General features: G+C 70.5%; 54 protein-coding genes, 4 pseudogenes and 1 riboswitch (1 of these 59 running past the window's edge). Of the genes and pseudogenes, 36 read left to right on the top strand and 22 right to left on the bottom strand.

The genetic code is table 11. From position 1 onward, the window contains the following. Positions 1-180: 180 nt before the first annotated feature. The 6 genes from ACGFNV_RS10040 to ACGFNV_RS10015 all read left to right on the top strand — a co-directional run bounded on the left by ACGFNV_RS10040 (position 181) and on the right by ACGFNV_RS10015 (position 6,661). On the top strand, positions 181-1,035 hold the full coding sequence (locus tag ACGFNV_RS10040) for a bifunctional methylenetetrahydrofolate dehydrogenase/methenyltetrahydrofolate cyclohydrolase (protein ID WP_393620992.1): 855 nt from the start codon (positions 181-183) through the stop codon (positions 1,033-1,035). Between the two features lie 454 nt (positions 1,036-1,489). Beyond that, entirely contained in the window at positions 1,490-1,930 is a 441-nt protein-coding gene (locus ACGFNV_RS10035) for a DUF3017 domain-containing protein (protein WP_393621488.1), read from the top strand. Between the two features lie 261 nt (positions 1,931-2,191). Beyond that, positions 2,192-2,707: a helix-turn-helix domain-containing protein gene (locus tag ACGFNV_RS10030; protein ID WP_393620990.1), complete on the top strand. Its 516-nt coding sequence runs from the start codon at positions 2,192-2,194 to the stop codon at positions 2,705-2,707. A gap of 245 nt (positions 2,708-2,952) precedes the next feature. Then, positions 2,953-4,296 carry a helix-turn-helix domain-containing protein gene (locus ACGFNV_RS10025; protein ID WP_393620988.1) on the top strand — a complete coding sequence of 448 codons (1,344 nt, stop codon included), beginning with the start codon at positions 2,953-2,955 and terminating at the stop codon, positions 4,294-4,296. A gap of 404 nt (positions 4,297-4,700) precedes the next feature. Beyond that, positions 4,701-5,690, top strand: coding sequence for a malate dehydrogenase (locus ACGFNV_RS10020; protein WP_393620986.1), 990 nt, complete (start codon positions 4,701-4,703; stop codon positions 5,688-5,690). A 146-nt stretch (positions 5,691-5,836) separates the two neighbouring features. Then, positions 5,837-6,661 (top strand): hypothetical protein, encoded by an 825-nt coding sequence (locus ACGFNV_RS10015; protein ID WP_393620984.1) that lies wholly within the window; start codon positions 5,837-5,839, stop codon positions 6,659-6,661. On the opposite strand, the gene ACGFNV_RS10010 is transcribed toward ACGFNV_RS10015, so the two are convergent. Beyond that, positions 6,658-7,650, bottom strand: a complete 993-nt coding sequence (locus tag ACGFNV_RS10010; RefSeq protein ID WP_393620982.1) for a helix-turn-helix transcriptional regulator — start codon at positions 7,648-7,650, stop codon at positions 6,658-6,660. The two genes, ACGFNV_RS10015 and ACGFNV_RS10010, sit on opposite strands and share 4 nt — an antisense overlap. Positions 7,651-7,736: 86 nt before the next feature. Between ACGFNV_RS10010 and ACGFNV_RS10005 the strand changes: the two genes are divergently transcribed. The 7 genes from ACGFNV_RS10005 (at position 7,737) to ACGFNV_RS09975 (ending at position 16,465) form a co-directional block, all read left to right on the top strand. Next, a complete protein-coding gene (locus tag ACGFNV_RS10005; protein ID WP_393620980.1) occupies positions 7,737-8,465 on the top strand; it encodes a DUF664 domain-containing protein in 729 nt (242 codons plus the stop codon). Next, the gene (locus ACGFNV_RS10000; RefSeq protein ID WP_393620978.1) at positions 8,462-9,076 is read left to right on the top strand and encodes a GNAT family N-acetyltransferase; all 615 of its coding nucleotides are present in this window, start codon (positions 8,462-8,464) and stop codon (positions 9,074-9,076) included. Before ACGFNV_RS10005 ends, ACGFNV_RS10000 begins: the two co-directional genes overlap by 4 nt. Before the next feature lie 187 nt (positions 9,077-9,263). Then, positions 9,264-10,790, top strand: coding sequence for an aldehyde dehydrogenase family protein (locus tag ACGFNV_RS09995; protein WP_393620976.1), 1,527 nt, complete (start codon positions 9,264-9,266; stop codon positions 10,788-10,790). 159 nt (positions 10,791-10,949) lie between these two features. Beyond that, a complete protein-coding gene (locus tag ACGFNV_RS09990) occupies positions 10,950-12,479 on the top strand; it encodes a GMC family oxidoreductase (protein WP_393620974.1) in 1,530 nt (509 codons plus the stop codon). Beyond that, entirely contained in the window at positions 12,479-13,561 is a 1,083-nt protein-coding gene (locus tag ACGFNV_RS09985) for a glycine betaine/L-proline ABC transporter ATP-binding protein (protein ID WP_393620972.1), read from the top strand. The genes ACGFNV_RS09990 and ACGFNV_RS09985 overlap by 1 nt, the downstream gene beginning before the upstream one ends. After that, positions 13,561-15,507 (top strand): ABC transporter permease, encoded by a 1,947-nt coding sequence (locus ACGFNV_RS09980; RefSeq protein ID WP_393620970.1) that lies wholly within the window; start codon positions 13,561-13,563, stop codon positions 15,505-15,507. The genes ACGFNV_RS09985 and ACGFNV_RS09980 overlap by 1 nt, the downstream gene beginning before the upstream one ends. Before the next feature lies 1 nt (position 15,508). Continuing rightward, complete coding sequence (locus ACGFNV_RS09975; RefSeq protein WP_393620968.1) at positions 15,509-16,465, top strand: ABC transporter substrate-binding protein; 957 nt, start codon at positions 15,509-15,511, stop codon at positions 16,463-16,465. A gap of 6 nt (positions 16,466-16,471) precedes the next feature. On the opposite strand, the pseudogene ACGFNV_RS09970 reads toward ACGFNV_RS09975, so the two are convergent. Together ACGFNV_RS09970 and ACGFNV_RS09965 are read right to left on the bottom strand one after the other, a co-directional pair. Further along, positions 16,472-16,933: pseudogene (locus tag ACGFNV_RS09970) on the bottom strand (isocitrate lyase/phosphoenolpyruvate mutase family protein); the annotation flags it as partial. 33 nt (positions 16,934-16,966) lie between these two features. Further along, positions 16,967-17,815, bottom strand: coding sequence for a hypothetical protein (locus tag ACGFNV_RS09965; RefSeq protein ID WP_393621486.1), 849 nt, complete (start codon positions 17,813-17,815; stop codon positions 16,967-16,969). Positions 17,816-17,941: 126 nt separating this feature from the next. Between ACGFNV_RS09965 and ACGFNV_RS09960 the strand changes: the two genes are divergently transcribed. Both ACGFNV_RS09960 and ACGFNV_RS09955 read left to right on the top strand, forming a co-directional pair. After that, positions 17,942-18,295, top strand: a complete 354-nt coding sequence (locus ACGFNV_RS09960; protein ID WP_393620966.1) for a hypothetical protein — start codon at positions 17,942-17,944, stop codon at positions 18,293-18,295. 18 nt (positions 18,296-18,313) lie between these two features. Further along, positions 18,314-19,501 (top strand): glutathionylspermidine synthase family protein, encoded by a 1,188-nt coding sequence (locus ACGFNV_RS09955; protein ID WP_393620964.1) that lies wholly within the window; start codon positions 18,314-18,316, stop codon positions 19,499-19,501. 34 nt (positions 19,502-19,535) lie between these two features. On the opposite strand, the gene rocD is transcribed toward ACGFNV_RS09955, so the two are convergent. Beyond that, the gene (rocD, locus tag ACGFNV_RS09950; protein ID WP_393620962.1) at positions 19,536-20,741 is read right to left on the bottom strand and encodes an ornithine--oxo-acid transaminase; all 1,206 of its coding nucleotides are present in this window, start codon (positions 20,739-20,741) and stop codon (positions 19,536-19,538) included. A gap of 114 nt (positions 20,742-20,855) precedes the next feature. After that, a riboswitch (ZMP/ZTP riboswitch) is annotated at positions 20,856-20,945 on the top strand. Positions 20,946-20,989: 44 nt separating this feature from the next. On the opposite strand from rocD, the gene ACGFNV_RS09945 reads away from it, so the two are divergent. The 3 genes from ACGFNV_RS09945 to ACGFNV_RS09935 all read left to right on the top strand — a co-directional run bounded on the left by ACGFNV_RS09945 (position 20,990) and on the right by ACGFNV_RS09935 (position 24,579). Continuing rightward, positions 20,990-22,441 (top strand): glycine hydroxymethyltransferase, encoded by a 1,452-nt coding sequence (locus tag ACGFNV_RS09945; protein ID WP_393620960.1) that lies wholly within the window; start codon positions 20,990-20,992, stop codon positions 22,439-22,441. Between the two features lie 386 nt (positions 22,442-22,827). Further along, positions 22,828-23,841 carry a tryptophan--tRNA ligase gene (gene trpS / locus ACGFNV_RS09940; protein WP_393620958.1) on the top strand — a complete coding sequence of 338 codons (1,014 nt, stop codon included), beginning with the start codon at positions 22,828-22,830 and terminating at the stop codon, positions 23,839-23,841. A 162-nt stretch (positions 23,842-24,003) separates the two neighbouring features. Next, positions 24,004-24,579 (top strand): 2'-5' RNA ligase family protein, encoded by a 576-nt coding sequence (locus ACGFNV_RS09935; protein WP_393620957.1) that lies wholly within the window; start codon positions 24,004-24,006, stop codon positions 24,577-24,579. A 33-nt stretch (positions 24,580-24,612) separates the two neighbouring features. On the opposite strand, the gene ACGFNV_RS09930 is transcribed toward ACGFNV_RS09935, so the two are convergent. Both ACGFNV_RS09930 and ACGFNV_RS09925 read right to left on the bottom strand, forming a co-directional pair. Beyond that, positions 24,613-25,368: a decaprenylphospho-beta-D-erythro-pentofuranosid-2-ulose 2-reductase gene (locus ACGFNV_RS09930; RefSeq protein WP_393620955.1), complete on the bottom strand. Its 756-nt coding sequence runs from the start codon at positions 25,366-25,368 to the stop codon at positions 24,613-24,615. Continuing rightward, positions 25,365-26,726, bottom strand: a complete 1,362-nt coding sequence (locus tag ACGFNV_RS09925) for an FAD-binding protein (protein WP_393620953.1) — start codon at positions 26,724-26,726, stop codon at positions 25,365-25,367. The genes ACGFNV_RS09930 and ACGFNV_RS09925 overlap by 4 nt, the downstream gene beginning before the upstream one ends. A 133-nt stretch (positions 26,727-26,859) precedes the next feature. Between ACGFNV_RS09925 and ACGFNV_RS09920 the strand changes: the two genes are divergently transcribed. The 4 genes from ACGFNV_RS09920 to ACGFNV_RS09905 are packed head-to-tail and all read left to right on the top strand — an operon-like array spanning position 26,860 to position 29,717. Then, positions 26,860-27,390 carry a phosphatase PAP2 family protein gene (locus ACGFNV_RS09920; protein ID WP_393620951.1) on the top strand — a complete coding sequence of 177 codons (531 nt, stop codon included), beginning with the start codon at positions 26,860-26,862 and terminating at the stop codon, positions 27,388-27,390. Then, entirely contained in the window at positions 27,383-28,360 is a 978-nt protein-coding gene (locus ACGFNV_RS09915; protein ID WP_393620949.1) for a decaprenyl-phosphate phosphoribosyltransferase, read from the top strand. Before ACGFNV_RS09920 ends, ACGFNV_RS09915 begins: the two co-directional genes overlap by 8 nt. Continuing rightward, the gene (locus ACGFNV_RS09910) at positions 28,354-28,788 is read left to right on the top strand and encodes a GtrA family protein (RefSeq protein WP_393620947.1); all 435 of its coding nucleotides are present in this window, start codon (positions 28,354-28,356) and stop codon (positions 28,786-28,788) included. Before ACGFNV_RS09915 ends, ACGFNV_RS09910 begins: the two co-directional genes overlap by 7 nt. Continuing rightward, a complete protein-coding gene (locus ACGFNV_RS09905) occupies positions 28,776-29,717 on the top strand; it encodes a YihY/virulence factor BrkB family protein (RefSeq protein WP_393620945.1) in 942 nt (313 codons plus the stop codon). The genes ACGFNV_RS09910 and ACGFNV_RS09905 overlap by 13 nt, the downstream gene beginning before the upstream one ends. Here ACGFNV_RS09905 and ACGFNV_RS09900 read toward each other — a convergent pair. Next, the gene (locus ACGFNV_RS09900; RefSeq protein WP_393620943.1) at positions 29,671-30,960 is read right to left on the bottom strand and encodes a D-alanyl-D-alanine carboxypeptidase family protein; all 1,290 of its coding nucleotides are present in this window, start codon (positions 30,958-30,960) and stop codon (positions 29,671-29,673) included. The genes ACGFNV_RS09905 and ACGFNV_RS09900 overlap by 47 nt on opposite strands. A gap of 115 nt (positions 30,961-31,075) precedes the next feature. Between ACGFNV_RS09900 and ACGFNV_RS09895 the strand changes: the two genes are divergently transcribed. From ACGFNV_RS09895 to ACGFNV_RS09885, 3 genes are all read left to right on the top strand, one after another. Then, complete coding sequence (locus ACGFNV_RS09895) at positions 31,076-31,315, top strand: SCO4848 family membrane protein (protein ID WP_030043237.1); 240 nt, start codon at positions 31,076-31,078, stop codon at positions 31,313-31,315. Positions 31,316-31,331: 16 nt separating this feature from the next. Next, a complete protein-coding gene (locus ACGFNV_RS09890; RefSeq protein WP_393620941.1) occupies positions 31,332-32,588 on the top strand; it encodes a metallophosphoesterase in 1,257 nt (418 codons plus the stop codon). Positions 32,589-32,753: 165 nt separating this feature from the next. After that, positions 32,754-34,307, top strand: a complete 1,554-nt coding sequence (locus tag ACGFNV_RS09885; protein WP_393620939.1) for an ABC transporter substrate-binding protein — start codon at positions 32,754-32,756, stop codon at positions 34,305-34,307. Between the two features lie 19 nt (positions 34,308-34,326). On the opposite strand, the gene ACGFNV_RS09880 is transcribed toward ACGFNV_RS09885, so the two are convergent. From ACGFNV_RS09880 to ACGFNV_RS09860, 5 genes and pseudogenes are all read right to left on the bottom strand, one after another. Beyond that, entirely contained in the window at positions 34,327-35,067 is a 741-nt protein-coding gene (locus ACGFNV_RS09880) for a TetR/AcrR family transcriptional regulator (protein ID WP_393620937.1), read from the bottom strand. 9 nt (positions 35,068-35,076) lie between these two features. Further along, on the bottom strand, positions 35,077-35,586 hold the full coding sequence (locus ACGFNV_RS09875) for a thiol-disulfide oxidoreductase DCC family protein (RefSeq protein ID WP_393620935.1): 510 nt from the start codon (positions 35,584-35,586) through the stop codon (positions 35,077-35,079). Next, positions 35,583-35,987, bottom strand: a complete 405-nt coding sequence (locus tag ACGFNV_RS09870; protein WP_393620933.1) for a hypothetical protein — start codon at positions 35,985-35,987, stop codon at positions 35,583-35,585. The genes ACGFNV_RS09875 and ACGFNV_RS09870 overlap by 4 nt, the downstream gene beginning before the upstream one ends. 96 nt (positions 35,988-36,083) lie before the next feature. Next, a complete protein-coding gene (locus tag ACGFNV_RS09865; RefSeq protein ID WP_393620931.1) occupies positions 36,084-36,494 on the bottom strand; it encodes a VOC family protein in 411 nt (136 codons plus the stop codon). A gap of 100 nt (positions 36,495-36,594) precedes the next feature. Next, positions 36,595-37,272 (bottom strand): annotated as a pseudogene (locus ACGFNV_RS09860) (hypothetical protein); the annotation flags it as partial. Here ACGFNV_RS09860 and ACGFNV_RS09855 point away from each other — a divergent pair. The 3 genes and pseudogenes from ACGFNV_RS09855 to ACGFNV_RS09845 all read left to right on the top strand — a co-directional run. Next, positions 37,267-38,641 (top strand): annotated as a pseudogene (locus ACGFNV_RS09855) (RHS repeat-associated core domain-containing protein); the annotation flags it as partial. The pseudogenes ACGFNV_RS09860 and ACGFNV_RS09855 overlap by 6 nt on opposite strands. Positions 38,642-39,390: 749 nt before the next feature. Further along, positions 39,391-40,332: a hypothetical protein gene (locus ACGFNV_RS09850; RefSeq protein WP_393620929.1), complete on the top strand. Its 942-nt coding sequence runs from the start codon at positions 39,391-39,393 to the stop codon at positions 40,330-40,332. Positions 40,333-40,374: 42 nt separating this feature from the next. After that, positions 40,375-40,719: a DUF2750 domain-containing protein gene (locus tag ACGFNV_RS09845; RefSeq protein WP_393620927.1), complete on the top strand. Its 345-nt coding sequence runs from the start codon at positions 40,375-40,377 to the stop codon at positions 40,717-40,719. A 296-nt stretch (positions 40,720-41,015) separates the two neighbouring features. Here the strand turns inward: ACGFNV_RS09845 and ACGFNV_RS09840 are convergent, their stop codons facing one another. Then, the gene (locus ACGFNV_RS09840) at positions 41,016-41,204 is read right to left on the bottom strand and encodes a DUF397 domain-containing protein (protein ID WP_393620925.1); all 189 of its coding nucleotides are present in this window, start codon (positions 41,202-41,204) and stop codon (positions 41,016-41,018) included. 11 nt (positions 41,205-41,215) lie between these two features. Further along, positions 41,216-42,070, bottom strand: coding sequence for a helix-turn-helix domain-containing protein (locus ACGFNV_RS09835; RefSeq protein WP_393620923.1), 855 nt, complete (start codon positions 42,068-42,070; stop codon positions 41,216-41,218). A gap of 239 nt (positions 42,071-42,309) precedes the next feature. On the opposite strand from ACGFNV_RS09835, the gene ACGFNV_RS09830 reads away from it, so the two are divergent. The 3 genes and pseudogenes from ACGFNV_RS09830 (at position 42,310) to ACGFNV_RS09820 (ending at position 44,123) form a co-directional block, all read left to right on the top strand. Continuing rightward, on the top strand, positions 42,310-42,849 hold the full coding sequence (locus ACGFNV_RS09830) for an ATP-binding protein (protein WP_393620921.1): 540 nt from the start codon (positions 42,310-42,312) through the stop codon (positions 42,847-42,849). Positions 42,850-42,862: 13 nt separating this feature from the next. Continuing rightward, entirely contained in the window at positions 42,863-43,486 is a 624-nt protein-coding gene (locus ACGFNV_RS09825; protein ID WP_393620919.1) for a Uma2 family endonuclease, read from the top strand. 18 nt (positions 43,487-43,504) lie between these two features. After that, a pseudogene (locus ACGFNV_RS09820) lies at positions 43,505-44,123 on the top strand (Uma2 family endonuclease). Between the two features lie 15 nt (positions 44,124-44,138). Here ACGFNV_RS09820 and ACGFNV_RS09815 read toward each other — a convergent pair. From ACGFNV_RS09815 to ACGFNV_RS09785, 7 genes are all read right to left on the bottom strand, one after another. Further along, the gene (locus tag ACGFNV_RS09815) at positions 44,139-45,182 is read right to left on the bottom strand and encodes a serine hydrolase domain-containing protein (RefSeq protein WP_393620917.1); all 1,044 of its coding nucleotides are present in this window, start codon (positions 45,180-45,182) and stop codon (positions 44,139-44,141) included. Positions 45,183-45,473: 291 nt separating this feature from the next. Next, positions 45,474-46,094, bottom strand: a complete 621-nt coding sequence (locus tag ACGFNV_RS09810) for a Uma2 family endonuclease (RefSeq protein ID WP_393620915.1) — start codon at positions 46,092-46,094, stop codon at positions 45,474-45,476. Positions 46,095-46,261: 167 nt separating this feature from the next. Beyond that, positions 46,262-47,041 carry a succinate dehydrogenase iron-sulfur subunit gene (locus ACGFNV_RS09805; RefSeq protein ID WP_393620913.1) on the bottom strand — a complete coding sequence of 260 codons (780 nt, stop codon included), beginning with the start codon at positions 47,039-47,041 and terminating at the stop codon, positions 46,262-46,264. Beyond that, the gene (sdhA, locus tag ACGFNV_RS09800) at positions 47,041-48,795 is read right to left on the bottom strand and encodes a succinate dehydrogenase flavoprotein subunit (protein WP_393620911.1); all 1,755 of its coding nucleotides are present in this window, start codon (positions 48,793-48,795) and stop codon (positions 47,041-47,043) included. Before sdhA ends, ACGFNV_RS09805 begins: the two co-directional genes overlap by 1 nt. A gap of 19 nt (positions 48,796-48,814) precedes the next feature. Continuing rightward, entirely contained in the window at positions 48,815-49,297 is a 483-nt protein-coding gene (locus ACGFNV_RS09795; protein WP_393620909.1) for a succinate dehydrogenase hydrophobic membrane anchor subunit, read from the bottom strand. Positions 49,298-49,302: 5 nt separating this feature from the next. Then, a complete protein-coding gene (gene sdhC, locus ACGFNV_RS09790) occupies positions 49,303-49,683 on the bottom strand; it encodes a succinate dehydrogenase, cytochrome b556 subunit (protein WP_310765524.1) in 381 nt (126 codons plus the stop codon). 251 nt (positions 49,684-49,934) lie between these two features. Next, the gene (locus ACGFNV_RS09785) at positions 49,935-50,489 is read right to left on the bottom strand and encodes a 2-oxo-4-hydroxy-4-carboxy-5-ureidoimidazoline decarboxylase (protein ID WP_393620907.1); all 555 of its coding nucleotides are present in this window, start codon (positions 50,487-50,489) and stop codon (positions 49,935-49,937) included. 208 nt (positions 50,490-50,697) lie between these two features. On the opposite strand from ACGFNV_RS09785, the gene ACGFNV_RS09780 reads away from it, so the two are divergent. Further along, positions 50,698-52,302 (top strand): glycoside hydrolase family 20 protein, encoded by a 1,605-nt coding sequence (locus tag ACGFNV_RS09780; RefSeq protein ID WP_393621484.1) that lies wholly within the window; start codon positions 50,698-50,700, stop codon positions 52,300-52,302. Positions 52,303-52,414: 112 nt separating this feature from the next. After that, complete coding sequence (locus tag ACGFNV_RS09775) at positions 52,415-52,969, top strand: hypothetical protein (protein ID WP_393620905.1); 555 nt, start codon at positions 52,415-52,417, stop codon at positions 52,967-52,969. A gap of 215 nt (positions 52,970-53,184) precedes the next feature. Here the strand turns inward: ACGFNV_RS09775 and ACGFNV_RS09770 are convergent, their stop codons facing one another. Beyond that, positions 53,185-53,673: a DUF1877 family protein gene (locus ACGFNV_RS09770; RefSeq protein WP_393620903.1), complete on the bottom strand. Its 489-nt coding sequence runs from the start codon at positions 53,671-53,673 to the stop codon at positions 53,185-53,187. Between the two features lie 186 nt (positions 53,674-53,859). Between ACGFNV_RS09770 and ACGFNV_RS09765 the strand changes: the two genes are divergently transcribed. The 3 genes from ACGFNV_RS09765 to ACGFNV_RS09755 form a co-directional block, all read left to right on the top strand. Next, positions 53,860-54,279, top strand: a complete 420-nt coding sequence (locus tag ACGFNV_RS09765; RefSeq protein ID WP_393620901.1) for a hypothetical protein — start codon at positions 53,860-53,862, stop codon at positions 54,277-54,279. Between the two features lie 138 nt (positions 54,280-54,417). Beyond that, the gene (locus ACGFNV_RS09760; RefSeq protein WP_393620899.1) at positions 54,418-54,864 is read left to right on the top strand and encodes a hypothetical protein; all 447 of its coding nucleotides are present in this window, start codon (positions 54,418-54,420) and stop codon (positions 54,862-54,864) included. 190 nt (positions 54,865-55,054) lie between these two features. Next, on the top strand, positions 55,055-55,484 hold the 5' portion of the coding sequence (locus ACGFNV_RS09755; RefSeq protein ID WP_393620897.1) for an RNA polymerase sigma factor. Its footprint extends 188 nt past the window's final position; the window shows 430 of its 618 coding nt (coding positions 1-430); it begins with the start codon at positions 55,055-55,057; its stop codon lies beyond the right edge, outside the window.

Genomic DNA, 55,484 nt, shown 5'->3' with positions numbered 1-55,484 from the left:
ACTGTCCGTTCATCGTTCTTCAGGCGCCGTCGCCTTGTCCAGCCACAATTCGTATGTGTTGTGCAAGTGCAACATCACCGATCATGGCGGGATTCGACACGAGTGGCGCCGTGTACGCACCGGGGCCGCAGGGGCTACCCGGATTGGAACCGGGGGCCGGTCATCCGGGAGGATGGAGTCATGACCGCCCAGATTCTCGATGGCAAGGCCACCGCAGCAGCGATCAAGTCCGATCTGACCGTCCGCGTGGCGGCGCTGAGGGAGAAGGGGATCACACCGGGCCTCGGCACGATCCTCGTCGGGGACGATCCCGGCAGCCGGAAGTACGTCGCCGGCAAGCACCGCGACTGCGCCGAGGTCGGCATCGCCTCCATCCAGCGCGAACTGCCGGGCACGGCGACGCAGGAGGAGATCGAGGCGGTCGTACGGGAACTGAACGAGGACCCGGGGTGCACCGGGTACATCGTCCAACTGCCGCTCCCCAAGGGCATCGACGAGAACCGCATCCTCGAACTGATGGACCCGGACAAGGACGCGGACGGTCTGCACCCGATGAACCTCGGGCGCCTGGTCCTCAACGAGCCGGCCCCGCTGCCCTGCACCCCGAACGGCGTGCTCACCCTGCTCCGCGCCCACGGTGTGGAGATCAAGGGCGCCGAGGTGGTGGTCGTCGGACGCGGGGTGACCATCGGCCGGCCGATGCCGCTGCTGCTGACCCGGCGCAGCGAGAACGCCACGGTCACCCAGTGCCACACCGGCACCCGGGACCTCTCCGCCCACCTCAAGCGCGCCGACGTCATCGTCGCCGCGGCAGGTTCCGCGCACCTGATCCGCGCCGAGGACGTCAAGCCGGGCGCGGCCGTCCTGGACGTCGGCGTCTCGCGCAGCGCCGAGGGCAAGATCGTCGGCGACGTCCACCCCGACGTCGCCGAGGTGGCCGGCTGGATCTCCCCGAACCCGGGCGGCGTCGGCCCCATGACCCGCGCCCAGCTGCTCGTCAACGTGGTGGAGGCGGCGGAGCGCAGTGTCGACTGACCCGGAGGGGACCCACCACGAGACGCTAGGGACCGGCGAGGCGCGGGGGACCGGCGAGACGCGGGGGACCGGCGAGACCCAGGGGACCGGCGAGACCCAGGGGACCGGCGAGACCCGGGGGACCGGCGAGGCGCGGGGGACCGGCGAGGCGCGGGGGACCGGCGAGACCCGGGGGACCGGCGAGACCGGCGAAACCCTTCAGACCAGCGAGACCCGTCAGCCGCGCCAGCCCCGCGGGTCCGGCGAGACCCGTGTGAACCACGAGACCCGCGAGGCCCCCGTGACCCCCGAGGCCCCCGTCGCTTCCGAGGCCTTCGTGACCCCCGAGGCGCTCGGGGCCCACGAGACATCCGGGACCCCAGAGACCTCTGTGACCCCGGAGACCCCGGAGACCCCGGAGACCCCGGAGGCCCCGGAGGCCCCGGAGGCCCCGGAGGCCCCGGAGACCTCCGAGCTGACCGTCCGCGACGCGATCAGCGCGCCCGATGCCGAGGGGCACCCGCGCCGCACCACCCGCCGCTTCCCCCTGTTCACCAAGGACACCGCGCGCCCCGAGGGCGGTGGCAGGGCCGCGCCGCGGGACGCCCCGGCGCCGGCCCGGCAGTGGCCGATGCTCGCCGTGTTCTCCCTGGTCGCGCTCGGTCTGCTGCTGACCGCCCTCGACCTGTTCCGGGTCGGCACGCTGCTGATCGGCGTCGCCCTGCTCGGCGGGGCCGTCCTGCGCTGGGTCCTGCCCGGCGTCGGCATGCTCGCGGTGCGCTCCCGCTTCACGGACATCGTCACGTACGGCGGTCTCGGTCTGGCGATCGTGCTGCTGGCGTTGATGGTCCAGCCGGACCCCTGGCTGCAGATCCCGTTCCTGAAGGACACGCTGCACTTCACCGTGAGCGGCTGACCACCCGTCCTTCCCCGCGAGCAGCGAGACGGCGGCCCGTCCCCTCCCCCGAGGCAAGGACGGGCCGCCGCCCGGGAACCACGCTCCCGCACCGTGAACTGCCTGTTCAACGGCTGTCCGCGCGCTGTGTCTCGGAGGTGACCGTTCCGCTACGGTGTCCGCGCTCTGCCACAGACCGAGGCCGCCACGGGAACCGCTCGGCCGCCTCACGTCGTCAATTGATCGGATCGGGAACGGGCGACGACGCCGTGGAGGTGGGTGATGGGCGCCTGGCAGCCGCTGCCGGACGAGCTGCCGCCGGAGGTGCGGAACTTCGTGGAACAGCTGCGGCAGTTGAAGGACGGCACGGGCCTCAGCCTGGCCGCGCTCGGTGCCCGCACCGCCTACAGCAAGTCCTCCTGGCAGCGGTACCTCAACGCCGTCCAGCCGCCGCCCCGGCAGGCCGTCGCCGCCCTGTGCCGGGTCGCCGGCCTCACCGAACCGGACGCCGAACGTTGCGCCGTACGCTGGGAACTCGCCGTCGAGGCCTGGCCGCGCCCGGAGTCCCCGCACCCGCCCGAAGCCGGGGCCCCCACGGCCTGTCGTCTGGATCATCCCGGCGTCGCGGGGACAGGTCCTAGCAGCGAGGGGTACGAGGACGATCCCACGGTCCCGTGGTGGGAGCGCCTGGAGGAGGAACCGCCGCCCCGCCCCGCCGGACGCCTCCTGCTGTACGCCGTCCTGCTCCTCCTCGCGCTGCTCCTCACCGCCGTCGCCGGCGCCCTCGCCTTCGGGTGACCCAAGAGAGTGCTCAACGCCCCAGTGGCGTACGAGGTCACGCATGTGTGTTGGTTGTGTCGAAGCATTGACAAGTTCGCGGATAGACCCCAATTCACCCGTACGGCGGGGCTAACGTATCCAACCTGGACGAGCCGGGAACCATATTCCTTAGTGGGCGCATCCCTTGGGTAGTCACACGGGGACTCGGCGGCGGCAGTACGCACAGGGGGGAAGAGGGGGGTTTCATGCCTCGTTGGAGGGCCTTGCCGGATGAACTCGACCCGCAGGTCAAGGAGTTCGCCAGTCAACTGCGGCGGCTCGTGGACCGCAGTGGACTGAGCATCGCGGCGGTGGCCGACCGCACGGGCTACAGCAAGACGTCCTGGGAGCGTTATCTCAACGGTCGGCTTCTCGCGCCGAAGGGGGCGATCGTCGCCCTGGCCGAGGTGACCGGCACACATCCCGTCCATCTGACGACCATGTGGGAGCTGGCCGAACGCGCCTGGAGCCGCTCGGAGATGCGCCACGACCGGACCATGGAGGCGATCCGCATCTCCCAGGCGCGTGCCGCGCTGGGGGAGTCGACCGCGCCCGCGGGGAACGTCAAACCGGTCAAGGCGGTACGCAGGGGTGGCAGCGCGACGGTGACGCCGGGGATCGCGGGCCCGGCGGGCGTGGTCCCGACGATCCCGCCGATCACCTCGGCCTCTTCGTCTTCAGCGGGCTCTCCCGTCTCCTCGGCCTCGGTGTCGACCGGCTCATCGGTCTCGTCGGTGCCCGCGCAGCCGACGGCGACCGAGGCGGACGAGCGCGAGCGTGAGCGCGCCTCGCGGGGCGGGCCGTCGAGCAGGCCCGTCTCCAGGGGCGGCTCCGGGAGTGCTGGTTCCGCCAGGGGGGCAGGGGCGAGCGACTCGGGCGGCAACTCGTGGCGCATGGCCGGGTACAAGGGGCCGGGGCAGCCGGGCGGACGCCTCTCCGCCTCCGGAGATACGGAGCCTCCGGCGACTCCCGCCTCCCTGGTTTCCCCGTCCTCTTCCGCTTCCTCTTCCTCGGCTTCCTCCGAGCCGCCGCGGGCTTCCGAAACCGGTGGTTCCTCCGGGGGAGGGGGTGGCAGGCGGCGGCCGGCGTTGCTCCTCGCGGGTGTCGTCGGTGCGCTGGCCGTGATCGCCGCCGTCTTCTTCATCCCGGGCTTCCTGGGTGACGGTGGGAAGCAGGACGAGGGCGGCTCCGAGTCGCCCCCGCGGTCCGCCGCCGCCGACCCCGACCTGCCGGCCGGGGTGAAGTGCAGCGGTGCGTCCTGCACCGGCAAGGACGCGGAGAGCATGGGGTGCAGCGGCGATCTCGTGACCACCGCCAAGACCGCGACCGTCGGCACCGCCGTCGTCGAGGTGCGCTACAGCGAGACCTGCGGTGCCGCCTGGGGACGGGTCACCCAGGCCGCGCGGGGCGACGAGGTCCGCGTGACGGTGGGTACGGCCTCGCAGTCCGGGAGCATCACCACCGTCGGCGACACGATCGCCTACACGCCGATGATGGCCGTGAAGGACGCGGGTCAGGCGAAGGCATGCGTGGCGCTGGCGTCCGGACAGAAGGGCTGCACGACGTAGCGGACCGGGACGCACGACGTAGCGGAAACGGGCTGCGCCACGGAGCGGACCGGGCTGCGCGACGTAGGAAAATGGCCAGGGCCCGGAGCCCTGGCCGAAAAGTGGTGTGGGACAGGAATGGCCGCCGGAATCGTGGGCAGGCGAACGTCACCCCCACGGGAGTCCGGCACCCCGGTACCCCCACTCGGCGGCCGCCCGTCCCTCCTCTCCCGGACAGGCGGCCGCCTCTCCCTGTGTGGCGCGTGTTCGCCTCCGCTCTGTGGGGCGGACCACACACCACCCCGGACGTCCGGGATCCCGTATGCGCGATAGCCTGACCGCTGGATGGATCTCTTGATGCCAAGAGATCGATCAAACGTCCGGGGCAGGGACGCCCCACCGCCAGCTGTCATACGGAGAACGCCATGACCCGCACTCCCGTGAACGTCACCGTCACCGGCGCGGCCGGCCAGATCGGTTACGCCCTGCTCTTCCGCATCGCCTCCGGCCAGCTGCTCGGCGCGGACGTGCCGGTCAAGCTCCGCCTCCTGGAGATCACCCCCGCGCTGAAGGCCGCCGAGGGCACGGCCATGGAGCTGGACGACTGCGCGTTCCCGCTCCTGCAGGGCATCGACATCACCGACGACCCGAACGTCGCCTTCGACGGCACCAACGTCGCCCTCCTCGTCGGCGCCCGCCCCCGTACCAAGGGCATGGAGCGCGGTGACCTCCTGGAGGCCAACGGCGGCATCTTCAAGCCGCAGGGCAAGGCCATCAACGACCACGCCGCGGACGACATCAAGGTCCTGGTCGTCGGCAACCCGGCCAACACCAACGCCCTGATCGCCCAGGCCGCCGCCCCGGACGTACCGGCCGAGCGCTTCACCGCGATGACCCGCCTCGACCACAACCGCGCGCTGACCCAGCTCGCGAAGAAGACGGGTTCGACGGTCGCCGACATCAAGCGTCTGACCATCTGGGGCAACCACTCCGCCACCCAGTACCCCGACATCTTCCACGCCACGGTCGCCGGCAAGAACGCCGCCGAGGTCGTCAACGACGAGAAGTGGCTGGCCGAGGACTTCATCCCGACCGTCGCCAAGCGCGGTGCCGCGATCATCGAGGCGCGTGGCGCGTCCTCCGCCGCGTCGGCCGCCAACGCCGCCATCGACCACGTGTACACGTGGGTCAACGGCACGGCGGACGGCGACTGGGCCTCCATGGGCATCCCGTCGGACGGCTCCTACGGCGTCCCGGAGGGCCTGATCTCCTCCTTCCCCGTCACCACCAAGGACGGCAAGTACGAGATTGTCCAGGGCCTGGACATCAACGAGTTCTCCCGCACCCGCATCGACGCGTCCGTGAAGGAGCTCGAGGAGGAGCGCGAGGCGGTCCGCGGTCTCGGCCTCATCTGAGCCGACGGCGACCGAGCCGAGTCGCCCGCTCTGTCACAAACCCGCACGGGCCTCGTTCCGGTTCCTTCCGGAACGGGGCCCGTGGCCGTTTTCGTCGCTACCGTCGGAAAAGGTGCCCAGCAGGGTGATTTCGGGGGTGCGACGCGATGAGCGGGTGGTACGGCTACAGCTCCGGTTCCGGAGCGGAACACGAACCCAGCGAGGACAGCGGCCAGGCGGCCTGGGCCGTGCGGCAGCCCGGCTCCCCGCCGCACTGGGCGTCCGCGGACACACAGGCCGACGGTGGCCTGCTGCCCACGGGCCCACCACCGCCGTACCCCACGCCCCCGGCGCCACAGCCGTACGCCCCCGCCGCCCCCCGGCGCTCCTCCGGCCGGCTGTCGGCCGCGCTCGCCCTCGCGGTGCTGCTGGGCGTCGGTGCGGGAACCGGTGTCTGGTACGTGACCCGCGACGACCCGACCGGGACCGGCGCCACGCCCTCCACGAGCATCGGCGCCACCACCGGCACGCCCGCGCACACGGGCTACCGGCGCGCCCAGGACCCCGTCGGCTACTCACTCTCCGTCCCCGAGGGCTGGACCCGTAGACAGAAGCAGGGGCAACTGGCCCCGGTGGTCTCCTACGACGCCCCGGGCGACGGCCGCCGCCTGCAGATCTTCGCGCTCGCCGAGGACACCCCGGCCCAGTCCCTGGACCTCGCCGAGAACGACCCCGGCTACGGCTTCGCCCTCCAGCCCGGCTACCAGGTCCTCGACCGCGCCTCGGGCGACACCTGGGCCGAGCTGACCTACCGCTACGACGACACCGACCTCGGCCCCCGCCGGGTCGTCGACCACCGCTTCCGGGCAACCGACGGCACCCTCTACGCGATCCGCTCCAGCGGCCCCGAGACCGCGGCCCCCGCCCGGATACGCGACCCGCTCACCACAGCCGTGACGTCGTTCTGCCCCAAGGGGCGGGAGTGCGGCTAGTCCCGCAGGTCGTTCGACTGCTCGTCGATCCCGTGGCCCTCACTCGCCGTCAGCAACCGCCGCCCCAACTCCCGCACCGCCTCCCGCAGTTCCGGTGGGCCGATGACCCGGAACGGGACCCGGAGCAAGGTGAGTTGCTCGGCGTACCACTCCGGGTCATCGGTGCCGGCGCGTAGCCGGGTCGTGTGGGGGTCGATCGGTTCGGGGCGGCCCAGGCTGGGGGTGAGCCGGTGGGCGACCTGGTCGGCTGGGGCGTGGAGGACGACCTCCACGTCGTAGGTCCAGCCCTGCGCCAGGTGTTCCTCCAGGGTGCGCAGCGGGTCGAGGCCGGTCGGTGGGGTGAACGTGCCGTCGAGGGCGGTGACTTCGGTGATCCGGTCGACGCGCAGGACGCGCCGGGCGTCGCGGGTGTGGGACCAGCACAGCAGGTACCAGCGGCCGTGGTGGACGACGACGCCCCACGGGTCGACCTCCATGGCGCGTACGCCCTTCGCGCCCAGGCGGTAGCCGAGCCGCAGTCGGCGGCGCGCGGCGCAGGCCTGTACGAGGGTGGCCGTGGTGTCGGGGTCGGGGCTCGCGGCGGCGGGGTCCGCGGCGCGGGTGCTGACCCTGCGGACCGCCTCGGCGGGCCGGGCGACCGGTTCCGGCAGGACGCGCAGGAGCTTGCCGAGCGCGCTGCCCGCCGGGTCGGCCGGGTCCGTGGCGTCGCGGTTGCCGTCCAGGACCGCCATGACCAGCGCGAGGGCCTCGGCCGCGGTGAACATCAGGGGCGGTGGGCGCAGGCCCCGGCCGACGCGGTAGCCGCCGTACGGTCCCCGCGTCGACTCGACCGGCACGCCGGCCTCGCGCAGGATGCCGACGTAGCGGCGGGCGGCGCGTTCGGAGACGCCGAGCCGGGCGGCCAGCCGGTCGGCGGTGATGCCGGGGCTGCTCTGGAGGAGCTCGAGGAGCAGGAGGGCGCGGGCGGTGGGGCTCCGGTCGTGCTTCATCGGCCCGGCGGCCCCCCTTACGAGTGTTGCGGCAGCAGCGATATTCCGGCAGTGGATCGTCCGGAACGGACCGTAGTCTGCCCGTCATGAGCGAGAACACCGAAACCGTTCTGTGGGAGCCGCCCGTCGCGGGCGACGAGGCGGACACCCTGGTCGGTTCCCTGGAGCGGCTGCGTAGGACGCTCGCGTGGAAGTGCGGGGACCTGGACGCGGCCGGGCTGAACACGCGGCTCGCCCCCTCCACGGTCACCCTGGGCGGGCTGCTGAAGCATCTGGCGCTGGTCGAGGACGAGTACCCGACCCGCCGGCTGCTCGGGCGGGAGCTCGGTCCGCCCTGGGACACGGTGGACTGGGACGCCGAGCCCGACTGGGAGTGGACCTCGGCCGCCTCCGACACCCCGGAGGAGCTGTACGCGCTCTGGGAGGGCGCGGTCGCCCGCTCCCGGACCCATGGCCGTGTCCGCAAAGTCCCGCCTGGCTCGCGACGCCTGGCACGGCCCCTCGCCGCGTTGTCGGGATCGCCCGCGTACGCCCAGTACGCGGGCGACCCTCCGCCTTGCGAGGTGCCGCACCAGACGCCGCGAGCCCTGCCCTGCGGGCAGACGGCGCTACTTTGCGGACACGGCCATGTGCGGCAGGCGCTGGCCGAGGGCGGCCCCGGCCGGCTCGCCGCGTACACCGACTCCCGGGGCGAGCACCCGAGCCTGCGGGGTCTGCTGGTCGACCTCATCGAGGAGTACGCCCGTCACGTGGGCCACGCCGACATGGTGCGCGAGTCCGTCGACGGCCGGGTGGGAGAGGACCCGCCCCGGTGAACGAACCCGTGCCCCCGGAGAAGCTGGACGTCCGCCCCGCCAACGAGGCCTCCTGGGACGACGTGAGCGCCGTCTTCGGCACGACCGACTACCCGGGCCGCTGCCAGTGCCAGCGCTACAAGACCGTGGGCCACCACTGGAGCGCCGCGCCCCCGGAGGAACGCGCCGCGCGCCTGCGCGAGCAGACCGCCTGCGGGGACCCCGGCGCGGAGGCGACCAGCGGCCTGGTCGCCTACCTGGAGGGCGAGCCCGTCGGCTGGGCCGCCGTCGAGCCGCGTACCGCCTACGCCGGGCTGCTGCGCACCCGCGTCCCGTGGACGGGCCGGCGCGAGGACAAGGCGGACGACGGTGTCTGGGCGGTGACCTGTCTGCTCACGCGCCGCGGCTTCCGCCGACGAGGCATCACCTACGGCCTCGCCCGGGCCACCGTCCCCTACGCCCGCGAGCGCGGTGCCCGCGCCCTGGAGGCGTACCCGATGCTCACCGCACCCGGCGTGGAGGTCACCTGGGGCGAACTCCACGCCGGCAGCCGCCAGGTGTTCGCCGAGTTGGGCTTCACGGAAGTGAACCGGCCGACGCTACGGAGGGTGGTGATGCGGATCGACTTCTGACGCCGTCCGGTTCCTCCCACAAAGCCACCCGATTTGACCCGGTTCATCCCCATCTCCAGTGACGCAGCGCACTTTCGGCCAGGGATTGCGCATGCATTCGAGGGGCACGGGCAGATGCGCAGGTGCCACGTGAGTGACACGCGTGTGACGCAGGGGGGCTGAACAGGAACGGAAGGCAGTACGGAGCATGGCGGACAGTACGCAGCAGCAGGCGCGGAAGACCATCCACGCGGGTGGGGAGTGGTGTGAAGCCGTCTCCGGCGCCACACGTGAGATCCTCGACCCCGCGGACGGGCTGACGTTCGCCGTGGTCGCCGAGGGCGACGAGAAGGACACCGACCTGGCCGTCGCGGCCGCCCGCAGCGCCTTCGCCGCAGGTGAGGGTGCGTGGCCGCGCACGCCGGCGCGCGAACGTGCCGCCGTGCTGCGCCGCACGGCCGACCTCCTGACCCGGGACCGCGAACAGCTCGGCCTGCTGGAGAGCCGGGACGCGGGCAAGACCGTCGAGGAGGGCCGCGTCGACATCGACTGTGTCGCCGACGCCTTCCGCTACTTCGCCGAACTCGTCGCCGGTGAGTCCCCCGGCCGGGTCGTCGACGCGGGCACGACCGACGTCCACAGCGTCGTCGTACACGAACCCGTCGGCGTGTGCGCGATGATCACGCCCTGGAACTACCCGCTGCTCCAGGCCAGTTGGAAGATCGCCCCCGCGCTGGCGGCGGGCAACACCTTCGTGATCAAGCCGAGCGAGATCACCCCGCTGACGACGGTCGCCCTGATCGACCTGCTGCTGGAGGCGGGGCTGCCCGCAGGGGTCGCCAACATCGTGACCGGGCCCGGCCATTCGGTCGGCGCCCGCCTCGCCGAGCACCCCGACGTCGACCTGGTCTCCTTCACCGGTGGCCTGCTCAGCGGCACCAAGGTCGCGCAGGCCGCCGCCCCCACCGTCAAGAAGGTCGCCCTCGAACTCGGCGGCAAGAACCCCAACGTCGTCTTCGCCGACGCCTGCGCCACCGACGAGGGCTTCGACACCGCCGTCGACCAGGCCCTCAACGCGGCCTTCATCCACAGCGGCCAGGTCTGCTCCGCCGGCGCCCGCCTCATCGTCGAGGAGAGCGTCCGCGAACGCTTCGTCGCCGAACTCGCCCGCAGGGCCGAGAAGATCCGCCTCGGCCGCGGCACCGAGGACGGCGTCGAGTGCGGCCCCCTCGTCTCCGAGCAGCAGCGCGACAAGGTCGAGGCGTACGTCGAGTCCGCCCTGTCCGAGGGCGCGGTCCTGCGCTCCGGCGGCCGCCGCCCCGAGCCCAGCGACGTACGGCCCGCCACCGGCTACTTCTACGAGCCCACCGTCCTCGACCACTGCCACCGCGAGATGCGGGTCGTCCGTGAGGAGGTCTTCGGCCCGGTCGTCACCGTCGAGACCTTCCGTACGGAGGAGGAGGCGATCGCGCTGGCCAACGACACCGAATACGGGCTCGCGGGCGGCGTATGGACCGCCGACGCCGGACGCGCCCGGCGCGTGGCCGGCCGACTGCGCCACGGCACCATCTGGATCAACGACTTCCACCCCTACCTCCCGCAGGCGGAGTGGGGCGGCTTCGGAAAGAGCGGCGTGGGACGCGAACTGGGCCCCGCCGGACTCGCCGAGTACCGAGAGACCAAGCACGTCTACCAGAACCTCGCGCCCAAGCCGGTGCGGTGGTTCGCGGGCTGAGCCCGACCCCACGGCGCCCACCCCCGGCCACCTCTCACCCCCGGCCACCTCTCACCGCCGCTTCGACTCGACCCCCGTCCCCCTGACCGTCCCTCTCACTCTCACTCCGGTTCACCACCCCTCTCACCCCCCTCACCGCATCCCTGGAGTACCACCCCCATGCCCGACAAAACCCACGAGTACGACTACGTCGTCATCGGCGGCGGCACAGCGGGCTCCGTCATCGCCTCCCGCCTCACCGAGAACCCCGACGTCACCGTCGCCGTCATCGAGGGCGGCCCCAGCGACGTCGACCGCGAGGACGTCCTGACCCTGCGCCGCTGGATGGGACTGCTCGGCGGCGAACTGGACTACGACTACCCGACCACCGAGCAGCCGCGCGGCAACTCCCACATCCGGCACAGCCGCGCCCGCGTCCTCGGCGGCTGCTCCTCCCACAACACCCTCATCGCCTTCAAGCCGCTGCCCTCCGACTGGGACGAGTGGGAGCAGGCCGGCGCCAAGGGCTGGGGCGCCGTGCCGATGGAGGCGTACTACGCGCGCCTGAAGAACAACATCGTCCCGGTCGACGAGAAGGACCGCAACGCCATCGCCCGCGACTTCGTCGACGCCGCGCAGAAGGCGACCGGCGTCCCGCGGATCGATGGCTTCAACCAGAAGCCGTTCACCGAGGGCGTCGGCTTCTTCGACCTCGCCTACCACCCCGAGAACAACAAGCGCTCCAGCGCGTCGGTCGCCTACCTGCACCCCGTGATGGACGAGCGGCCCAACCTCCACCTCTTCCTGGAGACCTGGGCCCACAAGCTCGACCTGGACGGCACCCACGCGCGAGGCGTCCACGTACGCACCAAGGACGGCGAGGAACTCCTCGTGACCGCCCGCCGCGAGGTCGTGCTGTGCGCCGGCGCCGTCGACTCGCCCCGGCTGCTGCTGCACTCCGGCATCGGCCCGAAGGCGGACCTGGAGGCACTCGGCATACCCGTCGTGCACGACCTGCCGGGTGTGGGCGAGAACCTGCTCGACCACCCCGAGTCGGTGATCGTCTGGGAGACCAACGGCCCCCTCCCGGAGAACTCCGCGATGGACTCCGACGCGGGCCTCTTCGTGCGCCGCGACCCCGAACAGCCGGGCCCCGACCTGATGTTCCACTTCTACCAGATCCCCTTCACGGACAACCCCGAGCGCCTCGGCTACGAACGCCCGGAGTTCGGCGTCTCGATGACCCCGAACATCCCCAAGCCGAAGAGCCGCGGCCGCCTGTACCTCACCAGCGCCGACCCGTCCGTGAAGCCCGCCCTCGACTTCCGCTACTTCACCGACGAGGACGACTACGACGGCCGCACCCTCGTCGACGGCATCAGGATCGCCCGCGAGATAGCCAAGGCCGAGCCGCTCGCCGGCTGGCTCAAGCGCGAGGTCGCCCCCGGCCCGGACGTGACGGGCGACGAGGAGCTCAGCGAGTACGCGCGCAAGGTCGCGCACACCGTGTACCACCCGGCGGGCACCTGTCGTATGGGCGCGCCCGACGACGAACAGGCCGTCGTCGACCCCCAGTTGAGGATCCGGGGCCTTCAGGGCATCCGGATCGCCGACGCGTCCGTGTTCCCGACCATGACCGCCGTCAACCCCATGATCGGCGTCCTCATGGTCGGGGAGCGAGCCGTCGACCTGATCGGAGGTGAGGCGTGATGACCACGTCCATGGAACGCAAGACGACCCACGACACGTCCGAGGACACCGTCTTCTCGGTGGACGGCCTGTGGAAGGTCTTCGGCCCCAAGGCCGACGACATACCCGCCGACCCCGAACTCGCCTCGCTCCCACCCGCCGAGCTGCGCGAGCGCACCGGCTGCACGGCCGCCGTCCGCGACGTCTCCTTCGACGTCCGCAAGGGTGAGGTCTTCGTCGTCATGGGCCTGTCCGGCTCCGGCAAGTCCACCCTCGTGCGCTGTCTGACCCGGCTGATCGAACCGACCGCCGGCACCATCGCCATCGACGGCGAGGACGTACGCGCCATGGACAAGTCCCGGCTGCGCGAACTGCGCCGCCACCGCGCCGCGATGGTCTTCCAGCACTTCGGCCTGCTCCCGCACCGCACGGTCCTCGACAACGTGGCCTACGGCCTGGAGATCCAGGGCATGGGCAAGGGCGAGCGCCGCGAGAAGGCCGCCGAGGTCGTGGAGAAGGTCGGCCTGGAAGGCATGGAGCAGCGCAGGCCCGGCCAGCTGTCCGGCGGCCAGCAGCAGCGCGTCGGCCTGGCCCGCGCCCTCGCGGTCGACCCCGAGGTGCTGCTGTTCGACGAGCCGTTCAGCGCGCTCGACCCGCTGATCCGGCGGGACATGCAGGAGGAGGTCATCCGCCTGCACCACGAGGAGGGCCGCACCATGGTCTTCATCACCCACGACCTCAACGAGGCCCTGAAGCTGGGCGACCGCATCGCGCTGATGCGCGACGGCGAGGTCGTGCAGCTCGGCACCCCGGAGGAGATCGTCGGCTCCCCGGCCGACGACTACGTCCGCGAGTTCGTCCGGGACGTGCCGCGCGACCAGGTCATCACCGTCCGCTCGGCGATGCGCGCCGGTGACTGCGGCGGCCCCGACCACCCCGGCGCCCTCGCCCCGAACACCGTCGTCGCCGACGCGATCCGTGTCGTCTCCGAGAGCGGCCGGGCCGCCTGCGTGGTCGACAACGGCCGCTGCATCGGCGTCGTCGACCACGAGCGCCTGCTCGGCGTGGTGGCCGGGACGGGAACGTACAAGGAGGCCGCCTGATGGCCACGATCACCACCTCCGCCCCGCGCGTCGCCCTCCCGGGCGTCCTCAAGCACCGGGCCGTCCGCAAGCTCCTGCTGCTCGCGCTCGCCGCTGCGATCCTCGTCCCCCTCGCCAACTCCCGCTGGGCGAGCGGCACCTGGCCGCAGGAGCTGACCGTCGACCTGACCAAACCGCTGACCAGCACCAGCGACTGGATCATCGACAACCGCGACAGCCACCCCCTGTTCCTCTACTTCTTCGGCCACATCAGCAACGTGGTCGTGATCGCCGTACGCGCCGTCTACCTCACCCTCCTGGCCGTCGGCTGGGCCGGCGTGACGGCGATCGGCGCCCTCGTCGCATGGCGCGTGGCCGGCCTCCGGCTCGCCGCCGGCACGGCGGCCGCCTTCCTCGCCTGCGGTCTGCTCGGCATGTGGCTGCCGACCATGCAGACACTGGCCCTGATGGTGGTCGCGGTCCTGGCGTCCGTCGTCGTGGGCGCCCTGCTGGGCCTCGCCGCCGGACTCTCCGACCGCATGGACCGCGCCCTGCGCCCCGTCCTGGACACCATGCAGGTGCTGCCGGCGTTCGCCTACCTGCTGCCCGTCGTCCTGGTCTTCGGCATCGGCGTCCCCGCCGCCGTCCTCGCCACCGTCGTCTACGCCGCCCCGCCCATGGCCCGGCTCACCGCGCTCGGCCTGCGCTGCGCCGACCCACAGGTCATGGAGGCCGTCGAGTCGCTCGGCGCCACCGCGCGCCAGCGCCTGCTGACCGCCCGTATCCCGCTGGCCCGCAAGGAACTCCTCCTCGGCCTCAACCAGACGATCATGATGGCGCTGTCCATGGCGGTCATCGCCTCCGTGATCGGCGCGGGCGGCCTCGGTGACCGCGTCTACCAGGCGCTGGCCTCCGTCGACGTCGGCGCGGCCCTCGCGGCCGGCATCCCGATCGTGCTCCTCGCGGTCGTCCTGGACCGCGTGACCGCCGCCGCCGGACGGTCCGGCGACTCGGACTCCGGCACCCCCCGCACCTACTGGCTGTACGCGCTGCTCGGCACCGTCGCCATCGCCCTCGCCGGGCGGCTGCTGGGCCGACTGGAATGGCCCGACTCCTGGACGGTCGCCATCGCCGAACCGGTCAACCGTGTCGTCGACTGGATGACCGACCACCTCTACTCCGGCGTCCCCTACATCGGCGGCACCGCCGACTGGGCCGGCCACTTCACCACCTGGGTCCTCGACCCGGTCAGGAGCGGCCTGCAGTGGCTGCCCTGGTGGTCGGTGCTGCTCCTGGTCGCCGCGCTGGCCTGGCTGATCGGCACCTGGCGCACCGCGCTCACCGCCGTCCTCGCCATGGCCGCGATCGGCGTGCTCGGGGTGTGGCAGCCGTCCCTGGACACCCTGTCCCAGGTCCTCGCCGCCGTCGCCGTCACCCTGGTCCTGGGCTTCGCGACCGGTATCGCGGCCGCCCGCAGCGACCGCTTCGAACGCGCCCTGCGCCCCGTCCTGGACGTCTTCCAGACGATGCCGCAGTTCGTCTACCTGATCCCGGTCGTCGCCCTGTTCGGCGTCGGCCGCGCCCCCGCGGTCGCCGCGGCCGTGGTCTACGCGCTGCCCGCCGTGGTCCGCATCACCACCCAGGGCCTGCGCCAGGTCGACCCGGCCGCCCTGGAGTCGGCCCGCTCGCTCGGCGCGACCAGCGGCCAGCAACTGCGCCAGGTGCAGCTTCCGCTCGCCCGCGAGTCGCTGCTGCTCGCCGTGAACCAGGGCGTGGTCCTGGTCCTCGCCGTCGTCATCATCGGCGGCCTGGTCGGCGGAGGCGCGCTCGGCTACGACGTCGTCTTCGGCCTCGCCCAGGGCGACCTCGCGACCGGTCTGGTGGCCGGCGCCGCGATCGTCTGCCTCGGCCTGATGCTCGACCGGGTGACCCAGCCGACGGAACGCCGCGCGAAGAAGGGAGCGTGACATGCGAGTCCGTACGACTGCCGTGACCGCCGCGGCGGGCGCGCTGTTGCTGCTGACCGGCTGCGGCGCCGCCGACATGACCAAGCAGGCCTCGCCCTTCGCCAACGCGCAGGGCAGCAAGTCCGTGACGCTCTCCGTGCAGTCCTGGGTCGGGGCGCAGGCCAACGTGGCCGTCGTCCAGTACCTCCTGGAGCACGAGCTCGGCTACCACGTCGACACCGTCCAGGTCGACGAGGTCCCCGCCTGGGACGCGCTCAGCCAGGGCCGCGTCGACGCGATCATGGAGGACTGGGGCCACCCCGACCAGGAACAGCTCTACGTCAAGGACAAGAAGACCATCGCCCCCGGCGGCGACCTCGGCGTCACCGGGCACATCGGCTGGTTCGTCCCCACGTACCTGGCCAAGCAGCACCCGGACATCACCAACTGGAAGAACCTCAACAAGTACTCCTCGCTGTTCCGCACCCCGGAGAGCGGCAGCAAGGGCCAGCTCCTCGACGGCTCCCCGTCGTACGTCACCAACGACAAGGCGCTGGTGAAGAACCTGAAGCTCGACTACCAGGTCGTCTTCGCCGGTTCCGAGGCCGCCCAGATCACGCAGATGCGCCAGTTCGCCAAGGAGAAGAAGCCCTTCCTGACGTACTGGTACGCCCCGCAGTGGCTCTTCAAGAAGGTCCCGATGACCGAGGTGAAGCTGCCCCCCTACAAGGAGGGCTGCGACGCGGACCCGGAGAAGGTCGCCTGCGCCTACCCGCACACCCCGCTCCAGAAGTACCTCAACGCGGACTTCGCCAAGACGGGCGGCAAGGCCGCCGCCCTCCTGAAGAAGTTCAAGTGGACCACCGAGGACCAGAACGAGGTGGCCCTGATGATCGCCGACCAGAAGCTGACGCCTGAGGACGCGGCGAAGAAGTGGGTGAAGACCCACGAGTCGACGTGGAAGGCGTGGCTGTCCTGAGCGTCCCTACGCCCTCAGGCCGGCGGCGATCTCTCGCAGCGCGGCGGTCGCACTGCGCTGCAGCCACGGCACGAACGTGACGCGCGTGGCCCCGAGTTCACCGAGTTCGGTGGGCGAGGGGCTCTCGCCGTCCAGCTTGGCACAGGCGTTGATCGGCCCCTGGATCCCGGCCCGCAGCAGCGGCAGCACGTCGGCCGGGGCGCCGATCGGATACACGCAGTCGGCGCCCGCGGCGACGTACGACGCGGCCCGCTCGATGGCCTGCCCGGGGTCGGTGACCCCGCGGGAGAAGGTGTCGACGCGGGCGTTGACGAAGAGCCGGTCTCCTGCGACGTACCGCACCTCGGCCAGCCAGTCGGCGTGCCGCCGCGGGTCCTTCAGGACGCCTGCCTCCGAGTCCTCGACGTTGCAGCCCACGGCACCCGCCTCCAGCAGCCGCTCCACCAGCTCCTCGGGCGTGAGCCCGTACCGCGGGGTCTGGGGGGCAGCCCCCAGGTACGGTCACCCCGACGCCACCGCAGGCTCCTCCGCCTCCTCACCGGAGCCCACCTCCCCGAAGCGTGCCAACCCCAACGCCCCCGCCACCGCGACCACGAACCCCGCCACAGCCAGCCAGGCCAGCCCCTCCCTCGTACGGTCCCCCAGCCACACCACCCCCACCACTGCGGGCCCGATCGTCTCCCCGAGCACCATCCCCGCCGTCGCCGCGGTCACCGACCCCCGCTGCAACGCCGAGGTCAGCGACAGAAACGCCGCCCCACCGCCCAACAGCAGCGCGTAGGTCGCCGGATTGCTGAACAACGCGGCCGGATCGAGATCGTCGATGAGCCGGACCGCCACCTCCACCACCCCGAAGCCGCACCCGGCCCCCAGCCCCAGCACCGGCGCCCGCCCCCGCTTCGGCAGCCGCCCGGCCACAAGGCCCAACAGCAGCACAACGACCGCCACACCGAGCATCGCGTACGACAACCAGTCGGGCCCCGCCTCCTCGCCCTCCGTTCCCGACGCGAGCCCCAGCATCGCCAGCCCCGCACACACCACCGCCACCGCGCCCCACTCGACCCGGCTCAGCCGCGCCCGCAGCAACCGCGCCGCGACCACCGCGGTCACCGCGAGACTGGAGGCGAGCGCCGCCCCCACCGCGTAGATCGGGACGGACCTGAGCGCGGCGATCTGGAACAGGAACCCGAGCCCGTCCAACGCGAGCCCCGCCAGATACCGCCACTGCCGCAGCGCCCGCAGCAGCAGCGCCGCCTCCCCGCCACCCCCACCGGCCGCCGCGCGCGCGGCGACCGCCTGCAACACCGTCGCCGTACCGAAGCAGACCGCCGCACCAAGCGCGCACACCATTCCAAACAACACAAAGGGACTCTAGGGGCTGGCGCAAAAAAGGGGTCCGATGCACACGTTCTCTCACCGGTCTCTAGGCTGACCGCCGGAAAACATCGAACGGGGAAACGACGGGGAGACGGGGACATGGCGGAACCACGGAGGCGACTGCGCTCCAGCACGGTGGTACTGGGCGGCATGGGAGTCGTCGCGGCGACCCTGACGGCCTGCGGATCGGATCCCGACCGCCGCTGCGTGGACCGGGACAACTACGACTCCGTCTACGGCTACAAGGTCGTCGCCGACAAGAACTGCAAGTCCGGCTCGTCGTCCTCGTCCTCGGGCAAGAAGGGCAAGGGCGGTAGCAGGAAGACCGGCGGCGCCTGGTACTACGACGCCGACGTCAGCAAGGGCCGTGCCGACGACGGCACCTTCAGCCGCAGCGAGGCCGTCGACCGCGGCGGCTTCGGCTGCTCCGGCTCGGGCAGCGGCGGCGGCTGAGCCGTAGGAGCACCACGCGTGGAACGCCGCACCACGGAGCCCCGCCCCGACTGGCAGCAGACCGTCGAGGAACAGGGCCTCGTCTACCCGCTCACCCGCCATCCCGACGGCGTGCTGCGTCCCTACTGGGACGAGAGCGCGTACTACGTCTTCACCCTCGACGAGGTCGAGGCGCTGGAGGAGGTCGTCGAGGAACTGCACCGGATGTGCCTGGCGGCCGCCGACCACATCGTCACCGCCGACCGCTTCGCCGACCTCGGCATCACCGACCCGCGTCTCGCCGCGGCGGTCGCCGAGGCCTGGCGCCGCCGCGCCGAACTCCCCTCCGTCTACGGCCGCTTCGACCTCCGCTACGACGGCACGGGCCCGGCCAAACTCCTGGAGTACAACGCCGACACCCCCACCTCACTGGTCGAGGCCGCCTCACCCCAGTGGTTCTGGATGGAGGACCGCTTCCCCGGCGCCGACCAGTGGAACTCCCTGCACGAACGCCTGGTCGACGCGTGGCGACGGCAGGCCGCCCTCCTCCCGCCGGGCAGCCCGCTCTACTTCGCGCACTCCACCGCCGACGAACTCGGCGAGGACCTGATGACGGTCGCCTACCTGAAGGAGACCGCCGAACAGGCCGGCCTGGACACCGCCTGGATACCGATGGAGGACATCGGCTGGGAACGCCTCTCCCGCCGCTTCGTCGACAACCGACTGCGCTTCATCCGCAGCTGCTTCAAGCTCTACCCCTGGGAGTGGCTCACCACCGACCGCTTCGCCGACCACGTCCTCGACACCCTCGACAACGGCGGCGGCACGGGCAGCACCCTGTGGATCGAACCCGCCTGGAAGATGCTCCTCAGCAACAAGGCCCTCCTGGCCATCCTCTGGGAGCTCTACCCCGACCACCCCAACCTCCTCCCCGCCTACCTGGACGGCCCCCGCGAGCTGGCCACCGCACGGGGTTACGTGGCCAAGCCCTTGCTGGGCCGTGAGGGCGCGGGCGTGACGATCCACGAGCCGGGCGCGGACCCCGTACTACGCACCGACGAGCCCTGCTGCTACCAGGAGTTGGCCCCCCTGCCCGACTTCGACGGCAACCACGTGGTACTCGGCGCCTGGGTGGTGGAGGACGAGTCGGCGGGCCTGGGCATCCGAGAGTCGTCGGGCCTGGTGACGGACGAGTACGCCCGCTTCCTGCCCCACGTGATCCTCTAGGGCGTGTTGCGCGCCCGGCCCCGCGCAACACGGCCTAGACCGTCAGCACCTCCCCGATCTGGCTCAGCCCCCACTCCAGATCCCCTTCGCCGATGACGAGGGGCGGCGCGATCCTGATCGTCGGCCCGCGCGTGTCCTTCACCAGCACCCCCCGGTCCATCAGCCTCTCCGACACCTCACGCCCGCTGCCGTACTCCGGCGCGACATCGACCCCCGCCCACAGGCCCCGCCCCCGCACCGCCGTCAGCCTCCCGGTGTCGGCCAGCGCCTTCAATTCCCCCCGCATACGCTCCCCGAGCTCCGCCGCCCGCGCCTGATACTCCCCGGACCGCAGCATCGCGATCACCTCCAGCGCCACCGCACAGGCCAACGGATTCCCCCCGAACGTCGACCCGTGCTCCCCGGGCCGGAAGACACCCAGCACCTCCGCGCTCGACACCACCGCCGACACCGGCACGATCCCGCCGCCCAACGCCTTCCCCAGCACGTACATGTCCGGCACGACCCCCTCGTGCTCGCACGCGAAGGTCCGCCCCGTCCGCCCCAGCCCCGACTGGATCTCGTCCGCGACGAACAGCACGTTCCGCTCCCGCGTCAGCGCCCGCACCGCCGGCAGATAACCGGCCGGCGGCACCAGCACACCGGCCTCGCCCTGGATCGGCTCGAGGAGCACCGCCACCGTGTTCTCGGTGACCGCCGCCCGCATCGCCGTCAGATCGCCGTACGGCACGATCTCGAAGCCCGGCGTGTAGGGCCCGTAGTCCGCCCGCGCCTCCGGATCAGTCGAGAAGCTGATGACGGTCGTCGTACGCCCGTGGAAGTTGTTGCCCGCGACGACGATCTTCGCCATCTCCGCGGGCACCCCCTTGACCCGGTACCCCCACTTCCGGACCGTCTTCACGGCCGTCTCCACCGCCTCCGTGCCGGTGTTCATCGGCAGCACCATCTCCATGCCGCACAGCTCGGCGAGCTCCGTGCAGAACGCGGCGAACCGGTCGTGGTGGAAGGCCCGGGACGTCAGCGTCACCCGCTCCAGCTGGGCCTTCGCCGCCTCGATCAGCCGCCGGTTGCCGTGCCCGAAGTTCAGCGCCGAGTAGCCGGCCAGCAGATCCAGATACCGTCGCCCCTCCACATCCGTCATCCAGGCACCGTCGGCGGTGGCGACGACCACCGGCAGCGGATGGTAGGTGTGCGCGCTGTGCGCGTCGGCAGCGGCGATGAACGCGTCCGTCGTGGTCACGGGACCTCCCGGGGTGAGACAGCCCTGAGGCAGCCCTCCTTGCAGCCCTCCCTTCTTATCCTCGCTCGGATGGTGGACGCGGGACCTCCGCCTTCGGCGCGCCCGGTAGGCTGATCGACGGGCCGTGACTGGCGCGCAAGGATGGGACGGACCATCGGGGAGCGGCCCGCGAGTGACCGAGTGCCGTGCGCCTGGGCCAGACCGAGAACCGTGACCGCTTCACGCCACGCCGCCCGGAGGCCGACGACATGTCAGAGCAGCAGCCCCTCTCCACCGAGTCCACGGCCTTCCGTGCCGCCCTCGACGTGATCCGCGCCGTCGAGCCGCGCGTCGCCGACGCGATCGGCCAGGAGGTCACCGACCAGCGCGAGATGCTCAAGCTGATCGCCTCCGAGAACTACGCCTCGCCGGCCACGCTCCTCGCGATGGGCAACTGGTTCAGCGACAAGTACGCCGAGGGCACCGTCGGCCGCCGCTTCTACGCCGGCTGCCGCAACGTCGACACGGTGGAGTCGCTGGCCGCCGAGCACGCCCGCGAACTGTTCGGCGCCCGCCACGCCTACGTCCAGCCGCACTCCGGCATCGACGCCAACCTCGTCGCCTTCTGGGCCGTCCTCGCCGACCGCGTCGAGGCGCCCTTCCTGGAGAAGACCGGCGCCCGCCAGGTCAACGACCTCACCGAGGCCGACTGGGCCGAGCTGCGCCAGGCCTTCGGCAACCAGCGCATGCTCGGCATGTCCCTCGACGCCGGCGGCCACCTCACCCACGGCTTCCGCCCGAACATCTCCGGCAAGATGTTCGACCAGCGCTCCTACGGCACCGACCCGGCCACCGGCCTGATCGACTACGAGGCCCTGCGCGCCAGCGCCCGCGAGTTCAAGCCGTTGATCATCGTCGCGGGCTACTCGGCGTACCCCCGGCTGGTGAACTTCCGGATCATGCGCGAGATCGCCGACGAGGTCGGCGCGACCCTCATGGTCGACATGGCCCACTTCGCGGGCCTGGTCGCCGGCAAGGTCCTCACCGGCGACTTCGACCCGGTCCCGCACGCCCAGATCGTCACCACCACCACCCACAAGTCCCTGCGCGGCCCCCGCGGCGGCATGGTCCTGTGCGACGACTCCCTCAAGGACCAGGTCGACCGCGGCTGCCCGATGGTCCTCGGCGGCCCCCTCCCGCACGTCATGGCCGCCAAGGCCGTCGCCCTGGCCGAGGCCCGGCAGCCGTCCTTCCAGGACTACGCCCAGCGCATCGTCGACAACTCCCGCGCGCTGGCCGAGGGCCTGATGCGCCGGGGCGCGACCCTGGTCACCGGCGGCACGGACAACCACCTCAACCTGATCGACGTGGCGTCCTCCTACGGCCTCACCGGCCGCCAGGCCGAGGCAGCCCTCCTCGACTCGGGCATCGTCACCAACCGCAACGCCATCCCCGCCGACCCCAACGGCGCCTGGTACACCTCCGGCATCCGTATCGGCACCCCCGCCCTGACCACCCGCGGTCTGGGCACCGCCGAGATGGACGAGGTCGCGGGCCTCATCGACCGCGTCCTGACGACCACCGAGCCGGGCACGACGAAGTCCGGTGCCCCGAGCAAGGCCTCCCACGTCCTGGACGCGAAGGTCGCGGAGGAGATCTCCCAGCGGGCCACGGACCTGGTCGCCGGCTTCCCCCTGTACCCGGAGATCGACCTGGGCTGACCGCCCCCGGCGGCTCAGAGATCGATCAGCTCCTGCCGCGGCTCCTCCCGCGGCGGCCCGGCCTCCCGCCGGGCCGCCGCGCGGCATGTCAGGAAGCCGCCCGCGAATCCGGCGGCGAGCCCTCCGGCCGCCCACCACAGAGGGTCACCGGACCGGCGACCGCCGCCGTCGGACGCGTCATGGGGAACAGCTGGTCCTGCCGCTCGACGGCCACGTCCCCGCCCGGCGCCCGCCGCGTCTGCGGCCATCCGCCCACTCCCGTCAGACCCCACACCACGGTGAGCCGCGCGGCCGGATACCGCGTTACACCCCCCGCAGCCGGGTCGAATCCCCTCTGTTCCGGACCAGTTCCGGATCCGGCCACGGGACCTGAGAGAATGGTGAGCATGGCCTCTGACCGACCCCGTGTGCTCTCCGGAATCCAGCCCACCGCAGGCTCGTTCCACCTCGGCAACTACCTCGGCGCCGTCCGCCAGTGGGTAGCCCTGCAGGAGAGCCACGACGCCTTCTACATGGTCGTCGACCTGCACGCGATCACGCTGCCCCAGGACCCGGCCGACCTGCGCGCCAACACCCGCCTGGCCGCCGCGCAGCTCCTCGCCGCCGGTCTCGACCCGGAGCGCTGCACGCTCTTCGTCCAGAGCCATGTGCCCGAGCACGCCCAGCTCGCCTGGATCATGAACTGCCTCACCGGCTTCGGCGAGGCCTCCCGTATGACCCAGTTCAAGGACAAGTCCGCCAAGCAGGGCGCCGACCGCGCCTCCGTCGGCCTGTTCACCTACCCGATCCTCCAGGTCGCGGACATCCTGCTCTACCAGGCCCACGAGGTCCCGGTCGGCGAGGACCAGCGCCAGCACGTCGAGCTGACCCGCGACCTCGCCGAGCGCTTCAACGGCCGCTTCGGCCAGACCTTCACCGTCCCGAAGCCGTACATCCTCAGGGAGACGGCGAAGATCTACGACCTCCAGGACCCGTCGATCAAGATGAGCAAGTCGGCGTCCACGCCGAAGGGCCTCATCAACCTGCTCGACGACCCGAAGGCGACGGCGAAGAAGGTCAAGAGCGCGGTCACCGACACGGACACGGTGATCCGCTTCGACCGGGAGACCAAGCCCGGCGTCAGCAACCTGCTCTCCATCTACTCGACGCTCACCGGTGCCGGTATCGCCGAACTGGAGGAGAAGTACGTCGGCAAGGGCTACGGTGCGCTCAAGACGGACCTCGCCGAGGTCATGGTCGAGTTCGTGTCGCCGTTCCGGGAGCGGACCGAGCAGTACCTGGACGACCCCGAGACGCTGGACTCGATCCTGGCCAAGGGCGCCGAGAAGGCGCGTGCCGTCGCCGCGGAGACCCTCTCCCAGGCGTACGACAAGGTGGGCTTCCTGCCCGCCAAGCACTGACACGCGCGTACGCCCGTCGCATCGGCGGACGTACCACCGGACAGAGCGCTGCACATCACTACGGCTGCGCCTGCCCGCAACCCTGCCGTGGCCGTACAGTCGATAGCCGGAAGGCTTCAGACCGAGCCCGAGACCCCAGCCGACACGACGACAGGAGACGACGTGGGGACACTGACGATCGGTGTGTCGATCGCGGTCCCGGAGCCTCACGGCAGCCTGCTCCAGGAGCGGCGCGCGGGCTTCGGCGACGTCGCCGCTCACGGCATCCCCACGCATGTCACCCTGCTGCCGCCGACCGAGGTCGAGGCCGACGACCTGCCTGCGATTGACGCGCACCTGACCGAGGTGGCGGGGGCGGGCCGCCCGTTCCCCATGAGGTTGTCCGGAACCGGCACGTTCCGGCCGCTGTCGCCGGTCGTGTACGTGCGGATCGCCGACGGCGCCGAGGCGTGCACCTGGCTGCAGAAGCGGATCCGGGACGCCTCCGGGCCGGTGGCACGCGAACTGGCGTTCCCGTACCACCCGCACGTCACGGTGGCCCACGGCATCGACGAAGCGGCCATGGACCGCGCCTACGAGGAGCTCGCCGACTACGAGGCCGAGTGGTCCTGCACCGGCTTCGCCCTCTACGAACAGGGCGTCGACGGCGTCTGGCGCAAGCTCCGCGAATACCCCTTCGGCGGCTCGGTGGTGCCCCCGCAGGCCTGCGCCCCGCAACAGCAGCGGCAGACGCTGTAGGTCCAAGGACCGCCGGAGCCCAGTGCCGCGGTACTAGACCGGCAACCGCCGGAACACCGCCCGCGGCATGTGCCGTAGCGCCGCCATCACCACGCGCAGCGCGCCCGGCACCCACACCGTCTCCGAGCGTCGTCGCAGCCCCAGTTCCACGGCCGTGGCCACCGCCTCGGGGGTGGTCGCGAGCGGTGTCTCCGGGAGGGCCGCCGTCATCCTCGTGCGGACGAAGCCGGGGCGTACGACCATGACGTGGACGCCCGTGCCGTGCAGGGCGTCGCCGAGGCCCTGGGTGAAGGTGTCGAGGCCGGCCTTGCTGGAGCCGTAGATGAAGTTCGAGCGGCGGGCCCGCTCGCCGGCGACCGAGGAGAGGACGACGAGCGAGCCGTGGCCCTGGGACTGGAGGGCGCGGGCGCTGATCAGGCCCGCCGAGACGGCGCCGGTGTAGTTGGTCTGGGCGACGCGCACGGCGCTGACGGGTTCGCGTTCGTCGCGGGCCTGGTCGCCGAGGATGCCGAAGGCGAGCAGCACCATGTCGATGTCGCCCTCGGCGAAGACCTTGCCGAGGACCGCCTCGTGGGAGTCGGGGTCGAGCGCGTCGAAGGCGACGGTGTGGACGTCGGCGCCCAGGTCGCGCAGGCCCTCGGCGGCCTGTTCCAGGGCGAGGGACGGGCGTCCCGCCAGCCACACCGTGCGGGTGCGCCGGATGATCAGGCGGCGCGCGGTGGCCAGCGCGATCTCGGACGTACCGCCGAGGACGAGGAGGGACTGGGGGAGACCGAAGGCGTCCTTCACGACAGCTCCTGGAGGTTGAGGCGACGGGCGAGGTCGGACACGAACACCCCGCGCGGGTCGAGCTCCGCGCGCAGGGCGCGGAAGTCGGCGAGACGGGGGTACATCGCGGCGAGCAGTTCCGGCCGCAGCCGGGAGTCCTTGGCCAGGTAGACGCGGCCACCGGCGGCGGCGACCTCCTCGTCCAGCTCGTCGAGGAAGGCGCCTAGGCCGGGCAGACCGGCCGGGACGTCCAGGGCCAGGGTCCAGCCGGGCAGGGGGAAGGAGAGCCAGCCCGGATCGGCCTCCCCGAACCGCTTGAGGACGGCGAGGAAGGACGGGCACCGGCGCTCGGAGACCCGCCGCACGATCCGGCGCAGGGCGTCCTCCTGGCCGTACCGGACGACGAACTGGTACTGCACGAAGCCGCCGCGGCCGTAGACCCGGTTCCAGTGGGGGACGCCGTCCAGGGGGTGGAAGAAGGCGGAGATCTTCTGCAGTTCACCCGTCCGCGCGCGGGGCGCCTTGCGGTACCAGAGATCGTTGAACAATCCGACGGTTCTACGGGTGAGCAGTCCTTCGGGGAGAAAGGAGGGCGCGGCGGGGAGTCGACCGGGGCGGAAGGCCAGGGGAGTCCTGCGGGCCCGGCCGGGGAGCGCATCCAGGGGCGCGTGGTCGCCGCGCGTCAGCACCGCGCGGCCCGTCGCCGCGCCGCGGGCGAGCAGGTCGATCCAGGCGACCGAGTAGCGGTAGCGGTGGTCCGTGGCGGTCAGCCGGGCCATCAGGTCGTCGAGGTCGCTCGCGCGCTCGGTGTCCACCGACATCAGGGACGTCTCGACCGGCAGCAGGTGAAGAGTGGCCCCCAGGATCACCCCGGTCAGGCCCATGCCGCCCGCGGTCGCGTCGAACAGAGCGCTTCCCGGCGTCACCGTACGGACCGAGCCGTCGGCGGTGAGCAGGTCCAGGGAGGCGACGTGGCGCGAGAAGGAGCCCGAGACGTGGTGGTTCTTGCCGTGGATGTCCGCGCCGATCGCGCCGCCGACCGTCACCTGGCGGGTGCCGGGCGTCACCGGCACGAACCAGCCGAGCGGCAGCAGCACCTCCATCAGCCGGTGCAGCGAGACCCCCGCGTCGCACCGCGCGGTGCCGGCGTCGGCGTCGATCACATGGATCCGGTCCAGCCCCGTCATGTCGAACACCGTCCCGCCGGCGTTCTGCGCCGCGTCCCCGTAGGCCCGCCCCAGGCCCCTCGGGATGCCGCCACGCGTCCCGCAGTCCCGGACGGCGGCCCGCGCCTCCTCGTAGGTGCGGGGACGGATCAGACGGGCGGCGGAGGGGGCGGTGCGGCCCCATCCCGTGACGGGAACGGTCTCGACAGGCATGTCGGTGACCGTATCGCCCTGCTGTGAGCGATTGGACGGGAAACATCACCTCTCTCCCCGAAATGGGTGATTAATGGGATGTCGCTCAATATTGCCGGAGTTCCAGTGGTGTTGGCGTGAACAGTGAGTCCACATGGACGACCTCGACGACATGGACCACCGCATCCTTTCGGCGCTCCACGCCTGCGGCACCGACCCGAGGATCGCGGGCGCCGCGCGCGCCCTGTCCCGAGCCGGCGAACACGGTGCGCTGTGGTTGGCGGCGGGCCTGACCGGAGCGGCCGTGGACCGCTCCCGGCGCGGCGCCTGGCTGCGCGCCACGGCGCTCACCGCGGGCGCGCACCTCGCCAGCATGGGCGTGAAGCGGATCGTGCGCCGCCCGCGCCCCGCACACGTCGAGCCCCTGGTACGCACCGCCGGGCGGCACTCCTTCCCCAGCTCCCACGCCACCTCCGCCGCTGCCGCCGCCGTCGCCTTCGGAGCACTGGGAGCCCACGTCGTCACACCGCTCGCCGCCGCGATGTGCCTCTCCCGCCTGGTCGTCGGCGTCCACTACCCGTCGGACGTCGCGGCCGGCGCGGCCCTCGGGGCGCTCACCGCGCGCGCCGGGGCGCGCTGGATGGGCCGCAGCACGCCCGGGGCGGGGGCGGGCACGCATGACTGAGACCGCGCCCCTGCACGACACCGCGGCCGCCCTCCCCGAACAGCACACCCGGCCCGAGCAGCGCCCCGCACCCTCACGCCGAGGCCCCGGCACCCTGCTGCTCGGCCTCCTCAGGACCGCCCGCCCCAAGCAGTGGGTCAAGAACACCCTGGTCGTGGCCGCCCCGGCCGCCGCGGGACGGCTGTTCTCCGTCCAAGCCCTCACCCAACTAGCCCTCGTGTTCGCGTTGTTCACCGCCTGCGCGGCCGCCGTCTACCTGGTCAACGACGCCCGCGACGCCGACGCCGACCGCGCCCACCCCACCAAACGGCACCGCCCGGTCGCCGCCGGACAGGTCCCGGTGTCCGTCGCCTACGCCGTCGGAGGGGCCCTGGGGGCCCTGGCGCCCGTCGCCGCGGCCTGGCTGACCTCACCCGTCGTCGCGGCCCTGCTGACCGCCTACATCGGCATGCAACTGGCGTACTGCGTCAGCCTCAAGCACGTCCTGGTGGTCGACCTCGCCGTCGTCACCACCGGCTTCCTCATGCGGGCCATGGTCGGCGGGCTCGCGCTCGGCATCCCGCTCTCGCGCTGGTTCCTGATCACCACCGGCTTCGGCGCGCTGTTCATGGTGGCGGCCAAGCGCTACTCCGAAGCGGTCCAGATGGCCGGAAAAGCGGGCGCCACACGCGCGCTGCTCACCGAGTACACCACCGGCTACCTCCGCTTCGTCTGGCAGCTCGCCGCCTCGGTCGCCGTCCTCGGCTACTGCCTGTGGGCCCTGGAGGAGGGCGGCGTCCCGCACACCAGCGTGCTGCCCTGGCGCCAGCTGTCCATGGTCGCCTTCATCCTGGCCGTCCTCAGATACGCCGTCTTCGCCGACCGCGGCACCGCGGGCGAACCCGAGGACGTCGTCCTGCGCGACCGCGCGCTCGCCGTCATCGGCCTGGTCTGGATCGCGATGTACGGGCTGGCGGTGGCCAATTGGTGAAGCCGGCGCCCCGGCGGAGCGAGCTGCTGGGCTTCGCCTCTGTCGGCCTGCTCGCGTACGCCACCGACCTCGCCCTGTTCACCTGGCTGCGCGGCCCCGCCGGTCTCGGCCCGCTCGCCGCCAAGGCCCTGTCCTTCCTCGCCGGCTGCACCGTCGCGTACCTGGGCAACGCGCTCGGCACCTACCGGCACGCGCGCGTGCGGGGCCTGCGCCCGTACGCCGTCTTCTTCGCGGTGAACGTCGCCGGCGCCCTCGTGCAGCTCCTCTGCCTCACCGTGAGTCACTACGGCCTCGGCCTCACCTCGCAGCGCGCGGACACGGTCTCCGGCGCCGGAATCGGCATGGCACTGGCCACTGTCCTGCGGTTCTGGGGTACCCGTACATGGGTGTTCCCCGACGAGGGCAGGGTCGGATCATGGACTGGCTGAAAAGGCTCCCCGGAATCGGGCCGTACGTCACGCGCCTGATGGCCACGCACGCGTGGAGGTCGTACGAACGGCTGGACCGCGTGAAGTGGACGCGGCTGGCCGCCGCGATGACCTTCGTCAGCTTCATCGCGCTCTTCCCGCTGCTGACCGTGGCCGCAGCGGTCGCCGCCGCCACACTCAACTCCGGCGCGCAGAAGCGGCTGGAGGACAAGATCACCGACCAGGTGCCCGGCATCTCCGAGCAGCTCGACGTCGGCAACCTGGTCCAGAACGCCGGCACCATCGGCCTCATCGCGGGCGCCGTCCTGCTGTTCACCGGCATCAACTGGGTCGGCCAGGTGCGCGACTGTCTGCGCGCGGTGTGGGAGCTGGACGACAGCGAGGAGAACCCCCTCGTGCGCAAGGCCAAGGACATGGGCGTCCTCGTCGGCCTCGGTGGCGCCGTGCTGGTCACGCTCGGCGCGTCCACGTTCGCCTCCGCCGCCGTCGGCTGGGGGGCCGACCAGATGGGCCTGGACGAGCACGGCTGGGGCCGCCTCCTCCTGCAGGTCGCCGCGTTCACCGTCGCCGTACTCGCCGACTTCCTGCTCCTGCTGTACGCCCTCACCCTGCTGCCCGGCGTCGAACCGACCCGGCGCCGCCTCTTCGTCGCCGCCCTCGTCGGCGCGGTCGGCTTCGAACTGCTGAAGCTGCTGCTCAGCGGCTATATGCAGGGCATCGCCGCGAAGAGCATGTACGGCGCCTTCGGCGTGCCCGTGGCCCTGCTGCTGTGGATCAACTTCACCTCGAAGCTCGTGCTGTTCTGCGCCGCCTGGACGGCGACCGGCAGCAAACAGGAGGAGGGCGTCACACTGGAGGAGCCCCAACCCGAGCCCCAGCCCGTCAGCGGCGGCGGCGTACCAGGTCCGGCAGCGGCCACCGGCGGTTGACCAGGAACGCCCCGCCCGCGAGCAGCAGCAACACCCCGCCGGCGATGCCCAGCGCCGTCCCGACGCCGCCCACGCCGTTCTTGGTCGAGGCGGCCGCCGCGACGGGCTTGCCGGAGGCGTTTCCGGTGCCACCGGCGCCCCCGCCGGCCTGTCCCTCGTCGCTCGTGTCGGGCTGAGCGCTCGAAACGGCGCCCTTGGGCGGCACCAGCTCGCCCACCGGCGTGACCTTGCCGGCCGCCTTGAAGCCCCAGTCGAACAGGGCGGCGGTCTCCTTGTAGACCTCGTTGTGGCCGCTCTTCTCCGGGTTCATGACCGTGACCAGCAGCACCCGGCCGTCACGCTCGGCGACCCCCGTGAAGGTGGCGCCCGCGTTGGTGGTGTTGCCGTTCTTGACGCCCGCGATGCCCGGGTACTGGGAGATGTCGTAGTCGCCGGTCAGCAGCCGGTTGGTGTTCTGGATCTCGAAGGACCCCCGGGTCGGCTTGCCCTTCTTGTCCTTCGTCGTCGCGCCCGGGAACTTGGCGCGAAGCGTCGAGCAGTACTCGCGGAAGTCCTTCTTCTGCATCCCGGAACGGGCGAACAGCGTCAGGTCGTACGCCGAGGAGACCTGCTCCGCCGCGTCGTAGCCGTCGGGGCTCACCACGTGCGTGTCGAGGGCCTGGAGCTCCTCGGCGTGCTCGTTCATCTCCCGAACGGTGTTGCCGATTCCCTTGTTCATCTTCGACAGCACATGGACGGCGTCGTTGCCGGAGCGCAGGAACACACCGAGCCACAGGTCGTGGACCGTGTAGGTCTCGCCCTCCTTGATCCCGACCATGCTGGAGCCGGCCCCTATGCCCTCCAGGTCCTCCCGGGTCACCTTGTGCGGGGTGGTCTTGGGGAACTTCGGCAGCACCGTGTCCGCGAACAGCATCTTCAGCGTGCTCGCCGGGGGCAGCCGCCAGTGGGAGTTGTGCGAGGCGAGCACCTCGCCCGACTCCGCGTCCGCGACGATCCACGACCGGGCGGTGAGGTCCTTCGGCAGCACCGGAACACCGCTGCCCAGGTTCACCTGTGTCCCCGGCTGCCCGAGGCGGGTGCCGCCGACGGACGACATGCCGGCCGGGGGAGTGGCGGAGGGGCTCGCCGACGGCTTCGGTGACGGCTTCGGGGCCGCCACGGCGACGGGCGCGGTCAGCGCGAGGGACACGAGGGTGGAGGTGACCAGCAGGGATCGCCTGACGGTCTTCTTGGGTGCGGGCACGACGGAGAACGTACCTTCCGCCCGCCGGGAAGTCCCGCCGCCCTCGCCACCCCGGTCATGGAACCGGACACCGTGAGGCGATACTGAACGCATCAGCGATGAAAGGTCAGCGCTCGTGAAACTCAGCCGCCCGGTCTCCTGGTTCCTGCTCGCCTTCGGAGTGTGGAGCTGGGTCATCTGGGTCACTTTCGTCAAGAACCTGATCAAGGACAGCAGCGGGCTCGCCTTCGACGACGGCCACCCCACGGCGTACTTCTGGGTCCACCTGCTGCTGGCCGTCGTCTCCTTCGTATTGGGGACGGTCGTCGGGGGCATCGGGTTGCGCGGAGTGCGCGCACTGCGCCGAACGTCATAACGGGGGAACCGACACCGTGGTCATCCTTTTCGCGCTGCTCGCGCTCGCCGTGCTGGTGACGGGCAACTGGTACCTGTGGCGCCGTCTGTTCCGCGACACCACCCGGGGGCCGGGCCGGGCGCGCCGCACCGGCGCCGCGGTGATCGCGGGTGGCTGGATCCTTGCCATCGGCGCGCTCGTCGGTGAACGCACGGGAGCCCCGTTCTGGCTCCAGCAGGTCATGGCCTGGCCGGGCTTCCTGTGGCTGGCGCTGTCGATATACCTGCTGCTCGCGGTGGTGATCGGCGAGGCCGTACGACCGCTGCTGCGGCGCTACCTGGAGAGACGGGCCCCGGCCGCCGTGACCGCCGTACCGCGACCGGAGCGGGTGCGCTCGGGCGCGGCCAACGAGACGGCCACCGAGCAGCCAGAAGCCACTGAGGCACCTGAAGAGGTACTGCTGGCGGCCCCCTCCCGCCGCCTCTTCGTCTCCCGCGTGGTCGGCGGCGCGGCCGCGGCGGCCGCTGTCGGCACGGTCGGCTACGGCACCTACGGCGTCCTGCGCGGCCCGAGGGTGAAGCGGGTCACCGTCCCGCTGGCCAAGCTGCCCCGCGCGGCGCACGGTTACCGCATCGCCGTCGTCAGCGACATCCACCTGGGCCCGGTCCTCGGACGCGGCTTCGCCCAGAAGGTCGTCGACACGATCAACGGGACCCAGCCCGACCTGATCGCGGTAGTCGGCGACCTGGTCGACGGCAGCGTCAAGGACCTCGGCCCGGCCGCCGCGCCCCTGAGGCAACTGCGGGCACGGCAAGGGGCGTTCTTCGTCACCGGCAACCACGAGTACTTCTCCGGCGCCGAGCAGTGGGTCGAGGAGGTACGCCGCCTGGGCCTGCACCCGCTGGAGAACGCCCGCACCGAGCTGCCGTGGTTCGACCTGGCGGGCGTCAACGACATCGCCGGTGAGAGCGACGGCCAGGGCCCCGACTTCGCCAAGGCCCTCGACGACCGTGACACCACGCGCGCGTGCGTCCTGCTCGCCCACCAGCCGGTGCAGATCCACGACGCCGTGAAGCACGGCGTCGACCTCCAGCTCTCCGGCCACACCCACGGCGGCCAGCTCTTCCCCGGAAACCTCATCGCCGCCGCCGCGAACCCGACCCTGGCCGGCCTGGACCGCTACGGCGACACCCAGCTCTACGTCTCCCGCGGCGCCGGCGCCTGGGGCCCGCCCACCCGCGTGGGTGCCCCCTCGGACATCACGGTGATCGAACTGGCGTCGAAGCAGGCGTGACCGTACACACGACCGTGCCTCTTCGGAGAAAGCTGAGAAACACCCCCGAAACACCCATGGGTAAGAGCTTTCTCATCTCACCCGAATCCTCTTCCCCCGGTTGAAACCCATGTGGTTAGGTGAGCCGCGCCACTTAGGGGAGTGGCATCTTGGAGGCACACCACCATGCGATCAGTTCGCATGCGCGTTCTCGCGGGACTGCTGGTGCTGGCGGCCGCGGGAGTCGGCGGCTGGCAGCTGTTGCCGTCGCAGGCGGACACGGGCAGGACCATCAGCGTCGGCACGACGGACACCGTCACCTCGCTCGACCCGGCCGGCGCCTACGACGCCGGCTCCTGGGCCCTGTTCAGCAACGTCTTCCAGACCCTGCTGACGTTCGAGCCGGGCGGCGCCGAGCCCGTGCCGGACGCGGCGAAGCACTGCGGCTTCCAGGGCCGCGGCCTGCGCACCTACCGCTGCGAACTGCGCGACGGGCTGAAGTTCCCCAGCGGCCGCGGGATGACCGCCGAGGACGTGAAGTACTCCTTCGACCGGGTCAAGAAGATCAACTCCGACGTCGGCCCGGCCTCCCTGCTCTCCACCCTCCAGTCCGTGGACGCCGACGGCATGACCGTCACCTTCCACCTGTCCTCCGCGGACGCCACCTTCCCGTTCAAGGTGGCCACCGGCGCCGGCTCGATCGTCGACCGCACCCGCTACCCGTCGGCCTCCCTGCGCACCGGCAGCTCCGTCGACGGCACCGGCCCGTACGAGCTGAGTTCGTACAAGAAGGGCCGCACGGCCGGGCTCGAGCCCTACGGCGCCTACAAGGGCGCGGTGAAGCCGGGGCCGCCGATCGACCTTCGCTACTACGCCGACGGCGAGGCCCTCGACAAGGCCTGGAACGCCAAGCAGGTGCAGGTCGCCAGTCGGCAGCTGCCGCCCAAGGTGCTCGCCGCCCTCAACCCCAGCGACCCAGCCAGCCGCGTCTCCGAGGCCGACAGCTCCGAGACCCGCAACCTCTACTTCAACACCCGCAAGGGCTCACCCCTGCACGACGTCCGCGTCCGCCAGGCCATGGCCTGGCTCATCGACCGCGAACAGCTCGCCGCGACCGTCTACGACGGAACCGTCGACCCCCTGTACTCCCTCGTCCCGACCGGCATCACCGGCCACACCACGTCCTACTTCGACGACTACCCCAAGCAGGACCCGGCCCAGGCCCGCAAACTCCTCACCGAGGCCGGAGTGAGCCTGCCCGTCCGCTTCACCTACGGCTACGGCCTGGGCAGCGGTTCCGCCGCCGACGAGGCCAAGGAGCTGAAGCGGCAACTGGAGGCGACCGGCCTGTTCAAGGTCACCGTCAAGGGCTACGAGTGGACCGACTTCCAGAAGCGCTGGGCCACCGGCAAGCTCGACGCGTACGCCGTCGGCTGGGTCGCCGACTACCCCGACGCGGACACCTTCGCCGCCCCGCTCGTCGGCACGGCCGGCACCATGAACACCGGCTACAGCAACAAGACCGTCGACCACCTCATCAAGGACAGCCGCCAGTACGCCGACCGCGGCGCGGTCGCCCAGGACTTCCGCGACCTCCAGACGACCGTCGCAGACGACGTCCCGGTGATCCCGCTGTGGCAGCGCAAGGAGTACGTCGTCACCAGCGAGGACGTGGGCGGCGGGCAGTACCTCGACGACGGCGACGGTGTCTTCCGCCTGTGGAAGCTGAACTGGATCTGACCCGGGTGCCGGGGGTGTGTCAGCCGCCGGCCTGCTTCTTGGCAGGATCCGGCAGCGCCTTCGTCATCCCCGGCAGGAAGTCCGTGAACAGCTCGTGCACCTCCCGCACCAGCGGCCGCAGCACCCGGAACCGGGCCAGTACGACACCCCGTGCGGTGAGGCGGGCCCCCCGCTCGGCCAGCCGGTAACTCCGCTCGCGCCCCTCGGTCCGGTCGAAGATCCAGTACAGGACGAGTCCCATCTGGGAGAGCCACATCAGCTCGGGGAGGATGTCGCGGAGTTCCTCCGGCACCTTGGTCTTCGCCCCCGCGAGCACCTCCCGGTGCACGCTGATCGCCTCCACGCGCGCGTGCTCCGACTCGGGCGAGAAGGGACTGAGCGGGCTGTCGGGGTCGGCGGCGTTCTTGAAGAACTGCACGGCGAACTCGTGGTACGGCGTGGCGACGTCCAGCCAGACCCTCAGCACCCCCGCGAGCCGCTCCCCGAGGTCGGTCTCCCGGTCCAGGACCTCACGGACCGCCGCCCGGTGTTCGGCGGCGAGACGGTCGTAGAAGCCCTGGATCAGGTGTTCCTTGCCCTCGAAGTAGTAGTACGCGTTGCCGACCGAGACCCCGGCCTCCTTGGCGATGGCCCGCATGGTCGTCTTGTCGTACCCCCGCTCCTGGAACAGCCGCATCGCGGTCTCGAGGATCAGCGCACGGGTCTGCTCGGACTTGGTCTGGGCGGGGCCCTGAGCGGGGCCGTCGTGGTTCTCAGGCACGTAAGGAGCCTAACGACTGACGCAGCCGCCGCTGTCACAGCCCGGCGGAGACCAGCTCCAGCCGGTGCTCGGGTGGTACGACCACCCGTCCGACCTGCGATACACCTGCCCGCCCCACTGCGCTCCGCCCTGCTGAGCCCCGCGCCACTTGGCGGCGGCCAGCACCGCGCCCCTGGCGAGCCGGGCCCCGGCCGGGGTGCTCAACCGGTGGGCGAGCGGCCGGTGTTCGCGCAGCGCCCACAGGGTGACGATCCAGGCGGCGGCGTCCCGGTAGACCTGCCCCGAGTCGCCGACGACGGTGACCTCGTCGAGGGTGGCCCGGTGGTCGAGCCCGGGGAAGCGCCGCCGGGCCTCCTCCGACCCCGCCGGCACCATCTCCAGCGGCACCAGCTGGGGCTGTCGTACGAGCCAGTCGCGCAGATGCGTGCACAGGCCGCACTCGGCGTCGTACAGCACGGTGAGCCGGCGGACCGGGGCGCGCTCGGCACCCCGGCCCTCGGTGGTGGTCACGGCGCTCACGCCCCCTGCGTCCCGACCCAGCCCTGCGGCGCCACGGGCGGCACCTGCTCCCGCTCCATCATTCCCCGCCGCCGGATCTTGTTGAGCACGTACACGTTGCCCAGGTGCATCACCCCGAGCACCAGCAGCACCACGCCCAGCTTGGTCGACAGGGCCTCGAAGATCCCGCGCGTGTCCGTGATGGTGTCGTCGCCACTCAGATACAGCGCCACGAAGCCGAGGTTGACGAGGTAGAAGCCGACGACCAGGAGGTGGTTGACGGCGTCGGCGAGCTTCTCGTTGCCGTGCAGGACGTCGGCCAGGAAGATCCGCCCGTTGCGGCTGAGCGTGCGGGCCACCCAGACGGTCAGCGCGATGCTGACGACCAGGTAGATGACGTAGGCGATGACGGTGCGGTCCATGCCCCACCCCTTCTTGAACGCGTTCAAAACGCTGACAAGGGGGACTGTAGACCTGTTTTTGAACATGTTCAACAAGGTTGTGGGGTGGGGCTTGCGTCAGGGCCGGCGCCCCAACTCGGGCCGCTTGGAGTAGTCCGTGAACCCGATGACGTTGCCCCAGGGATCGGCGACCTCGACGGTCCACCCGGTGGCGACTGAGAACGGCCCGTCGAACGGCGGAATCCCCGCATCGCCCAGCCTCCGCGCCGCCACCCGCGCGTCCGTCACCTCCAGCCACACTCGCGGAGCCGGCCACACGGGTGGCCTCTGCCCCAGCCCTTCCTCCTGCCGCAGCAGAATCCCGGCCGTCTCGCCTCCCACCTTCAGCAACGCGATCCCGGCCTCCTCGAGCCGGAACCCGAGCACGAACCCCGCCCGCTCGTAGAACCCCACGGCCTCATCGAGATCCCCGACCGGCAACAGCACGTTGTCGAAGCCGAGCAGCTCGTACGACTCTTCATCTGACATGCCATCAGATTAGGTGGGCGGGGGTGGGTGCCGGGGGAGACAGGCCGAGGGCCGCCGGACGGGGAGTCCGACGGCCCTCGGGTCAGCGTTCCGTGAGGGGTCAGCCGACGGCGATGCGCTTCGCCCAGTAGCCGGCCGGAGCGACGACCTCCGTACCTCCGCCCGGCAGAACGGTCTTCCCGCCGGCGTAGAACCGCACGGACCCGTCCGAGCGCACGGTCCACACGTCGGGGACGGAGTCGCCGTTGACGTCCGGCGTCCCCATGACGAACGGGATGCCGGCGCTCGACCAGCCGGAGGAGCCGTAGACGCCGTCCTCGCCGTCGGCGGAGTCGGCGGCGGCCGCGAGGGAGCTCAGGTCGGTTCCGCCACCGCTCGCGGCGATGCCCCTGCGGAGCAGGAGTCGTGCGGACGCGTCGCTCCGGTAGACGAGGTCGGCGACTCCGTCGCCGCTGACATCCCCGACGGTGACCAGGTCGCGGTCGGTCCAGGCGGATCCGGCGAGGCGGATCGCCTGGTCGACGGTCGCCCCGTGGTAGCCGGTGAGGGCCCACAACTCGTCGCCGACGGTGGCGAGGAAGTCGGTGCGGCCGTCGCCGGTGATGTCACCCGTGGCGATGATCTGGGTGAGTGCGGAAGGACTCGGTGCACCCGTCGGCAGCAGGATCTCCCGGCGCTTGTCGATGTCGACCGCGCCGTAGCCGTCGCCGGGGTACACCCAGAGCCTGCCCCCGACCCGGACGACGAGGTCCTGGAGCCCGTCGCCCCCGTAGATGAGGTGGTCACCCGCTACAACGGCGACGGCCTGCCGGAGTCGACATCGGGCCTGACCTGGTACACGGCCGACGCCACATACTCGCCGTACGGCGAGGTGCTCCGCACCGTCTCCGGCTCCCAGCCCCACCGCGTGTGGACGACGAACTTCGTCGACCCGCACACAGGTTCCCTGCAACGCACGGTGACAGACCGCGAGACCGCGGACCCGCACCGCATCACGGACAGCTACTACTCCTACGACGTCTCGGGCACGATCACGTCCAACGCCCGTAAGTTGTCCGAGGGGCCCTGGGACACCCAGTGCTTCACGTACGACGTCATGGGCGAGCTGGTGCACGCCTGGACGTCGAACATCACGCCGACGGGCAACGGCACGGGCTGCAAGGCGGCCAACGGCACGTCATGGGGCTACCGCACCGACTACGCGACGTCGTCGGGCCCGGTGGCGGACGCCCCGGACGAGGCGGACGACGCGACGACGCCCGACTCCGCCCTCACCGCGAGCCTCGCGGCCGCCGCCCCGGCCTCCACCGCCGTCTCCACCGGCGGCACCGCCTACCGCCAGTCCTTCACCTTCGACTGGATCGGCAACCGCGCGACGTGGACGGACCACGACACATCCGACCCGACGAAGAACGTCAAGTACACCTACGCCTACGGCGGCACAGCCCAACCCCACACGATGACCTCGGTCACCTCGTCCCCGACGGGCAAGGGCAGCACGTACAAGTACGACGCCACGGGCAACACGACGGACCGCAACCTGCCCGGCACCACCCAGGACCTGGCCTGGTCCTCCGAGAACAAGCTGGACTCGATCACCAACGCCGGCACGAAGACGACGTACGTCTACGACGCCGACGGCAACCGCATCCTGGAGAACTCGCCCTCCGGCTCGACGCTGTACCTGGGCGAGACGGAACTAACGACGAACGCCTCGGGCACGATCACCAAGGCGTCCCGCTCGTACGCCCAGGCCGGTGCCCCCACGGTCGTCCGCACGACGACCAACGGCTCGACGACCGGCCACAAGCTCAGCGTCCTGCTCGCCGACCATCTCGGCACGGCCAACACGTCGGTCGACGTGGCCTCCGGCCAGACGGTCACCCGCCGGGCGTTCAAGCCGTACGGCGAGGTACGGGGGGCGAAGCCGACGGCTTGGCCGAACAAGCGCAGCTACGTCGGCACGGGCATCGACGACGCGACTACAGGTCTGACCCACATCGGCGCCCGCGAGTACGACCAGGCCTCGGGCCGCTTTTTGTCAGCGGACCCGATCATCGATCTCACTGACCCGCTTCAGATCAACGGGTACAGCTACGCGAAGAACAGCCCGATCAGCAGCAGTGACCCGACCGGCCTTTGCCCGAAAGATATATGTGACGGCTATGGTCAAAACACGGATACGCCCTCGTACACATCCGGCAGCGGCAGCGGCAGCGCGCCAAGCAGTGCCAGCAAAGCGACGTCTGGGAATAATGGTCGAGACCCTGCTGAAATTCGAGAGGACACGATCCGCCACAATGCAGCTGTGAAGACCATAGCCACGTATCTCCGAGCCTTCTACTGGCAGAATCCCGCAGTACAAGTAAGTACCGGTGTGAAAATCCCCAACGGCGGTACCGGTAAGACCAAGGATGGATTTGCGGACATTGTCGTTTACTTCGACGACTACATTTTTATTTGGGAGGTGAAGTCGGCTAAGACTGCTGAAAAAGCTGCACCGGCTCAACTAAGGCGCTATGTCAACGCAATGGGGAAGGAGCAGCGTAAGTATGGAAAAACCGTCCAGCGGGGCTTTGAGCTCCCGCAAATGGCGACCATGGATCCGCTGAACCCGAAGCAGCAGCTGGTCATGCAGTCGACGAGAGCAAGGGTCGGTTCGCCGCACACGGACCGTCGTTACGAGGGGGTCGTCGGCTGGTGGACGCGCAAACAGTCCACCCGAACTCCCAAGGGCATGGAGCCCTCTACCGTCCCAGCTCCGCTTACCATCCAGGTGTGGCAGCCTACCCCCGCACAACAGAGGCAAATCGCGTGGTCTGCCATGGCGGCGGGCACCGTGTACGTGCTGGGGAAGATGGTGACCAGTCCCTTCGGCCTTGAGTAGGGTGAACAAGTGGATATCATCAGCTCTCTCAACGCCAACCTCTCTCATGCGTTGGTGATCGAACTGACTGTGTTCGACACTGACCAGGTCAGACTGTCCGAGTGTGCGGCCCAGTGGCTTACGGATGGGGTGCGGGAATTCGCGGGGAGGGACATCCTAAGGGAGGTCGGGCGATATCGGATCTCCAAGAAGGGGTCATTGAGCTACCCTGCTTTGAGCCGGCGCGGCGGGGCCAACCGATGGGGGTGTGTTGCTGTGGCACCGCAGGACACACTCGAGGTCCGTTACAACCCTTACACCCTGGACGTCCTGCCTTGGCTGAGGCAAGCCATAGTCGACCGAGCCGAATCGATCTCAGTGACGAGCGGTGTGTTCAGACAGGACGGGGAGATTGGCGAATCAGACCTCGACCTCGCCGCCAAATTCGACGACGACCTTCCGGAATACGTGAAGTTGATTGTGGAAATGGACGAACAAGATCTGCGCGCGCCGAAGGGTGCCTCGGCTGTGCAGGATAACCTCCTGCGGACCGTCCGGTGGGCCTGTGATCGATATAACGTGGTCTTCGGGCATGTTTCCTACAGGCATGCCTGTGAGGAGACCGAGTTGGAATACTTCCTGAGAGGTAGCGACGGCGACCCGACGGCTAACACACCTCATTGGAAATCGCATTTGCGTGGCTACTCGTGGCTTATGGTTGTCCCTGAGCAGGTCGCCCGTACGCTGGGCGGCGCCGACGCCTTGCGGGCTTCCGGCGCCTTCCACTCCGTTACAGCTCTGCCTAACCAGGCGCTGCTGCTTCAGGCCACCCCAACGTTCCGGGAGTACCGCGGAGCAGCTGTGGCGAAGGTCCATCGTGTGATGCGGGACGTGCTGATCAGTGGTGAGTTCCGCAAGCCGGCTCCTTTGCCGGGCTTGCCGCCGCCCGACATGATCGTGCTACCGGCTTAGAACCACTAACAAATGAGCGATGGGGAACGCTAGGCTCGTGGCATGAGTCAGAGCGGTTCGCAAGCGGCAGCATTCTTCCGAGATGCCCGTCAGAGTGAAGTGGTCTGGTTTGTTCGGGATGACGAGGGAAGCCCGGCTCCCCTCTCCGCGGACGGCACGCGAAGTCTTCCCTACTGGTCGACCTCAGCCCGGGCCCAGAGGGCGGCGAAGATCTGGGGGCATGGGCTACGTGTTGAATCCATGTCCCTGGATGCCTGGTGTGATCGCGATCTGCCTGAAGCCGCCCAAGAGGGATACATGATCGGCATCAACTGGAGCGGACCGCGCCTCGTCGGCTGGAGCTTCACCCCGATGGAAGTTCTCAACCGGCTGGCGGCGGCTGACTAGCTCACGGGATCGCTCGCCAGAGCGCGCGGTCGCCGCTGGCAGATGAGTCGCATCGTAGGTTGAGGAAGGTGGCACGTACTGGGCGGTGCCGACGCTCTGCGCCCCTCCGGCACCTTCCACTCCGTCGCCGCTCTGCCAACGAGGCGCTGCTCCTCCAAGCCACGCGGACGTCCGGGAGTACCGCGGAGTGGCGGTGGCGAACTACCTTGTGTGGTGTGGGATGTGAGTAGCAGTGAGCTCCGTAAAGCGTCCTCTCTGACCAGTGTTCTGCCGCCCGGCATGATCGTGCTACCGGATCAACCAATGCGGCGTCCGGATCGCAGGGTGGCTATCAGTGCTCCTATCTGACGGGGGCTGGTAGTGAGGATGGTTTCCGGATCGTCGCTTTCTCGTAGGAGGGTCGTCCCCTCGGGGGCGGTAGCGATGTAGATGCAGGCGGACGCCTCCTGGCTGAAGGTGGACTTTTGCCAGTGCAGTTCGGGCATGGTGGGCTCCTTCACAGGGCTTGGGCGAGTTGGTGGATGAAGTCGCGGGACTTGGCTGGAGGTAGGGCCGCTTGGGTCGTGCGGTCCAGAATCAGGCGGTAGCGCTCCAACTGGGCCGGTGAGTCGATGAGTTCTGCGCCATGGTCGGTGTCGAGTTGGACGGTGTCCAGTTGCTGTACCGGGCCGTGGAAGTAGTCGATGCCCTGGCCCGAGGTATGGAAGGGGCCACTGTCGAAGGGGATCACGGTGATCGTGACGTGCTCCAGGTCGCTCATCTCGTTGAGGTGGTGGAGTTGGGCCCGGACCGTCGCGCGGTCCCCGACACGCATGCGGAGTGCGGCTTCGTGGATGATCGCCCTGTAGGGCGGGGGCTGTTCGCGGTGCAGGATCTCCTGGCGCTTGATGCGGTGTGAGACGCGGTGCTCGATCTCGTGCGGCTTCAGGGGTGGCACGGTGTGGCTGAACAGCGCGCGGGCGTGTTCTGCGGTTTGGAGCAGGCCGGGGATGTTGATGACGTGGGCCACCCGCAGGGCCGTGGCGTGGTGTTCGACCTCCGTCAGGTCCAGGACGCGGGGAGACAGGATGTCCCGGTACTCCTCCCACCAGCCGCGCCGGCGCTCGCCGGTCAGTGTGGTGAGCGCGTCGATCAGGGGCTCGTCGGTGCAGTCGTAGTGCCGGGCGATGGCGCGGACGCGGTCGGCGCTCACTCCGTAGCGTCCCGCCTCGATGTTGCTCACGCGGGACTGCGTCGCTCCGACGAGCGCGGCGGCCTGAGTGGCGGACAGATCAGCCCGCTCGCGCAGCCTGCGCAGTTCGGCCCCGAGGCGGCGACGCCGGGCGGTGGGGAGGGGGCTCGGTTGCGGCATCGGCTGCGACTTCCCGTTCGTACGTGCGTCGTGTGGGTCACCCAGGCGAGGGTAATAAGGACTATTTTCCCTGTACATCGCGGAATGTAGTCCATGAAGTGACCTACGGTGATGGTCAAGCCGCTCAACTGGCCCACCGATAACCCGGAAGCGCACCGCGCTGCTCCTCACGTGCGCGGCACTGCCACCGGTCGACGGGGCCTCGAGCGAACCAAGTCCCCCCACCGCAGGAGGCGTTCATGGTCACCGTATCCCCGTCGGAGTGCGAAGAGGTTCCAACATGGGCATACGCGCTGCAACTGCCCCACGACCCACGGGCCGCGCGCATCGCCAGGGTCACCCTCCGAGCTGTCGTCGCCGGGCACGGCATGACCCAAGTGCAGGACACGGCTGAACTGTTGGCCTCCGAGCTGGTCACCAACGCCTACCGGTACTCCACCGGTCCCGCGACTCTCTGTCTCAAAGGCCTGGGTCGGAGCCGACTACGGGTGAGCGTCTGGGACGCCAACCCGCACATCCCGCCGCCCTTCGACAAGCGGTCCGGTCCCCTCCGCCCCGTCCCGGCGGATGCAGACGGTGGGCGTGGGCTGTTCCTCGTCTGCCATTACGCGCAAGCCTGGGGTGGCTACCCGCTCGGTAACGACCTCTTCGGGCGGGGCGGCAAACTGCTGTGGTGCGAGGTCGGGTACCCGGCCGACAGCAGTGCGGTCGCGCCGGTTCCGAGAGCCGGGCGGGCAGAGGAGCCCGGCGCTATCGTGGGAACGCGACACGCTCTGTAATCAGTGGAGGACCGTGGTGACCATCATGGCCGAGCGTCCGACAGCCATAAACGCTGCTCAGCCCGGAGCATTCGAGGACATGCTCCGGATTGTCGAGCAGATGGACACACCGGCTGGCTACAAGGCCGAGCTCATTCGGGGGAAGATCGTCGTGTCGCCGTGGTCGAAGCTGCGCTACAAGAAGGTGATGAAGTCGCTGCGGCTTCAGCTGGAGCGCCATGCCCCGGAAGGGCATGACGTCGACGTGGCGCCCTTCCTCTTCACCTTTCCTGGATCAGAACGTGCGTTCGGCCCTGATCTCCATATCGCTGACGAAGCCGCCTTCGACGCTGACGGCAGGCACGCCGACGGCGAGGCGCTCTCCCTCGTGGCCGAGCTGACCTCCGACTCCACCAAGGACGTCGACTGGCTGGACAAGCTGGACACGTATGGCCGTGTCGTGCCCGTGTATCTGCTGCTCGACATGAAGATGCAGGAGATCAACGCGTTCTGGGATCCGTCCCCCAAGGGGTACCGATCACGCACCAACATCCCGTTCGGACGGTCCCTGCATGTTCCCGCCCCGTTCGACTTCGAGCTCGACACGTCGGAGTTCGTCGGCGACTCCGAGGACGCCTCACGCCAGGTAATTGAGTGAGTGTACGAGGGAGTACTGGTGAGCGCCGCGTCCGACGACGGGCTGGAGGATGAGTTGGCGTACCGGTGGCCGATCCCGCCCCCGGAAGGGCTGGACCTCGGACGACCTTGACCGGATTCCGGGCCTGCCGTCGCATACGGAGTTGATCTACGGGAGTCTCGTCGCGAGGAGTCCGCAGACCGCGTTCCACGTGCGCACTGCGCGCCTGCTGGACAACGCGTTGCTGGCGCAGGTTCCGGACCACATCGATGTCGACCGGGAAATGACAGTCAGGCTGGACAACAAGAGCTGGCCGGAGCCGGACATCGTGGTGTTCGCCGTGGAGGCGGTCACTGGTCCCGACCAGACCTGGTACGAGCCCGAGCACATCGTCCTCGCCGTCGAAGCCGTCTCGGCCGACTCCCGGGAACGTGACCGCGAGGTAAAGCCGTGTAAGTACGCGGCAGCCGGGGTCCATCACTTCTGGCGGGTCGAGCAGGACGACAGCGGCATTCCCGTCGTCCACGTCTACGAACTCGACCCGGCAACGAAGTCCTACGGTCTCACCGGCATCTTCCATGATCGGCTCAAAGTGTCTGTTCCGTTCGACGTCGAGATCGACCTGACAGCGATCAACCGACGCGGGGGCGAGTCCTGAAGCACAGCGCCGCGCTCAGAACGCCGCCTCAGCGATCCGCATCACATACGGCAGCTCCGGCGTCCGGCCCGTCGGGTTGAGGGAGTACACCAGGACGCGGCGCAGGTCTCGGGTGGCGAAGACGCCGCTCGTGTAGCCGGGGTAGGAGCCGCTCTTGCCCCAGACGGTGGTGCCGTTGGGGAGGACCGTGCGCTGGAGGCCGCCGTAGCTGAACTGTTTGTCGCCGGTGACTCCGGTGGGGAGGGTGAAGAGGGTCTTCTGCTGGGCGGGCGGTAGGAGACGGCCCCGGTAGAGGGCCGTGAAGAAGCGGGACAGGTCCGGGGCGTTGGAGATCATGCCGCCCTCGGCCCAGGCGTACGGGCTCTGGACGCTCACGTCCGTCAGGCCGTCGGAGTCCGACACCGTGCCCGAGCCGGGCTGCACGATCGCTCCCCGCGTGTACGGCGCCGGTATCGACCAGTCGTCCAGGGCCGGCACCGAGGTGTCGCGCAGGTGCAGGGGGCGCAGGATGCGGGCGTGGACCTCGTCGCCGTACGAGTGGCCCGTCACCTTCTCCACGATCAGGCCCGCGATGAAGTAGTTGATGCCGTTGTACTGGGTGACCTTGCCGGGTTCGGTCGGGTGTCCGCAGGACAGGGCCGACTCGACCACCTCCCTCGGGGGGACGTTCTGCTTGGCGCAGACGGGGATCTGGAGGCCGCTGGTGTGACTGAGCAACTGGCCGATGGTGATGGGGTGGTACTCGGAGGGGAGGAGGCCCGGCAGCAGGTCCCGGACCGTGTCGTTCAGGCTCAGGCGTCCCTCGGCGGTCAACTGCAGCACGACCGTGGACGTGAAGATCTTCGTGATGCTGCCGATTCTGAAGTGCGCGGCGGGGGAGGGGATGGAGGGGCCCGCGGTGCCTGTCCAGCGGCCGTCCCGTCCGGTCACCCGGATCAGGCCGCCCGTCACGTTCGGGTCGGGGAGGCCGGAGAGGGCCGCCCGCAGAGCCGTCTCGTCCAGTGCCGGGTGCTGGGCAGTTGAGGTTGGGCCGGAGATCGGCCCCGACCCGATCGCCATCGCCGGTAGGGTCCCGAGCGCCAGGACGGCCGACACGGCGCCGGCTGCGACTGCCAGGGCTCCGCCTCGATGTCCCCCGCGTAACGATGAGTTCGCCATGCGCATGAGTCTCACAGCCTCCTGTGGGACCCGGCATCGGGAAGATCCCTGACACGTTCCCTGGCACAGCCCTGAGCCACCCCTGACAGAAGGGGAAGTTGGCGGGTTCGTGCCCGCAATGATGAGGGTGGGGGCAGTCGGACGGGTTGCGCGTTGGCACAAAGCCGCCGATGCCGCACCACGACCCCCGGCTCAGTCGTTCGTCTTCGGCTGGCCCGCCTTGAGGGTCTCGGCCACGTTCAGGGTGACCTCGGCGCCGATCGAGTCGGGGAGGGTGACGGACTGGCCGGGGGAGTAGAACTGGTGGTTGTCGTACCCGCCGACGATCGGCTCGGTGAGGACGTGGACGCGCTGGTGCTTGCGGTCGACGACGACGTAGACGGGCACCTTGGCCTCGGCGTAGGCGGCGACCTTGGTCTTGAGGTCGTCCTTCCAGTTGCTGGAGGTGACCTCAAGGACCAGGCGGAAGCAGGCCGGGTCGTACGCGTTGTTCTGCACGAAGTGGTCGTCGATGTCGGCGTCGACGATCACGAGGTCGGGGATGGCGTAATCCTCGGCGCCGGTGGGGAGCCAGAGCCCGACGTTCTGTAGGACCTCCGTTTCGCCGTCGTCCAGTCCTGCGGCGATGAACGGCCGCATGAGCTTTGTCAGCGCACGGGCATGCGGGGCGTCTGGTGATGGGGTCACGAGGAGGTGGCCTCCGATGATCTCGACGCGGTAGCCCGGATGACGCTCCATGATCTCGTCGGCGATGGCCGTCAGTGAGAACGGCCGGTCGTCGTCGAAGGGCTGCTCGACGGATGCGGCGGACATCGCGTGCCTCCTGGGGGCTGGTGTCGAGAGCATCATCGTAGGACGGTGGGCGCCCCCGCGCCCGCGATGATCACGTTCACCCGATCGTGGCGTGGCACGCCCGAGGGCCCCACCCCCGGCGCAAACCGGGAAGCGGGGCCCTCACAGACGTACGAAGGAAAACGACCTCAGAAGCGGCGCGTGATCAGCGCCCTCTTCACCTCGGCGATCGCCTTCGTCACCTCGATACCGCGCGGGCAGGCGTCCGTGCAGTTGAACGTCGTGCGGCAGCGCCACACGCCGTCCTTGTCGTTGAGGATTTCGAGGCGCTGCTCGCCCGCTTCGTCACGGCTGTCGAAGATGAAGCGGTGGGCGTTCACGATGGCCGCCGGGCCGAAGTACTGGCCGTCGTTCCAGAAGACCGGGCAGGACGACGTGCAGGCGGCGCAGAGGATGCACTTCGTCGTGTCGTCGAAGCGCTCGCGGTCCTCGGCCGTCTGGAGACGCTCGCGCGTCGGCTCGTTCGTGTCCTTCGTGATGAGGAAGGGCATGACGTCGCGGTACGCCTGGAAGAACGGCTCCATGTCCACGACCAGGTCCTTCAGGACCGTGAGGCCCTTGATGGGCTCGACCGTGATCGGCTTCTCGGGGTTGATGTCCTTGATCAGCGTCTTGCACGCGAGGCGGTTCTTGCCGTTGATCCGCATGGCGTCGGAGCCGCAGATGCCGTGCGCGCAGGAGCGGCGGAACGTCAGCGTGCCGTCGATGTCCCACTTGATCTTGTGGAGGCCGTCGAGGACGCGCTCCTTGGGGTCGATCTCCAGCTGGAAGTCTTCCCAGGTCGCCTCCCCCGAGACCTCCGAGTTGAAGCGGCGTACCCGGAAGGTGACGGTGATGTAGGGCGAGTCGGCGAAGCCGGGCTCGGGCGTGCCGGCCGCGTCCGCCTTGTCCAGAGTCGGGGTTGCCATCAGTACTTACGCTCCATCGGCTGGTAGCGGGTCTGGACGACCGGCTTGTAGTCCAGGCGGACGGTCTCGGTGCCGTCGTCGCCCACCTCGCGGTACGCCATGGTGTGGCGCATGAAGTTGACGTCGTCGCGGTTGGGGTAGTCCTCGCGGTAGTGACCGCCGCGGGACTCCTTGCGGGCCAGCGCCGACACGGCCATGACCTCGGCCAGGTCGAGGAGGTTGCCGAGCTCGACGGCCTCCAGCAGGTCGGTGTTGAACCGCTTGCCCTTGTCCTGGATCGAGACGTTCCTGTAGCGCTCGCGCAGCTCCGCGATCTTCTCGACCGCCGTCTTGATCGTCTGCTCGGTGCGGAACACCATGACGTTCGCGTCCATGGTCTCCTGCAGCTCGCGCCGCAGTTCCGCCACCCGCTCGGTGCCCGTCGCGTCGCGCAGCCGCTCGATCTGGGAGACGACCAGCTCGGCCGGGTTCTCCGGCAGCTCGACGAAGTCCGCCTTCTGCGAGTACTCCGCCGCCGCGATGCCGGCCCGCTTGCCGAACACGTTGATGTCCAGGAGCGAGTTCGTGCCGAGGCGGTTGGCGCCGTGGACCGAGACGCAGGCGACCTCGCCGGCCGCGTACAGGCCGGGGACGACCGTGGTGTTGTCGGCCAGGACCTCACCCTCGACGTTCGTCGGGATGCCGCCCATGGCGTAGTGCGCGGTGGGCTGGATCGGGATCGGGTCCGTGTACGGCTCGATGCCCAGGTAGGTGCGGGCGAACTCGGTGATGTCCGGGAGCTTCGCGTCCAGCTGCTCCGGCGGGAGGTGGGTGAGGTCCAGGTAGACGTGGTCGCCCTCGGGGCCGCAGCCGCGGCCCTCGCGGATCTCCGTGTAGATGGAGCGCGAGACGACGTCTCGGGACGCGAGGTCCTTCATGACCGGCGCGTACTTCTCCATGAAGCGCTCGCCGTCCTTGTTGCGGAGGATGCCGCCCTCACCGCGGGCGCCCTCCGTCAGCAGGATGCCCATGCGCCAGATGCCGGTCGGGTGGAACTGGAAGAACTCCATGTCCTCCAGCGGCAGGCCCCGGCGGTAGACCGCCGCCTGGCCGTCGCCCGTCAGCGTGTGCGCGTTGGACGTCACCTTGAAGAACTTGCCGCAGCCGCCGGACGCGTAGATGACCGCCTTCGCCTGGAAGACGTGGATCTCGCCCGTCGCCAGTTCGTAGGCGACGACGCCCGCCGACTTCTTGACGCCGTCGACCTCGGTGATCAGCTGGTCGAGGACGTAGAACTCGTTGAAGAACTCCACGCCCTCCTTCACGCAGTTCTGGTACAGCGTCTGGAGGATCATGTGGCCGGTGCGGTCGGCCGCGTAGCAGGAGCGACGGACCGGGGCCTCGCCGTGGTTACGGCTGTGACCGCCGAAGCGGCGCTGGTCGATCGTGCCGTTCGGGGTGCGGTTGAACGGCAGGCCCATCTTCTCCAGGTCGAGGACCGAGTCGATGGCCTCCTTCGCCAGGATCTCGGCGGCGTCCTGGTCGACCAGGTAGTCACCACCCTTGACCGTGTCGAAGGTGTGCCACTCCCAGTTGTCCTCCTCCACGTTCGCCAGCGCGGCGGCCATGCCGCCCTGCGCGGCGCCCGTGTGGGAGCGGGTGGGGTACAGCTTGGTCAGGACCGCGGTGCGGCTGCGCTTCGTGGACTCGATGGCCGCGCGCATGCCCGCGCCACCGGCGCCGACGATGACGGTGTCGTACTTGTGGATCTTCATGATTCTCGCAACCCCGTGCCTAGCGGATGTTCGGGTCGAAGGTGAAGATCACCAGCGTGCCCAGCAGGATGGTGAACACCGTGGCGGTGTAGAGCAGGCCCTTCAGCCACAGCCGGGTGTTCGCGCGCTCCGCGTAGTCGTTGATGACCGTGCGCAGGCCGTTGGCGCCGTGCAGCATCGCGAGCCACAGCATGAGGAGGTCCCAGACCTGCCAGAAGGGACTCGCCCAGCGACCCGCCACGAAGGCGAAGCCGATCTTGGAGACGCCGCCGTCCAGGACGAGCTGGATCAGCAGGTGGCCGATGACCAGGACGACGAGCACGACGCCGGACAGGCGCATGAACAGCCAGGCGGCCAGCTCGAAGTTGCCCCGGGTCGACTTCGGCGTCTTCCTGGTCCGCTTGCGCGGGGCCTCGATGAAGGGCGCCGGGTTGTCGACGGAGTAGCCGGTCCCGCCCTCGACGGGGCCGATCCCGGACGCGCTGGTTTCAGTGGTGGCCATCTGTGTCAGCTCCCGAACAGTTCACGAGCGGCGTGGCCGAGGACGGGGTAGATCGCCCCGAGCATCAGCACGACCCAGACGCCTACGACGGTCCAGAGCATCTGCTTCTGGTAGCGCGGGCCCTTCGACCAGAAGTCGACGGCGATGACGCGCAGGCCGTTGAGCGCGTGGAAGAGGATGGCGGCGACGAGGCCGTACTCCAGCACGGCCACGATCGGCGTCTTGTACGTGGCTACGACCTTGTCGTAGTCCTCGGGGGAGACACGCACGAGAGCGGTGTCCAGCACGTGTACGAACAGGAAGAAGAAGATGAGGACGCCGGTGACTCGGTGAGCCACCCAGGACCACATTCCTTCCCGGCCGCGGTACAGCGTTCCAGCCGGCACGGAAGTCCCTCCGGGAGCGGGGTATCGGGGCCGCGCCGGCTTGTGCTGTCGGTCGGGCCCGGCCGGGTACGGTCCACCGGCCCCCAGCATCGTAGCGACGTGTGCCTGCGGCGCTTAAGCCGGGCCTACCTGTGTGATCAAAGTGGCATGCGGATGGGTGAGGCTGGGTGGCTTCTGGGGTGGGCTGTGCTGTTATGTGCCAGGTGCGGGTTCGTTGTGGCTGGTCGCGCCCCGCGGCGGAGCCGCAGATGTCACAGCCTCGCGCCCCTGAGGATGTCCAGTAGACGTCCTCTTGCAAGGCGCCGGAGTTCCTCCGCTGCTACCACCCGCTCCTCCTCCGGATCGTTCGCCAAACGTGACCGGATGGCCGCGAGGACGTGGTCCAGGGCCTCGTCCGGGGGGAGGTCGTGCAGGCAGATGACGAACGAGTGTCCGAAGCGGGACTCGTACGCCGCCTGTGCCGCGTTCAGGGCCATGTGGGCGGCTCCGTACGCGTCGTCCGGCAAGGGGGGCAGCGTCTCCGCTGTCAGTGCCTCGGTCAGGTCGCCCCAGGTCAGGTCGTAGGCCGCCTCGTCGGACGCGGCCAGGAGGGCGTCGACGTCCGGGTAGGGGCGGTGGGTGGTGAGGCGGTGAGCCCAGGAGGGGCTGCGGAAGCAGGCGAGGAGGGTGTGCCGGGCCTCGGCCTCGGGCGCGGAGTTGAACGCGTCCAGCAGGGCCGGGGGTGGTGTGCAGCGGCTCTGCTCGGGTAGCGCGGGTATGGCTACTCGGCCGGGAAGGTGCGCAGGCAGCGTGGGTCCTCGCGTCACGTGTGTTTAGGCAGGGGATGCTGTGAAAGGTGTGTCGTAAGGCTATCGAGAGTGGTCACGTCGTGTCCGACGGATACGCGAATTTCACCCGAACGGAAGAGTTTCAGAACGTGCGGTGGACACACTCCGGTCGACTCGGTCATAGGTTGGCATGGTGAGCCGCCACAGGCGTCGCCGGGCGCCGGAGAAGAAGGTACAGCGGAGGGCGCTGGTCATCGGGGCCGCGGCCGTCGTCTTCGGTGTGGGGCTCGGCGTGTGGGCGTCGGGCGACGAGGGCGTGCCGGCGGGCTCGGCGGCGCCGCGGCCCTCCGAGGCCTCGCGGGATCCCTCGGCCGCCGCACCGCCCGAGGCGGCGCCCAGTCCGACGCCGAGCCCCACGCGTACGTACCCGCTCTCGAAGGCGCCCCGGACCATACCCGCCGTCAGCGACCACACCCCGGCACGCGGGCCGGGGTGGAAGCCGGCGAGTGCTCACCGGGTGGTCGTGAACGACAAGGACCTCGCCGACGAGGGGCGGCTCATCGCCGGTGAGCTGGGGATGAAGTACGCGGGCGAGAAGGACGACGTGAAGGCCGGGGACGTACGGCTGGCGCTGAACGAGGACAAGGGCGCGAACCCGGAGTCCTACGCCATGACCGTGCGCGGCGGGCGGGTGACCATCAGCGGGCCGGACGACACCGGGGTCTTCTACGGCACCCGCACGCTGAAGCAGGAGGTGCACGGCGGCGGTACGGCGCCGGAGGGCGTCGTACGCGACCAGCCGGCCAAGCCGCAGCGGGCGTTCACGCTGGACATCGCGCGCAAGCCCTACACGGCCGGCTGGATCGAGGACCGGATCCGGGAGCTGGGCGACCTGAAGTACAACCAGCTCGGCCTGCACTTCTCCGACGACCAGGGGTTCCGGATCCAGTCCGACACGCACCCGGAGATCGTGTCGCAGCAGCACCTGACGAAGGCGCAGGTGAAGAAGATCGTCGCGCTGGCGGCGGCCCGGCACATCACCGTCGTGCCGGAGATCGACTCGCCGGGCCATCTGGGCGCGGTCCTCGCCGCCCACCCCGATCTGCAGCTGCGCAACGTGCAGGGGCGCGCGGTGCAGGGTGCGATCGACATCTCCAAGAGCGCGTCCGCCGACATCGTCGACGACCTGATCAACGAGTTTGCCGGGCTCTTCCCCGGCGGCCAGTGGCACCTCGGCGGCGATGAGTACCAGGCGCTCGTCGTGTCGAACCCGGAGGCCTCCTTCCCGCAGCTCGCGGCCACCGCGCGGGACAAGTACGGTGCCGGCGCCACCGTCGCCGACCTCACCACCGGCTGGCTCAACGACCGCGCCGACACCGCCCGCGCCCACGACCGCTCGATACGGGCCTGGAACGACGGCTTCTTCCGCGCGACCTCCGTGCAGCCCGCGAAGGACCTGAAGGTCGCGTACTGGACGGGCAAGGAGATCGGGGCCCGGCCGCCCGTGGAGTACCTCGACGCGGGCCGACAGGTGATCAACTACAACGACGAGTACCTGTACTACGTCCTCGGCGAGCCCCAGACCTTCGTCTATCCGACGGGGCAGCGGATCTACGAGCAGTGGACGCCCCGCGTGCTGCGCGGGAACGTCGCCGTGGCGGCCCGGTACGACGACCAGATACTCGGCGGGTCCTTCTCCGTCTGGGGCGACCTGCCGAACGCGCAGACGCAGGACCAGGTCGCGGCGGGGATACGGATGCCGTTGCGGGCCACCGTGCAGAAGCTGTGGGACTCCGGGAAGCCGCCGCTGTCGTGGACGCAGTTCCGGGCGCTGGCGAACGAACTGGGCTGAGCGATGAGTGATTCGTTGGCCGGAAACGTACTGTGACGCTGAGGGGCCGTCGCGCGCAGTAAGGGGAAGTGCGGGCTCCGCAACCGATGGCGCCCCGGTGAGGGAGGCGTGGATGAGCCTGGTGGATCTCATCGCTCAGGCCGACGACCGTGGGCTGGCCGCGAGCGGGTTGGCTTGTCTCGATCGGTGCGTGCCCCTGCTGGGCGGGGACGACGAGGTGCTGCGGCCCCTGTGGGGGAGCCTCGCGGACGGATCCGACGCGGCCGCCTGGGGTGAGCTCCTCGAGCAGGCGCGCGGCAAGCTGGACCCCGTGGAGGGCACCGCCGACGAGGCCGCGCTGCTCGCCGGCCGCATGCTCGCGGCGGCGCCCGACGTCCGGTCCGCCGAGCAGGTGCGGATGTGGGCCGACGCCTGCTCCGTCGCCTCCCTCCAGATCCACCGCCTCCTCGACCCGGCCAAGGCCGCCTCTCCGCTCGGCGCCTGCCGCGAGGGCCGCACCGAGGGCGTGCCCCCACTCGTCGCCGCCGAACTGCGCCGCCAGATCACCGTCCTCGAAGTACTCGCCGGCCACGGCCCGGCCGGCCTCCGCCGGGCCCTCGAGGTGTCGACGGAGGGCCGCCGGGTCCTGCGCGCGGTGGTGTCGCGGAGGGCACGGGGGCGGGGGTGAGGCGGCCGAGGGCGAGGCGGTCGGGGGGCGAGACGGTCGGGGGGCGAGACGGCCGGGGGGCGAGACGGCCGGGGGCGCCGCGTACGCGCCCGGTGCTCCCCGGAGTCGCGGGCGGCGCGAGGCGGTCGGGGGGGGCGAGACGGCCGGGGCCGAGGCGGCCAGGGTCGAGGCGGCCTGGGGCGGCCGGCCGGGGATGGTCGGGTTGAGAGGGCCCCTCAGGTCATCAGCCACTTCACCACCGCGTCCCCGGAGCGCGCCGTCTCGGCGTAGAACGCGGTCAGGTCGTGGTGGGCGCCCTTGAAGAGGCCGTGGGTCTGGGGCTCGGTGGTGGGGCCGCCGTAGCGGGGGACGAGGGTGGGGCGTGCGGCCTGCCAGAGGTCCTCGAAGTCGGTGGTGGTCAGGAACGCGGCCGCGCGGGCCACCTGGGCGGCGGTCAGCATGAGGAAGGGCGGCAGGTGGCGGTCGGGGTGGAGCACCGGGCGGCCGCCCAGGACGACGTGGGAGCGGGGTCCGGCGGGGGCGTGGTGCGGGGGAGCGCCGGCGTAGAGGAGCTCGTGGTCGAGGTAGCCCTTGTCCAGCACCTCCTCACGGTGCCGTTCGAGGCGCTCGCGCACGGTGTCCCAGTCGTCCTCGAAGAGCCTCCGCAGCCAGGGCGCGCTGTTGCGGAGCGCCGGCGGCGGTACGGACCGGAGATGGAAGTACATGCCCATGGGTGAAAGGAGCGCGCGAAGGCGCCGAAGCGTCACTCCGGGGCCAAACCCCCTGCGTGGCAAGGGTCCTGTGTCGGTCGTGCGACGGACGTGGGGCAATCCTGCGGCGGTCTCGGACAACGGCCCGATTCCCGTGACACGGGCCGACCTGACCTCGCTTTTCGTTGTATGACCACTGGGATGAGCGCGACGACGAGGACGATGAGCGAGAGGGCCCCGCAGCCGAACCGGCCCCACGCGGCGACGAAGCCGGTGCGATGGGCGGCGGACGCGGTGGCGACCATGCGCGAGGGCGCGCGGGTACGCCTGGACTACTCGGCGCAGAGCCTGTGGCGCGTCGACCGGATGATCGAACAGCTGCGGCACGAGGGGACGCCCGCCGCCGCCCTCGACAACGTGCTGCGCGGCTTCGGCGCGTACGCCGGTGAGGTGATCGTCCGCGAGACCGGTGCCGAGTGGTGGGCGACCGGTGGCGACCACTGGGTCCGTACGCCGGACGGTCGCCTGTGGGACCCCGTCGACGAGGCCCGCCGCTGCTTCGGCGGCCACGGCTCGCTGCGGCTCCTGTGCCGGGACGCGACGAGCGGTGAGCGGGGCTGACACCGCGGGCCCCACAGCTCGTACCACCCGTGTGGCGATCGACACCTCCGTGACACGTGATGTTTGCGGGACCGCATCCGCTTAGGCAGCGAGGGGCGCCGTACCGGCCCCCGTGCCGAGTGGAGGGGTGGGACCGGCATGGACGAGGTGGACGTGCGGGTGACGTGCGCGAGAGAGATGCGCCGGCACGCGACGGAGTTCGTCACCCGGGTCACCGCCCGCAGCAGGCTCCCCCTCGACTACTCCGTGGCCAGCCTGCGCGTGGTCGACTTCCTGATCGACGGGCTGCGCAAGGGCGGCGCCGACCGCGAGGGCGCACGCGAGACGCTCCTCGGCCTCGGGGCGTACGTCGGTGAGGTGCTCGTCCGCCGGGCGGGCGCGGCCTGGGTGGACTTCGACGACGACCAGCGCGCCTACTTCGACCGGCCGGTCGGCGTCCGGATGCCCGACGGCCGGGTCTGGAACCCCCTCGGCCGGGTCCTCAACCGCTTCGAATCGGGCGTACCCGAGGACTCCCTCCAGACCTTCTACCTCACCCTGCACGGGCGTCTCCGGCGACCGCCGGCCCAGCGAGTGGTCGAGTGAGGCATCGGGGCGCCGCGGCTGCGCGGGCGGCGTGGGGCGCGGACGAGGCGGTGCGGTGGCCGGGCGTGCTGTGACACTTCGGACGGGCGCGACGCTGTTGAGCGTGGGGACGTGGACACGGCCGGAACGTGTCGCACGACCGGCGACTCGCCACGCCCCCGCTCCGACCACCGCACGAACGAGGACAGCCTTGGGCCAGGGAGGGCAGCCCCGGCGCGCGCAGGCGTACGACGGGGAACTGGGCGCGGCGGTCGCGCGAGCCCAGGACGGCGACGAGTCGGCGTTCGCCGTCGCGTACCGGATCGTGCAGCCCGGGCTGCTGGGCTATCTGCGCGGTCTCGTCGGGGACGACGCCGAGGACGTCGCGTCCGACGCCTGGCTGGAGATAGCCCGGGACCTGGGGCGGTTCAAGGGCGACGGCGCCGGTTTCCGCGGCTGGACGGCGACCATCGCCCGGCACCGCGCCCTCGACCACCTGCGCCGCCAGCGGGTACGGCCGCGGGCGTCGGCACTGGAGTCCGACCTGGTGGAGATGCCGGGCCCGCACAGCACCCACGAACAGGCCCTGGAGTCCCTGTCCACCGAGCGCGCCCTGGACCTGGTCCGCGGGCTGCCGCGGG

The organism is Streptomyces sp. NPDC048751, from assembly GCF_043198595.1.
GTDB lineage: Bacteria > Actinomycetota > Actinomycetes > Streptomycetales > Streptomycetaceae > Streptomyces.
The sequence above is the reverse complement of the archived record's forward strand: the minus strand, read 5'-3'. Positions and strand labels throughout refer to the sequence as shown.

Excerpts from the sequence above, each read along its gene's own strand:
- ACGFNV_RS10015 (WP_393620984.1), top strand. The coding sequence starts at position 5,837 with ATGAGCGGGTGGTACGGCTACAGCTCCGGTTCCGGAGCGGAACACGAA.
- ACGFNV_RS10040 (WP_393620992.1), top strand. The coding sequence starts at position 181 with ATGACCGCCCAGATTCTCGATGGCAAGGCCACCGCAGCAGCGATCAAG.
- ACGFNV_RS10010 (WP_393620982.1), bottom strand. The coding sequence starts at position 7,650 with ATGAAGCACGACCGGAGCCCCACCGCCCGCGCCCTCCTGCTCCTCGAG.
- ACGFNV_RS09830 (WP_393620921.1), top strand. The coding sequence starts at position 42,310 with ATGGTCACCGTATCCCCGTCGGAGTGCGAAGAGGTTCCAACATGGGCA.
- ACGFNV_RS09795 (WP_393620909.1), bottom strand. The coding sequence starts at position 49,297 with ATGGCCACCACTGAAACCAGCGCGTCCGGGATCGGCCCCGTCGAGGGC.
- ACGFNV_RS10030 (WP_393620990.1), top strand. The coding sequence starts at position 2,192 with ATGGGCGCCTGGCAGCCGCTGCCGGACGAGCTGCCGCCGGAGGTGCGG.
- ACGFNV_RS09815 (WP_393620917.1), bottom strand. The coding sequence starts at position 45,182 with ATGGCGATCGGGTCGGGGCCGATCTCCGGCCCAACCTCAACTGCCCAG.
- ACGFNV_RS09885 (WP_393620939.1), top strand. The coding sequence starts at position 32,754 with ATGCGATCAGTTCGCATGCGCGTTCTCGCGGGACTGCTGGTGCTGGCG.
- ACGFNV_RS09840 (WP_393620925.1), bottom strand. The coding sequence starts at position 41,204 with ATGCCCGAACTGCACTGGCAAAAGTCCACCTTCAGCCAGGAGGCGTCC.
- ACGFNV_RS09760 (WP_393620899.1), top strand. The coding sequence starts at position 54,418 with ATGGACGAGGTGGACGTGCGGGTGACGTGCGCGAGAGAGATGCGCCGG.
- ACGFNV_RS09980 (WP_393620970.1), top strand. The coding sequence starts at position 13,561 with ATGGCCACGATCACCACCTCCGCCCCGCGCGTCGCCCTCCCGGGCGTC.
- ACGFNV_RS09905 (WP_393620945.1), top strand. The coding sequence starts at position 28,776 with ATGGACTGGCTGAAAAGGCTCCCCGGAATCGGGCCGTACGTCACGCGC.
- ACGFNV_RS09975 (WP_393620968.1), top strand. The coding sequence starts at position 15,509 with ATGCGAGTCCGTACGACTGCCGTGACCGCCGCGGCGGGCGCGCTGTTG.
- ACGFNV_RS09835 (WP_393620923.1), bottom strand. The coding sequence starts at position 42,070 with ATGCCGCAACCGAGCCCCCTCCCCACCGCCCGGCGTCGCCGCCTCGGG.
- ACGFNV_RS10020 (WP_393620986.1), top strand. The coding sequence starts at position 4,701 with ATGACCCGCACTCCCGTGAACGTCACCGTCACCGGCGCGGCCGGCCAG.
- ACGFNV_RS09990 (WP_393620974.1), top strand. The coding sequence starts at position 10,950 with ATGCCCGACAAAACCCACGAGTACGACTACGTCGTCATCGGCGGCGGC.
- ACGFNV_RS09995 (WP_393620976.1), top strand. The coding sequence starts at position 9,264 with ATGGCGGACAGTACGCAGCAGCAGGCGCGGAAGACCATCCACGCGGGT.
- ACGFNV_RS10005 (WP_393620980.1), top strand. The coding sequence starts at position 7,737 with ATGAGCGAGAACACCGAAACCGTTCTGTGGGAGCCGCCCGTCGCGGGC.
- ACGFNV_RS09765 (WP_393620901.1), top strand. The coding sequence starts at position 53,860 with ATGAGCGCGACGACGAGGACGATGAGCGAGAGGGCCCCGCAGCCGAAC.
- ACGFNV_RS09770 (WP_393620903.1), bottom strand. The coding sequence starts at position 53,673 with ATGTACTTCCATCTCCGGTCCGTACCGCCGCCGGCGCTCCGCAACAGC.
- ACGFNV_RS09810 (WP_393620915.1), bottom strand. The coding sequence starts at position 46,094 with ATGTCCGCCGCATCCGTCGAGCAGCCCTTCGACGACGACCGGCCGTTC.
- ACGFNV_RS09870 (WP_393620933.1), bottom strand. The coding sequence starts at position 35,987 with ATGGACCGCACCGTCATCGCCTACGTCATCTACCTGGTCGTCAGCATC.
- sdhA (WP_393620911.1), bottom strand. The coding sequence starts at position 48,795 with ATGAAGATCCACAAGTACGACACCGTCATCGTCGGCGCCGGTGGCGCG.
- ACGFNV_RS09945 (WP_393620960.1), top strand. The coding sequence starts at position 20,990 with ATGTCAGAGCAGCAGCCCCTCTCCACCGAGTCCACGGCCTTCCGTGCC.
- ACGFNV_RS09865 (WP_393620931.1), bottom strand. The coding sequence starts at position 36,494 with ATGTCAGATGAAGAGTCGTACGAGCTGCTCGGCTTCGACAACGTGCTG.
- ACGFNV_RS09775 (WP_393620905.1), top strand. The coding sequence starts at position 52,415 with ATGAGCCTGGTGGATCTCATCGCTCAGGCCGACGACCGTGGGCTGGCC.
- ACGFNV_RS09960 (WP_393620966.1), top strand. The coding sequence starts at position 17,942 with ATGGCGGAACCACGGAGGCGACTGCGCTCCAGCACGGTGGTACTGGGC.
- ACGFNV_RS09925 (WP_393620953.1), bottom strand. The coding sequence starts at position 26,726 with ATGCCTGTCGAGACCGTTCCCGTCACGGGATGGGGCCGCACCGCCCCC.
- ACGFNV_RS09985 (WP_393620972.1), top strand. The coding sequence starts at position 12,479 with ATGACCACGTCCATGGAACGCAAGACGACCCACGACACGTCCGAGGAC.
- ACGFNV_RS09920 (WP_393620951.1), top strand. The coding sequence starts at position 26,860 with ATGGACGACCTCGACGACATGGACCACCGCATCCTTTCGGCGCTCCAC.
- ACGFNV_RS09845 (WP_393620927.1), top strand. The coding sequence starts at position 40,375 with ATGAGTCAGAGCGGTTCGCAAGCGGCAGCATTCTTCCGAGATGCCCGT.
- ACGFNV_RS09915 (WP_393620949.1), top strand. The coding sequence starts at position 27,383 with ATGACTGAGACCGCGCCCCTGCACGACACCGCGGCCGCCCTCCCCGAA.
- ACGFNV_RS09805 (WP_393620913.1), bottom strand. The coding sequence starts at position 47,041 with ATGGCAACCCCGACTCTGGACAAGGCGGACGCGGCCGGCACGCCCGAG.
- trpS (WP_393620958.1), top strand. The coding sequence starts at position 22,828 with ATGGCCTCTGACCGACCCCGTGTGCTCTCCGGAATCCAGCCCACCGCA.
- ACGFNV_RS09965 (WP_393621486.1), bottom strand. The coding sequence starts at position 17,815 with ATGGTGTGCGCGCTTGGTGCGGCGGTCTGCTTCGGTACGGCGACGGTG.